This window comes from Marivita sp. (assembly GCF_017643905.1).
GTDB lineage: Bacteria > Pseudomonadota > Alphaproteobacteria > Rhodobacterales > Rhodobacteraceae > Marivita.
Map to the genome: position 1 here is coordinate 1 of NZ_JAEPMO010000001.1, position 54718 is coordinate 54718.

Here is a 54718-nt window from a genome sequence, read left to right on the forward strand (position 1 = left end):
AGGTGAGCGCGATCTGGAGCGAGCTGAGATAGGCTTTCCAGTAAAGATCGTCGGTGGTCAGGAACCAGAAGTTCTCAAAATCCAATTCGGAAAAGAACGTTCTCAGACCGTCCCATCCCGCAGACAGATCAAGCTGCGGGAAATAGGGAGGACGGGCCAGTGCGACGTCCGAGAGCGAAATTTTGAGGACGATCGCAAACGGGATCAGAAACAGTGCGACCAGCCAGAGATAGGGCACCGCGATAAGGATGAAGCGGCGCATCCCTTAGCGCTCCAACAGGACACCGGCGGTGTCTGTAAAACTGATCCAGACCTGGTCTTCCCAGGTGATCTGCCGCCGCGACAAGCGGCGCGTGTTCGCGGTTTGCGCCTTTATGATAAGGCCCGTCGGCAATTCGACGTGATAGGTCGAGATGTTGCCCAGATACGCGATATCGAGCACCTTGCCCTGCAGCTTGTTGGCGGCGTCCTGCGGTTCTTCGGTGCTGATGGCGACCTTTTCGGGGCGGATGGCGAAATGGATTTCCTGCCCGGCGTCGAATTTGGTGGTGGTTGTGCCAATGATGTCGGGCTGACCTTCTGCCCACTGCGTGGCGACCTTTTCGCCATTGGGCTTGGCGCGGCCCGAGATGATGTTCACGTCGCCGATAAAGTCGGCCACGTAGACCGAATTCGGAGCTTCGTAGATCTGGGCTGGGGTGGCGACCTGAATGATCTGGCCTTCGTCCATGACAGCGACGCGGCTTGCCACGGTCATGGCTTCTTCCTGATCGTGGGTCACGATCACGAAGGTGGTGCCGGTCTTTTCCTGAATGTCCATCAGCTCGAACTGGGTGTCCTGGCGCAGCTTCTTGTCGAGCGCGCCGAGCGGTTCATCGAGGAGGAGCAGTTTCGGGGCTTTGGCCAGGGAGCGGGCGAGTGCCACGCGCTGCCGCTGGCCGCCGGAAATCTGGTGGGGTTTGCGCTTGGCGAATTTGCTCAGGCGCGTGAGGCGCAGCATCTCTTCGACGCGCGCTGCAATGGTGTCCTTGTCCTTGCCTTCGCGCTTGAGGCCGAAGGCGATGTTTTCCCAGACGCTGAGATGGGGAAACAGGGCATAGGACTGGAACATCATGTTCACCGCCCGTTTGTTCGGCGGGATCTTGGCCATGTCCTGACCTGCAATGAAAATCTGGCCTTCCGTCGGTGCCTCAAACCCGGCCAGCATACGCATCATCGTGGTTTTGCCGCATCCGGACGGCCCAAGCAGGGCAAAGAATTCCCGGGTGTAGATGTCCTGTGTCAGGTTGTCGATGGCGGTGAAATCACCGAACCGTTTCGTGACATTCTTGAATTGGATGAGCGGTTTCTCGTTGGGGTCTTCCCAAGGAGCGAAAACGGTTTGCGACACTTCAGGCACCTCCGAACCAAGACTGGATCCGGCGGGGAAGCCCCCCGCCGGACAAAAGAGCACGTGCGATCAGGTGCCCGACTTGACCTTGGTCCACATGCGCGTCAGCGACCGCTGTTCGGCAGGGGGGAACGGTGTTGTGGTGTAGAGCTTTTCGAGTGTTGCGTCGTCCGGATAGATGGCCGTGTCGCCGATAACGTCTTCGTTGAGAAACTCTTTCGACGAGGCGTTACCATTGGCATAGTACACATAGTTTGACGCCTGCGCCATGTTTTGCGCGTCCATCATGAAGTTCAGGAACACATGGGCGGCCTCGGGATTTGGGGCATCGACCGGAATGGCCATCTGGTCGAACCACATCAATGCACCCTCAACCGGCGGATTGTAGGCGATATTTATTCCGTTGTTCGCTTCGGATGCACGATCACGTGCAATCAGCACATCGCCAGACCAGCCAAACGCAACGCAGATGTCCCCGTTCGCGAGAGCGTTCAAGTATTCCGAACTGTGGAATTTCTGGATGTAGGGACGCACGCCCATCAGAACTTCTTCGGCTTTTGCAAGCGCTTCGTCATCCTTGCGGTCGGGGTCGAGGCCGGCATAGGCCAGCGCAGCGGGAACGACTTCGACCGGAGCGTCGAGGAAGTGTACGCCGCAGGATGCCAGCTTTTCCATGTTTTCCGGGTTAAACACGAGGTCGAGCGACGCAATCGGCGCATCTGCGCCAAGAATTTCGGTCACTTTGTCGACATTTACACCAATCCCGGTCGTGCCCCACATGTAGTTGACCGAGTATTCGTTTCCGGGATCGTACTTGTCAGTACGTGCCGCAATAACGTCCCACATGTTGCTGATGTTGGGCAGTTTAGACTTGTCGAGTTTCTGGAACGAGCCTGCCGCGATCTGACGCTGAAGGAACGTCCCCGTCGGTACGACGACATCGTAGCCGGAGCCGCCTGCCAGCATTTTGGTTTCAAGAAGTTCGTTGCTGTCGAACACGTCGTAGATCAGGTCGATGCCGGTTTCTTCCTCGAACTTTGTGAGCAGTTCTTCGTCGATGTAGTCAGACCAGTTGTAGACGCGCACTTCCTCTGCGTGGGCGAGTGAGGCCATAAGTGCTGCACCTGCGGTCATCGTCAGCAGATGGATTTTCATGAGGTTCTCCCGTTGATCCCAAGGCACTTGTGGCCCTGTGGATTTGAATTTGATCAAATCTTGCCCGATCTGGCAATAGTTGAGATGTTTTCATGCTCGTCGGGAACGTGCAAGATGACTTGTCAGAGGCAGGCATTCAGGCATTGTGCTCAAAGACTCAGCAGTTCGTGAGGTGGGAATGGCGGGACAGACATCGTTGAAGCCAATCGCAGAATCGATCCGTCTGCCGGCGCATGAACTGGTCTATCGTCAATTGCGCGATCAGGTCCTGTTCGGAGAGTTTGAGCCGGGCCAGCCTGTGACGATCCAGGGATTGACCGAGGCGCTGGGCGTTGGAATGACGCCGGTTCGCGAAGCGCTGCGCCGGCTGACCGCCGAAGGCGCGCTCGAATTTCTGGGTAATCGCAGAATCGCTGTACCTGTGCTTAATGCGCAGGCGATAGATGAATTGAGCATTGCCAGAAAGGCGTTGGAGCCGGAACTGGCCCGGCGTGCGGCGCAACTGGCCACTTCAGCGGATGTGGTACGGCTCGCGGAAATCGACCAGCGGCTTGATGCTGCAATTCGCAGGGGAGATGTGCATCGCTACCTTGTCGAGAACCACAGCTTTCACGCGGAACTGAACGTACTCGCGCAGGCGCCGATCCTGACTGAAATGGTGGATCGGCTGTGGTTGCGGTTCGGTCCGTCGCTGCGGGTCGTCTGTGGCCAATTCGGAACGCGGAACCTCCCGGACCGTCACAAGGATGTGTTGGCTGCCCTAGGGTCAAACAACGGAGATGCTGCGGCAGAGGCGATGATGGGCGATGTAGCGCAGGGTATGGAACAAATCCGGCAGGGTCTTGCCTGATTCGATTGACTCCAAATAATTTGATCATATTTTGTCGGCAGCCCTCCGGAAAAGGATCTGTCCCCATGGCCACCATCACCAACCACATGCCCACATCCGAACTTCAGGCCCTCGATGCGGCGCATCACATGCATCCGTTTACGCATGGTGTGGGGCTTGGCGCAAAAGGGGCGCGTGTCATCACGCGGGCCGATGGCGTGTGGCTGACTGACAGCGACGGTCATCGCATTCTGGACGGGATGGCGGGTCTTTGGTGTGTCAATATCGGCTACGGCCGCAAGGAACTGGCACAGGTTGCCGCGCGGCAGATGGAAGAGCTGCCCTTCTACAACACGTTCTTTCAGACCACCCATGTGCCGGCCATTGCTTTGTCTCAAAAGCTTGCCGAACTGGCGCCTGAGGGGTTCAATCAGGTCTTCTTTGCCGGGTCCGGGTCCGAGGCGAATGACACCAACCTGCGTATGGTGCGCACCTACTGGGCTGAAAAAGGCCAGCCGGACCGGAACATCGTGATCTCGCGGTGGAACGCCTATCACGGCTCGTCTGTTGGCTCCGGGTCACTGGGGGGCATGAAGGGCATGCACATGCAGGGCGGTCTGCCGATCCCCAACATCCACCATATCGACCAGCCGAACTGGTGGGCCGAAGGGGGTGACATGACGCCCGAGGAATTTGGGCTCGAGCGCGCCCGTCAGCTTGAAGCGGCGATTGAGGAACTTGGCCCGGACCGGGTTGCGGCCTTTATCGCTGAACCGGTGCAGGGTGCGGGTGGCGTGATCGTTCCGCCCGAAACCTACTGGCCCGAGATTCAGCGCATCGTCGACAAATACGGCATTCTTCTGATCGCGGACGAGGTGATCTGCGGCTTCGGGCGCACGGGCAATTAGTTCGGATCGCAGACCATGAACATCCGCCCGCATATCATGACCATCGCGAAAGGGCTTAGCTCGGGGTATCAGCCGATTGGTGGTTCGCTGATTTGTGACGAGGTCGCCGAAGTCATCAACAACGTCGAATTCAACCACGGTTACACCTATTCCGGCCACCCGGTCGCCTGTGCCGTGGCGTTGGAGAACCTCCGGATTCTGGGCGAGGAAGGCATTGTGACCCGCGTGCGCGAACAGACTGCGCCGTACCTGAAGGAAAAGTTCGAATCCCTGACCGAGCATCCACTTGTGGGTGAGGCTAAGATCGTTGGTATGATGGGGTCAATTGCCCTGACGCCGGACAAGTCCTCGCGTGCTGCCTTCGAAGCGGAGGCCGGAACCGTGGGCTTTGTCTGCCGGGAACGCTGCTTTGCGAATAACCTGATCATGCGCCATGTCGGCGACCGGATGATCATCTCTCCGCCGCTGGTGATTTCGCATGACGAGATCGACATGCTTATCCAACGGGCGTGGCAGTCACTGGACGAATGTCATGTGCGGTTGAAGGATGAGGGCCTGATGAAGGCGCGGGTTGCGAGTTAGGGGCGCGAAACCATCGATGGTTTCGCTGAAATGCGTTGACGCATTTCAGCCCTTGGCAAGCGTGTGCTCATATCTCCGCCGCGCCACCGCCTCATGCGCCTCTGCCTTGCGGTTGTCCGCGAGGCAGGATTCCACATAGGTCAGGTGATCCACCACAGCCTTGCGCGCTGCTTCGGGGTCCCGCGCCTGAAGGGCGTCGTTGATGGTGCGGTGCTGGTCCAGAAGGGTTACGCGCGTTGTCTTTTGCCGGAACACGATCTGCCGGTTGTAGAACACGCCCTCGCGCAGGAGCTGGTACATCGACCGCATCATATGGAGCATGATGACGTTATGGCTGGCTTCTATGATGCTGAGGTGAAATTCCGCATCCAATGCCGCCTCGTCCGCTGGATTGCGCTTTTGATGCGCAGCCTCCATGCGTTCGAACACTGTATTGATGACCTTGAGGTCTGTGTCTGACGCCAGACGCGCCGCGCGTTCGGCTGCCAGCCCCTCCATGTCACGGCGGAAGGACAGGTAGTCGAACACCGCCTCGTCGTGGTTGGCAAAGAGCTGGATCAGCGCGTCGGAAAAGGCAGAGCCCAACACGTCGGCCACGTAGACCCCGGCGCCTGCGCGGCTGGTGAGCAGACCACGCTCCGACAGGTCGGCGATGGATTCCCGCAATGACGGGCGCGAGACATTCAGCCGTTCCGCCAGTTCCCGTTCGGATGGCAGGCGCTCACCCGGCCGCAGGATGCCCTGCAGGATCAGCTTTTCGATCTGGCGGGTGACCGAAGTTGAGAGTTTTTCCGGGGTGACAGGCTGAAAGGGCATGATGCTCGTGGCTGGTTGAATTGGTCAAATCATATGACCGATTTGCACAGCGGACAAGCTACCACCGCGTGAGCGCGTCTTCGTCTTCGTCTTTCGCGGCCACCCAATTGGTTTCCCCGGTCGTCGCGTGCTCTTTCTTCCAGAACGGTGCGCGGGACTTGAGGTAGTCCATCAGGTATTCCGCAGCTTCGAAGGCGTCCTTGCGGTGTGGGGCGGCGGTGGCGACCATCATGATCTTTTCGCCCGGCTCCATCCGGCCATAGCGGTGGATCACCAGAACATCCCCCAAGGACCAGCGCGAAACAGCTTCGGCAGCGATACCCTCCAGCGCTTTCTGGGTCATGCCGGGATAATGTTCGATCTCCATCGCGTCGAGCCCACCATTGCCAAAATCCCGCACCACGCCGGTGAAGGTGACGACGGCGCCCATATCATGGCGGCCAGAGGCAAAGGCTTCGGCCTCTGCGCCAAAGTCGAACGGGGGTTCCTGGACAACGATCCGCATCAGCCACCCGTCATCGGCGGAAAGAAGGCCACTTCCCGTGCGCCCTTGATCGACGCGTCGAAGTCAGTGAGTTCCTGATCGACGGCGACCCGCAGTGCACTCAGGTCGGAAAAGGCGAGGTCATAGCGGTCTTCGCGGGCGCGCAGTTCGGCAACAAGATCGGCCACGGTTTCTGCGTCGGTCGTTACCGTTTCCTTGGGCAGTCCGATCCGTTCACGGACCCATGCGAAGTACAACACATCCATCTGCTCAGTCCCTCAAAAACGGCGCGGCCTTGCGGAAATAATCCCAGCCCGTGATCAATGTCAGGAAGGCCGCAAGCCAGAGCAGTACGATGCCGACATTGCCCGCCCAGACCATTCCGGCATGTTTCCACCAGAGACCATGCAGGTCTTCTATTTCGCCCATCATGACGCCCTGGAATATCTCGGCACTCATGCCCATGGCAGACATACCAAGGTAGTGTTCGAAAACGCCCTGCGCAAAAAGCACTGCGATGGCGACCATCTGGAGTGTGGTTTTCCACTTGGCCAGCGGCGTGACCTTGAGCGTACCAGCCGTGTCGCCCAGAAATTCGCGCAGGCCCGAGACGAACACTTCGCGGAACAGAATGAAGGTTGCAGGCAGGACCAGCCATGGCGACATCGACGAATAGCCGACGATGACCATCAGCGCGATCACGACCATCGCTTTGTCCGCAATCGGATCGAGCATCGCACCCAGCTTGCTTTCCTGTTTCCAGGCGCGGGCGAGATAGCCGTCGAACCAGTCGGTGACGGCTGCGGTCACGAAAAGCACCAAGGCGAACCAATCCGCCGCCGGACGTGAGAAATAAAGGAACATAAGGGCCACACCCGGCGCAGCCAGCAGGCGCAGGACAGTCAGGATATTTGGCACCGTCATGGTCATGACCCTTACCTATCGCGCCAAAGAGTGACTGAAAAGGCGACGTTTTGATGTTTTCCAAACTTCGCTCATCCGTCCCTACTATGTGCCGTGTCAGGCGTCGGTCTTTGACGGTGGCGCGGCGCGGCGCAACATATCGACATAGCGCGCCCGTGCCTCGGGCAATGGCTTGCCCACCTGGCCTGCTGCCAGTTTGTGTTCGAGGAAATAGCCTGTGAGTCGCAAAGCGTCGGCAATGTCGGTCGTCTCTGTTGCGCCGCCCTCGCGCAATGCGTCGGGAAGGGGCAGAAGCCTGTCTGCCCAGTCGCCCGCGCCCTTGGCAGACACGGCGCGGCCGGATTTGGGCGACACGTAGATCAAGCCGTCTGTCGCTCCGGTGACAGCGCAAGAGCTCAGGTCGAGGCCATAGCCCAGATCGTCAAGAAGCGCGGTTTCCCAGCGCAGATAGGCCAAGGGCCAAAGGTCGGTTTGGTCCAGAAGGTCCAAGAGGTTCTGCGTTTGGGCATAAAGCACGGGGTGCGGTTCGCGCTCGGGCAGGACGAACGCCAAAAGCGCAAGCGCGGCGTTCAGCCCAGCCAGCGTCGTCCGCTTCTGCATGGCAATCGCCGCGCGGGAGCGTTGCAGTTCGACGGTAAAGCTGCCCAGATGGTCCTCAAGCCGTGCGCGCCATGCCAGATCAAGCTGCGCACCGGGTTGCAGGATCGGCGCGACCTTGCGCGATGCGCCACCGCGCACAACACCCGCGTGCCGCCCGCGTTCGGGGGTGAACACGTCGATGATCATGGAGCTTTCGCCGTGTCGGCGACTGCTCAAAAGGATGCCTGTATCGCGCCAGTCCATGACGGGATCCTAGCCCGACAGCCCGTCTTCATCCAGAAGGTGCCGTCCGGCACGGTCTTCGACCTCAATCACCCAGAGATCGCTGTCAAAGCTGCGTTGTTTGGCGATACTGGCATCGACATCGGCCTCGGGGCCATCAGCCAAGACCTGCCAAAGGCGTGCCCCAGTCATCAGGTCGTATTGGCGCATGAAGACCTTGGCCTGACCATCCAGAGTGTTGAGCTTGATCAGAATGGCCCCGGCGGTGTCGTCGCCATGGGCAGTCACAAAGGCCGGGATGTCGAACAATGACAGGCGGCGCATATAGGCATGCACCCAGAAACCGCTCGCAAGCCGGGCTTCAGGCATTGCCGTCCTTGAAATCGAGGCCCATCTCGGAATAGCGCTCGGCCTCGTCGAGCCATTTCTCGCGGACCTTGACCTGCATGAACAGATGGATGCGTCGGCCAAGGAACTCTTCAAGCTCTTCGCGCGCGGCCTTGCTGATGGACTTGATGGTCTCGCCCTTGTTGCCCAGAACGATGCCCTTGTGGCCATCACGGACCACGTAAATCACCTGGTCAATCCGCGCCGAGCCGTCGTCACGTTCTTCCCAATGCTCGGTCTCGACGGTGAGCTGGTACGGCAATTCCTGATGCAGGCGCAGCGTCAGCTTTTCGCGGGTCATCTCAGCGGCGATCATGCGCAGCGGCAGATCGGCGATCTGGTCTTCGGGATATAGCCACGGGCTTTCCGGCAGTTCAGCCGCCAGCCATTTGCGCAGGGCTTTGACCCCATGACCCTTTTCTGCCGAAATCAGGAAGGTTTCGGTAAAAGGGAACTTTTCGTTCATCTGTTGGGTCAGCGCCAGAAGGCGAGGTGCTTCGACGCGGTCGATCTTGTTGATGGCCAGCGCGACAGGGCGTTTGCCCACGACTTCGCCAAGGTTCTCAAAAATCGCGTCGACTCCTTCGGTGATGCCGCGATGCGCTTCGATCAGCAGAACAACGATATCGGCATCGGACGCGCCGCTCCAGGCTGCGGCAACCATCGCGCGATCGAGGCGGCGGCGCGGTTTGAACAGACCGGGCGTGTCCACCAGCACGATCTGCGCATCCCCTTCGATGGCGACACCGCGAATGCGTGCGCGGGTGGTCTGCACCTTGTGGGTCACGATCGACACTTTCGCGCCGACCATCTGATTGGTCAGCGTGGATTTGCCCGCATTGGGCTCTCCGATCAAAGCGACGAAACCGGCGCGCGTGGTCATAGGTGCATCCATCCTTAGAAGTCCGGCGTCATACGCCAGTTCGCGGGGCAGAGCCAGCCCTGTCTTTGCGCCCGCTGCGCACCAAGGTGTAGACACCGCTGCCGACAATCAAGGTGGCGCCGATCAGCGTCAGCGCGTCAGGCCGTTCGCCGAAGATAAGATAAGCAAAGACCAGAGCGATCAAGAGGCGGGAATAGCGGAAAGGGGCCACGACAGAGACTTCTCCGGTCCGCATGGCCTTGGTCAGGGCGCTGTAGCCGATGAGACCCGCCAGCCCGGTGCCCATGAGCATTGTCAGGGCAGGCAGACTTGGGGCAGCGAGGGGCGCGCTTTCGAACAGCGTGATGACGACCCCGGCGATAAAGACCATCAAGAATCCGAGGATACCAAGCTGCGTTGCTGACACTTCCGGCGGGCTGGCGCGGGTCATCAGGTCCCGACCGGCAAAACCAATCATGCCCAGAACGGCGAAAATGACGGTTGCGTCAAACCCTGATGGGGTGGGGCGCAGGATCAGCAGGACCCCGAAAAAGCCGACAGCCATTGCGATCCAGCGGCGTAGTCCGACCTTTTCTTTGAGAACAATCACCGCGCCAAGGGTGACCACCAGCGGGGCGGCTTGCAGGATGGCGGATGTTGTAGAGAGCGGTACGAAGGCAAGGCTGAGGGCAAAGAACAGACGACCCAGAATTTCGAACGCCGATCGGATCAGGAGCGGGCCTTCGATATAGGCGTGGCTGTACAGCTGTTCGCGGCGCCAGAGTGCGTAGAGCAGAAAGAAGCCCGTTCCGAAAAGTCCGAAGAGCATCGTTCCGACACCCGGAGAGACATCACCCGTGCCAGTGGCTGCCTTGAAGAACGCGTCCTCGATGGCAAAGCCCAGCATGGCGAGAACCATGAACAGGCTGCCACGCAGGTTGTCGGTCAAGACGTGCTCTTTTCAACGGCGGCAAGCAGCGTCTTGGCGGCTGCTTGCTCTGCCTGCCGTTTGGACCCGGCTTTGGCCTTAGCGGACTGGCCGTCCTCAAGGCGGACTTCGATCACGAAGACAGGTGCGTGGTCGGGGCCATCGCGGGACAGCTCCACATAGCTGGGTGGCGGCATGGCGCGCGCTTGGGCCCATTCCTGCAGCGCGGTTTTGGCGTCGCGTGCGTCTTCCTTGACCGCGCCGATGCGATCGCCCCAGAGGCGCAGAACCATCGCCTTTGCAGCGTCGAATCCGGCATCCAGATACACTGCGGCGATCACTGCCTCCATCGCATCGCCCAAGAGCGCCTGCTTGCGCCGCCCACCGGACAGCATTTCCGAGCGGCCAAGTTTCAGGGCGGACCCCAGATCAATCTCGCGTGCAACGTCGGCACACGCTTCCTTGCGCACAAGGGCGTTGAACCTTGGGGCCAGTTGCCCCTCTGCCGCCGATTCGTCCTCGGCGAGCAGGGCTTCGGCCATGACCAACCCAAGCACCCGGTCGCCAAGGAATTCGAGACGATGGTTGTCTTCGCGGTTCACGCCCGCGCGCGACGAATGGGTCACGGCCCGCACCAGAAGTTCCGGCCGTTCGAACCGATGCCCCAAACGCGTCGAAAGCGCCTGAAGGTCAGCCGACAGTTTCACTACTCGATCTTCTCGAAAAAGCGGTCGCCGCGCCATGTCCAGAAGAACAGCATCGACGATCCGGCGGACGAGAACATCACGCGGGTGGCTTTGCCGATTATGTTCTCATATGGCACAAACCCGACCCCGCCTGCGACGCTGGGTACGCGGCTGTCCGAGGAATTGTCGCGGTTGTCACCCATCATGAAGTAGTGGCCTTCGGGCACTGTGTAGACCGGCGTATTGTCGGACCCTTGTGTGCCGATATTTAAGATCGAGTGTGTGCGTCCGATGGGCAGCGTTTCGGCAAAGCGTTCCTTGATACAGGTACCGCCAGTGCCAACCGGACCGTTGGCGCAGCGCGGGCGCAGACCCTGCGGACCCTGCGGTGAAGCAGGTTCCTCGAAATCTGGCTGTTGTGCGAGTTCGACAGCGGTGCCGTTGATGTGCAGTACGCCACGGATCATCTGGATCTCGTCACCGGGCAGGCCAATCACGCGCTTGATGAAATCGCGCCCTGTCACGGGATGGCGAAACACCGCGACATCACCGCGTTCGGGTTCAGAGCCGAAAAGGCGGCTGTTGTCGCCATCGGCCCATCCACACAGGTCTTTGGCGTCAATGTCGATGCCCAAATTCGGCATATAGAGCGATGGGCACGAGGCGTAGGAATAGCCGTAGGACATCTTGTTGACGAAAAGGAAATCTCCGATCAGCAGGGTGTCCTTCATTGAACCTGAAGGAATCCAGAACGGCTGGAAGAACAGCGTCCGGAACACTCCTGCAATCAGAAGAGCATAAACGATGGTCTTGATCGTCTCGACGATCCCGCCGCTTTTCTTGGTTTCAGACGCCATGTTCCTGCCTTCTGCTCGGTTGTCCCGCGCTACATGAGCGGGGGCGGCGCGGGTGTCAAGCCAAGCGCCCGTTACTTGGGTCTCGCCTCGATCAACACGGTGGCCTGTGCCCAAGGGTGATCGTCGGTCAGCGTGACGTGGATGATCGCCTCATGGCCTTCGGGTGTCAGGTCGTCCAGCCGCTTTTTCGCCCAGCCGGTGACCTCCATGATCGGTTGCCCGGTGTGCAGGTTGCGCACCGACATATCCTTCCACGCGATGCCCATGCGAAGCCCTGTACCAAGCGCTTTGGAACACGCCTCCTTGGCGGCCCAGCGTTTGGCATAGGTGCCCGCCACATCGCGGCGGCGTTCTGCCTTGCGTTGCTCGGTCTCCGTGAAAACGCGGTTGCGGAAACGGTCGCCGAACCGTTCCAGCGTGCCAGCGATGCGGTCGATATTGGCCAGATCGGTTCCGATGCCGATGATCATGTGCCTGCTCCGGTTGCTGCAAACATGGGAAAGCTAACGCCCAACGCCCATGCGAGGATGATCCCCAGTGCTATCCCGGCCAGCAATGGCCCTGCGCGTTTGCCAAAGGCGCGGCCCATCGCGCCGTGGACGAAGAAAAACAGAAGGATCACGGGCGCTATGATCAGCAAGAAGAACAGTCCTTCAAGATCGAGCGCCACAGCAATGCCCAGTGACACCAAGAGCGCCACACGTGCCGCGATGCGTCGCCAGAGCGGCGCTTTCCAGACCAATTGCGCATCTGCAACCATGAACGGAATCGCGCCGATGACCAAGGCGGCGATGATGGGCAGGCGTTCTGCGATTGGAAAAAAGTTCGCGCCATATCGGTCCAGTGCAAAACCGAAAACGCCAATCCCCCACGCAAGGAGCGCGACAAGGGCAAGCGTGAATGGAACCACTCCGGTCCAGCCAAGGGCAAATGGCCCCCAAAGCCAGCGCTGCATCGCAAGGCTAAGCAGTCCGAACACACCCAGATGAATAGCGAGGTAATCGGCCACGAGCACGGGCAAGACGCCGAAATCCAACGGCAGCGCGATGAAGGGTGTCAGTATGGCGGGCACGAGCAACGTGCCAAGATAGCGAAGAACGCCGGGTTGATGGCTGGGGGGCAGGGCGGCTTCCGGAACAACCATCCGCGCCAAAAGCGAGGCCAGAACGGTGATCGACGCCATCAAAGCCAGAAAGGCCCAGCCGGTTGGTGGTGCGGATGCGACCGTGTCGCGCTCATAAGCGCGGTTCAGCCAGTCCAACGCCGCCAGACGTCCGGTGCGGGATTGCAGGATGGCGACATGCTCTGTCCACGGCGCGATGATCGCGGCGCGGATCACATCGCCCTGCTTCACTGTTTCGCCTTCCTGTGCGTCCGGGTCGACCGTCTGCAACGCATCAACGCCGAATTCCCGCAAATGCGGTTCCCATTGGCCCGAGATCAGCAGCATGTCTTTCGGCTGGTCTGCCGTGACCGCCTGAGAAAACGCGGACAGCAGGACAAGTGGGCCTGTCTCTGCCTCCAGCGCCACGCGGATCAGAACATCGGTCGCCATGGAATGCCCCAGCAGGGCAACAGGCGCGCCGTCTGACACATCGTCGATCACAGCGCGGGTCTGATCCATCAGAAGTCGGGTTGTGCCTTCGATCTTGGTCACGTCGCCCGACATCGGCACGAGGTGCGCGCCGTGGCCTTCGAAGTCAAACATGTGCACCCTATAGCCCGCCTGCGCGAGGATGAGACCATAGCCCTGCATCATCTCGCGTGACCCGGCAAACCCGTGGGCAATGACCACGTTTGGTCCATCCGCGCCTGCGCGCGCCAGCGTGGCTACGGGGGTCGGGCCGACAAAGCGATCCGTAACCGTTACGCCCGACCGTGCGACTTCAAGCACGAGGATGGAAATGCCCGCGATCAGGATCGCCAGATAGGTCAGGAGCGGGCGGGCCATAGCTTCCCGTCAGGCCCGCGCGGCATCCATGAGGCGACGCATCTCGGCAATTGCAGGGCCGAGCCCGCGAAACACCGATTCCCCGATCAGAAAATGCCCGATATTGAGTTCGACCACTTCCGGGAAGGCAGCAACCGGCGCGACGGTTTCGTAATTCAGCCCATGCCCCGCATGAACCTCAAGGCCCAGCGAATGTGCATAGGCGGACATTTCGCGCATCATTTCCAATTCGCGGTCGCGGGTTGCGAAATCGCCCTCGGCATGGGCGTCGCAATAGGCCCCGGTGTGCAGTTCGATGACTTGTGCCCCGATGCGATGGGCCGCCGCGATTTGACGTTCATCAGCCCCGATGAAGATTGACACGCGGCAGCCAGCCTCGCGCAAGGGGGCGATGTATCCGGCCAGCTTGTTTTCCTCGCGCGCGACTTCCAGACCACCTTCGGTGGTCCGTTCCTCGCGTTTTTCGGGGACGATACAAACCGCATGGGGTTTGTGGCGCAGGGCGATCTTCTGCATCTCGTCGGTTGCGGCCATTTCGAAATTCAACGGCACGCGCAGAGTCTCCATGAGACGGTCAATGTCGCTGTCGATGATATGGCGGCGGTCTTCGCGCAGATGAGCCGTGATGCCGTCGGCCCCGGCTTCTTCGGCCAATTGTGCGGCCCGCACCGGATCGGGGAGGTCGCCTCCGCGCGCATTGCGCAGGGTGGCCACATGGTCGATATTCACACCGAGCCGCAAGCGGCCTGCATAGTCAGTCATTCTCGCCTCCATTATTGAGGCAGAACCTAGTCCGCCGCTTGCCCATCGTCAGCCTGTTTCTTCTTTTTCTTCAATGACGCCAGCTTGGCCTTCAATGCGCCTTTGCGGCGGTTCTGATAGGCGCGGATCAATGGCACTGAGAGGTAGTAGCACACCAGCCCGCATAGAATACCCGGAAGGATGCCGCCGATGAGCCAAGGAAAGAACACCTCGTCATAGAAGATGCCCAAGCCTTCCCAATTGGCAGTGGCGTCGGTGAACATAGCCATGAAGTTGCGCCAGAGGTCTTCCCCGGCTTTCGCAAACTTGTAGCCAATGCTGCCATGCGCGTGGCGAATTTCACCAAGCCCCAAGAGCCAGTATCCGGTTTGCAGGGAAGCCACGCTGATCGGTACATATGTCAGGGGATTGCCAAAGAAGGTCGACAGAAGCGCGGCGAGGATATTGCCACGCATCACCCACGCAATGATACCAGCGGTCAGGAAATGCAGACCGTAGAAGGGTGTGAAGGTCGTCAGAACACCGGCAAAGATGCCGCGCGCGATTCGTTCGGGCGGGTCTGGAAGGCGATTCAGCCGGTGCTGGACGTAACGCGCGGCGCGAGTCCACCCTCCGCGCGGCCAAAGCGCCTCACGGAGGGTGGTCAAGATCGACCGCCTGTCCCGCCGTTTGAATACCAACTCGCGTCCCTTCGATCTTCTTATTCGGCCGCAGCCGCTTGTGTCGACAATGCAGGATCCCGCCGCCGAACCACGGACGCTACATCACTTTCCGCTTCGAGCGCCGACATGACTGCATGCAGATGGTTTGCATCACTCAAGTCGATATCTATGAGCAGTTTGTAAAAGTCCGGTTTTCGATCCACAAAAATCAGGTCAGAGATATTGGCCTTTTTTTCGCCGATCAATGTGCAAATCCGTCCCAGTACCCCGGCATCGTTGCCAATCGTCAGTTCAAGGGAAACCGCATAGACAGGGGGGTGGTTCCCTGCGGCCCAATGCAGGTCAAGCCAGCGAGAGGGGTGATCTTCATAGGCAACCAAGGCACCGCAGTCGATGGAATGGACCGTGACGCCCTTGCCGCGCTGCACGATGCCCACAATTCTTTCGCCCGGAAGCGGCTGGCAGCAGGGTGCACGATCAAAGGCCTGCCCCTTGTCGAGACCGATCACCGCGCTTTGCATTTCGATGAAATCGGTGGGTGCCGGCGCAAGATCCGGATAAACCGCCGCAACCACTTCACGCGCCGACATTTCCGCGCTTCCCAGGCGTGCAAGCAGGTCCTGTGCGTCGGGGATTCGGAGGTTGCGGGCGGCCATTTCCAGAACCTTGTCACTGGATTTCTTGCCCACATTCTCGAAGGCAGAGCGCGCCAGTTCGCGGCCAAGCTGTGCATAGCGTTCGCGCCCGGCTTCGCGCAGTTCCCGGCGAATGGCTGATTTGGCCTTGCCGGTTGTCGCGATGTCCAGCCACGTCGCCTGCGGGGTCTGGCCCTCTGCGGTGACGATATCGACGGATTGGCCGTTCTTCAGCCGTGTCCACAGAGGCACGCGGATGCCATCCACTTTTGCCCCGACGCAGCCCGATCCAATTCGCGTATGGATCGCATAGGCAAAATCCAGAGGCGTTGCGCCGCGCGGCAACTTTACGACGTCCCCCTTCGGGGTGAAGCAGAACACTTTGTCGGGATACATCTCGAGCTTGACCGCCTCGAGAAAGTCTTCGTGGTCGTCATCCCCGTCAAACTGTTCGGTCAGCGAGGCGACCCATTTTGCGGGGTCCACGGCAAAGGGGTTTTCGCTGCGCACACCATCACGATAGGACCAATGCGCGGCCACCCCGGTTTCTGCCACGTCGTGCATCTGACGGGTGCGGATCTGCACCTCGACACGCTTGCCATCGCGGCCGGAGACCGTGGTGTGGATCGACCGGTAGCCGTTCGATTTGGGTTCGCTGATGTAATCCTTGAAGCGGCCGGGAATGGCGCGCCATCGTTGGTGAATGACGCCCAGCGTGGCATAGCAATCAGCCTTGGTTCGGGTGATGATCCGGAAGCCATAAATGTCGGACAGGCGGGAGAACCCGATCTCTTTCTCCTGCATCTTGCGCCAGATCGAATAGGGTTTCTTGGCGCGACCGAACACTTCGGCGTCGATCCCGGCCTTTTCCAACTCGTGCCGCATGTCGCCAGTGATCCGGTGGATGACATCCCCGGTTTCCTTCTGGAGCGTGATGAAGCGGCGAATAATACTGGCACGGCCTTCGGGATTCAGCACGCGGAAGGCCAAATCCTCAAGCTCTTCGCGCATCCATTGCATCCCCATACGGCCCGCCAGAGGCGCGTAGATGTCCATGGTTTCGCGCGATTTTTGGATTTGCTTTTCCGGCTTCATCGCCTTGATCGTCCGCATGTTATGCAGACGGTCGGCCAGCTTGACGAGGATCACACGCAGATCCTTGGACATGGCCATGAACAGCTTGCGGAAATTCTCGGCCTGTTTGGTTTCGGAGCTGGAAAGCTGGAGATTGGTCAGCTTGGTCACCCCATCAACCAGCATCGCCACCTCGTTACCAAAGCGAACAGCTACTTCGGAATAGGTGGATTTGGTGTCTTCGATGGTGTCGTGCAAAAGCGCGGTGATGATCGTCGCATCGTCAAGCTGCTGTTCGGTCAGAATCGCGGCCACAGCGACAGGATGCGAGAAATAGGGTTCGCCCGAGTGACGAAACTGACCCTCATGCATCTCGCGGCCATAGTCATAGGCGGCGCGGATGAGCGCCTCATTGGTCTTGGGGTTGTAGTTGCGCACCAGCGCAACAAGGTCGTCTGCCGCGATCATCGGCGCCTCATTCACATGCGGCCCGCATCGCGGCGGGCCTTAGCCCTGACCCTGCGCCTCCATCAGCGCGCGGAGCAGCTTTTCTTCGGAAAGATCGTCGTCGACGGGCTTGTCGGGTTCCGCACCCATAAGCAGCGCCATTGCGTCTTCTTCCGGCTCGTCCACTTCGATCTGCGTCTGATTCGATTCGATCAGGCGCTCGCGAAGTTCGTCCGCCGACTGAGTTTCGTCCGCAATTTCGCGAAGCGCAACAACGGGGTTCTTGTCATTGTCGCGATCGACCGTGATTGCAGCACCTGCAGACACTTCGCGGGCGCGATGCGCGGCAAGCATCACAAGCTCAAAACGATTTGGGACTTTGTCGACGCAATCTTCAACCGTCACGCGGGCCATGGGAACTCCAATTCATCGGGCAGCCTTTGAGAGATTGCTAGATATCTCTCTGGCTGGATGAATACAAGTCGATATCAGGATTCAAGCACAACAATCTCGGCCAGAGCCTCTGGCGCGAGCGCGTTGCACATCTCGGTCACGGTCAAATGCAAGACCGGATGACGCCAGTCTGCCGCAATATCCCTGAGTGGCACAAGAACAAATGCGCGGTCCTGCAATCGGGGGTGCGGGAGGATCAAATCCGAAGGCGCCGCCTGCCGCTGCGTATCCTGCGGCAAGGTCCGCCAGTGTTCGTATGTCGCCAAATCCGGCAGGACCGAGTCGCCGCAGGCAACAAGATCAAGGTCCAATGTGCGCATTCCCCAACGCTCCAGGCGTTCCCGGCCGTGTTTTGCCTCGATCTCATGAAGGTGGGCCAGCATATCTTTGGAAGTCAGGTCAGACTTTAGATGAACTGCGGCATTGACGTAATCCGGACCTGCTCCAGGCGGGAAACAAGGGGTGCTATAGAAGGCACTGATTGCCGCAATCGTCATATTTTGTTGGCTGAAATCGTTGATCGCAGCGTTCAGAGTATCCTTCGGCGAAGAGCCGCCAGACGGCAGATTCGCGCCCATGGCGATATAAAAGTTGTTCATAAATTTGTCATATGTGCGAGAGTGCTCAGAAATCTCACCTTGCGATACTATGTCAAATCATTAAATCACCCTGCACGGCTTGGCCATTGGGCTTCGGAACCACCACTCCCGTTTGCCGGTTTAGTCGTGTCGATATTTTGAAAGGCTCAATTCATGTTCTACAAAGACGAGCGTTTGGCGTTGTTCATTGATGGATCAAATCTCTACGCGGCTGCAAAGTCGCTCGGGTTCGACATCGACTACAAGCTGTTGCGCCAGGAATTTGTACGCCGTGGAAAACTTCTGCGTGCATTCTACTACACAGCGCTTCTTGAAAATGACGAGTATTCGCCGATCCGACCCCTTGTCGATTGGTTGCATTACAACGGTTTCAACATGCGCACGAAACCGGCCAAGGAATACACAGACAGCCAAGGCCGGCGTAAGGTCAAAGGCAACATGGACATCGAACTTACCGTCGATGCCATGGAACTGGCCGATCACGTCGATCACGTTGTCCTTTTCTCGGGCGATGGTGACTTCCGTCCGCTGATCGAAAGCCTGCAGCGCAAAGGTGTGCGCGTGTCGGTTGTTTCGACCATCCGCAGCCAACCACCGATGATCGCGGACGAACTGCGCCGTCAGGCGGACAACTTCATCGAACTCGACGAACTGCGTGATGTGATCGGGCGGCCACCGCGCGATCCTATGCCAGAGCGTCAACCGGTTGCGGCCGAGCAAGACTAAGCGTTGATCCTGTCCCGAACGCCCCATGTGGAGTGACCTGCTCTCACTCGGCAGTCTATTCATTGTGGCGTTCGGGGCGGCGACGATCCTCCCGTTCCAATCCGAGATTGTGTTCGTCGCGCTGCAATTGCGGGGCGACATTCCGATTGAATGGATCATCCTATTTGCCAGCGTCGGAAATATCCTCGGCTCCGGGCTCAATTACGCCTTAGGCCGGGTTCTGCAACGCTATCGCGGTCGGCGATGGTTCCCGGTTTCCGAAGCACAGCTTGACCGGGCACGGGACTGGTATCTCAAATGGGGTGTCTGGACCCTTTTGTTCAGTTGGGCCCCACTTGGTGACGCCTTGACCATCGTGGCTGGGGTCATGCGGACGAATGTCTGGTTGTTTTTTCTCTTGGTCAGCATCGCCAAGACGGTGCGCTATATCGTTGTGGCCATGGTTACGGCTGCGGCATTCTGATTTCTGCTTGGGTCTGCGCAAGGGGCAGGTCGCGCGCAGCGCGTGTTATGCCAACGAACATCAGCAGCGTTGTCATGCAGAAATAGGCTGCCACACCCACGAACTGCGTTTCGATGCCGACACCCCGGTCGATCAGCAGTCCAGACACGCCCGGACCAAGAGCTGATCCCAGCACCATGACCGCCGTTGCCATCGACTTGATCGCGCCGATATGTGCGGTGCCGTAGAACTCCGCCCAGAACGCGTTGGGCAACGTCGAATTCGCGCCGGATGTGATGCCAAGAAAGACAAACCCCAAGGCAAGGGTCGCGGGACTTTCGCTGGCGGCAAACAACAGGAAGGCACCCACCATCGGCACCTGATAAAATGGCGTCAGCCGCGCGGTTCCCAGCTTGTCCAATGCCCAGCCGGACACCACCATCGAGGTGATGCCGATCGCGGTATAGAGCGGGAAGAAGCTGACGAAGACCAGATGTTCCAGTCCCTTGACCTCGGCAAGATGGACCTGATGGAAAAAGAAGGCGGTGTTGAACGCAGACGGGCCAAGAACAGCGGGCACCATGCACCAGAACAGAGGATGTTTCAGCACTTCCATGCGCCGCCAATGGCGCCCGGACATGCCCAGTGAAACATCGGTTTCTGCATGAGAGGCAGGCGTGCGTTCCTGCGCCAGAAGCCGGGCCAGAATGGGAACCGCGCAAATGCAGACCAGCGCCCCAATGATCCAAAGGGTCTGCCACGCCATCACCGTCATGGCAGCAACCACAGTCAACGGCACAAGGGACTCTCCCACAGCAAACCCCAACGTCGCAATCGAGAGGGCGCGTCCGCGCGTGGCAACAAACCAGCGGGCCATGGCAACAACGGCAATGTGGGAACACATGCCCTGTCCGAAGAACCGCAGTGCGAAGATGATCACGGGCAACGCCCAGACCCAAGGGTTGAAGGCCATGGCAAGACAGGACAGAGCCAGCCCGACCAGAACCAGCGGCCCCAAAAGCCGCACGCGGAAAACATCGGTCAGGCTTCCGGCCCAGATCATCAGCGCGGCAGAGGCCATGGTGCCCACCATGTAGATACCGCCCCACGCGCCGTGGGTCAGATCAAAGGCCAGCCGGATCTCTCCGGCAAAGAGCGAAATGAAATAGGTTTGCCCAAAAGACGACAGGAAGGTGAGCATCGCACCTGCGGTCAGAAAGGGCGCATTCGCGCGAAGATACTCAGTCAGGCGCATGTCACCGCCATGACTCCAAGATCGTGCCGTTGCAAGCGGCAAAAAAGTCGCCTGCTATTTAGGGCCCAAAGCTTTGGGTTTTACGGCAGGACGCGGGCGTTGATCTCGTTGTGGATGCCCTGAATCTCAGCGGGCCATGTGCTCTTGATGTAGCCCAGCACGCTGGCGATCTCGTCATCTGTCAGGACATCGCCAAATCCTATCATGTTCGACTTGTAGCTGCCGCCGACGATGGCTTCTGTGCCTTCACGAACGATCCGCATCAACAGCGCGTTGTTATGGTGCCAGGTGTGGCCGGTTGCGTCATGCGGCGGTGCGGGAAGATACCCGTCCGCATCGCGATCCTGCCAGTTGGGTTGCTGCCCTTCGAGGTTGGCGCCATGGCAGCTTGCGCAATACTCGGCATAAAGCGCTTTGCCCTCGGCCACCCGAACGGCGTCGTCATATGGCAGGGTCGGACGCGCCTCGTCCGCCGTCCATGCTGGCGCGATCCAGACGGCTCCTGCCAGAACGAACGCGGTTATCAGGCTTGCAATGGCGGTCTTTTTCATGCGGACTCCCGGTGTTGATGCATGGCAATCGCAGGCTTCCTGCGCAGGAAGGTCAATTCACACATCGGTGAAAGGCGCATTCCACTGGAAACGTGGCCGTTGAGGCTTTAGGTCTTGGGCAAGACGGAGACCGACATGACCAAACCGCCCCTGACCCTTTACCTTGCTGCCCCGCGCGGGTTCTGCGCCGGTGTGGACCGCGCCATAAAGATCGTTGAGATGGCGCTCGAGAAGTGGGGTGCGCCGGTCTATGTACGCCACGAGATCGTGCACAACAAATACGTTGTGGACGGGTTGCGCGCCAAGGGTGCGGTGTTTGTCGAGGAACTGGAAGAGTGTCCCAACGACCGTCCGGTGATCTTTTCGGCGCATGGCGTGCCGAAAGCGGTACCCGCCGAAGCCGCTAAGCGCGAGATGATCTATGTCGATGCGACCTGCCCGTTGGTGAGCAAGGTGCATATCGAAGCCGCGCGCCACCACGACAACGGGCTGCAAATGATCATGATCGGCCACGAAGGCCATCCGGAAACCATCGGCACGATGGGGCAATTGCCCGAAGGCGAGGTCCTGCTGGTCGAAACGGTTGAAGATGTTGCCACGGTTGAGGTGCGCGATCCCGAACGTCTGGCATTTGTCACACAGACGACGCTCAGCGTGGATGACACGATCGACATCGTGGCAGCCCTGCAGGCCCGGTTTCCCAAGATCGTTGGCCCGCACAAGGAAGACATCTGCTACGCCACGACCAACCGTCAGGAAGCGGTCAAGGCGATGGCTCCGAAATGCGACGCCATGCTGGTGGTCGGTGCGCCCAATTCGTCCAACTCAAAGCGCTTGGTCGAAGTTGGCAGCAAGGCGGGCTGCGCCTATTCGCAGCTGGTCCAACGTGCGCCCGACATCGACTGGCGGTCACTCGACGGGATTTCGAGCGTCGGTATTACCGCTGGTGCCAGCGCGCCGGAAGAGTTGATCACCGAGGTGATCGACGCATTCCGGGATCGGTACGATGTGACTGTGGAGATGGTTGAAACGGCCGTCGAAAACGTCGAGTTCAAGGTGCCTCGAGTGTTGCGGGTGCCTGCTTGAAGATGCGCGCAAGCATACTCCCTACAGGACACATCCCGGCGTAGGGTGCGTTTTCACACGCACCCTTGATATCGTCATTTTTTACCGCCAGGTTTACCGCTGAATTTTCCGGACGGTTTCCCACCAAATTTTCCCGCCGGCTTCCCACCGAACTTACCCGCAGGTTTTCCACCCGGTTTTGCAGCGCCCGCACGTGGTTTGCGCATGCTTTGTGACGGGTCACCAGCATTTGCGCGAGCGGCGGCACGGGCGATGTTCTTCTTGCTGTCGGGGCGGCCTTCGGGCGGGGGCGGACCTTTGGGCTTGCCTTTTCCCTTGTAGGGCTGGGCCTGAAATTCGCTTTCCGAACGACGCGGCGGACGCTCACCACCGGGTTTGTCGCCATAGGGTTTGCGCTCGCGTGCGGGGCCGTCGGATTTGCCTTGGTAGGGCTTGCGTTCGCGTGCCGGGCCATCAGCCTTGCCATAAGGCTTGCCAGTCGGTTTACCCGCCGGTTTGCGATCCGCCGGTTTCGGCTTGCGCACACGTGGGGTCGGCTCATCGTTCCAGTCGATGGGCGCTGCGGACTTTGGGGCCGGTTTCGGTGCAACCTCTTGAACGGGCTCTGCTACCGGTTCAGCGCGTTCCGCGCGGGGCTCCGGCTTGGGCCGGTCGTCGTAGGACTTGCGCTCTGGCTTGTCGCCATAAGGCTTCCGCTCGGGCTTCGGGCCACGATTTGCGGCTGGCCGCGCCCCACGATCGAAATCGGGCGCTTTGTCGAGCTTGGTCAGGGTCACGCCCTTTTCCAGTTCCATGGAGGGTCCGACCGCGTTCAGGAACCGCGCGACCGAGGATTCCTTGATCTGCACCAGCGAATGATCCTGCTGGATGCGGATTGCGCCGATATCGTCCTTGCTTAAATCGCCCGCACCGCAGACCATTGGCAGGATGCGACGCGGTTCGGCGTCGGCCGCACGCCCACCGGACACGGCGAACCAGACACTCGGGCCGAATTCTTCGCGCTTCTCAGGCTTTGCACCTGGATCGGACAGTTCCTCGGGTGCCGTGTGCTGTTCGCGGAACATGCGCAGATAGGCGACTGCGATCTGTTCGGGCGTTTTTTCTGCCACGAGACGGTTGACCACGGCTTCTTCGGATTCGCCAACCGGGGTTTCCCATGCAGGATCGGCAAACATGCGATCCTCGTCGCGCGCCAGCACTTCATCCGCCGAAGGTGCAGACCCCCAGTCGGACTTCAACTTGGCCATGCCCAGAATGCGCTCGGCTTTCTTGCGCACTTTTGGTGTCACGATCAGTGCAGACACACCTTTGCGCCCGGCGCGACCGGTCCGGCCAGAACGGTGGAGAAGGGTCTCGTGGTTCGACGGCAATTCGGCATGGACCACCAGATCGAGGTTCGGCAGGTCGATCCCGCGCGCAGCCACGTCAGTCGCCACGCAGACCTGCGCCCGCCCGTCGCGCATCGCTTGCAGCGCATGGGTGCGTTCGGTCTGGGAGAGTTCGCCCGACAGCGCCACAACCTGGAACCCCCGGTTCGACAGGCGCGTGGTCAGTCGGTTCACCATCGCACGGGTGTTGGCGAACACGATGGCGTTGGGCGCTTCGTAATAGCGGAGAGTATTGATGACAGCATTGTCGGTGTCGCGGTCGCTCACCAGCATGGCTCGGTAGGCGATATCGGCGTGCTGGCTTGTTTCAGACTTGGTGACCACGCGGATCGCATCGCGCTGATAGCTTTTGGCCAGCTTGGCGATCTGCGGCGGCACGGTGGCCGAGAACAGCAGCGTCTGACGGTCTTCGGGGGCTTCGCCAAGAATAAATTCAAGGTCTTCGCGGAATCCGAGGTCCAGCATCTCGTCGGCTTCGTCAAGGATCACGGCACGGCACTGCGACAGGTCGATAGAACTGCGCATGATGTGGTCGCGCAGGCGCCCCGGCGTGGCGACGACGATATGCGCACCACGCTCCAGCGCGCGGCGTTCGTCGCGCATGTCCATGCCGCCCACGGTCGAGGCCATGACCACGCCCGCCTGTGCATAAAGCCATGCCAGTTCACGCTTCACCTGCATCGCAAGTTCGCGTGTCGGCGCGATCACCAGTGCCAGCGGTGCACCTGCGGGGCCGAATGCTTCGTCTTCGAGAATCGTCGGCGCAATCGCAAGGCCAAAGCCCAGCGTTTTGCCCGATCCTGTCTGGGCAGACACCAAAAGGTCGGCGCCGACATATCCGGGATTGAGAACCGCCTCCTGAACCGGGGTCAGCGTGTCATATCCACGGGCATCAAGGGCATCTTGCAGGGCTTTTTTCACGAGCATCGTCTTTTTTGTAAGGTCGGCCCAACAGCGGGCCAAAGCGCGCGTCTAGATCATTGGGCAGCAAATGTATAGCGTCATCACAGCACACCCAGTGAGGATCCGCTATGCTGTCTCTGCAATTCCTTCTGACGGCCTTTGTCGTTGTCATCGCACCCGGAACGGGCGTCATCTACACGCTGGCCATCGGCTTGGGGCAGGGGCGCTGGCCGTCGATCTGGGCGGCGCTGGGATGCACCATCGGGATCGTGCCGCACCTGCTGGCGGCAACACTTGGATTGGCGGCGGTGCTGCATACTTCGGCGGTTCTGTTCAACGTGGTGAAATTCGCGGGTGTCGCCTACCTGCTTTACCTTGCGTGGCAGGCGTTGAAATCCGGTGGGGCGTTGGCGGTGTCGGCTGAACGTCAAACGGAAAGCGGCTTGAGGATCGCGCGACGCGGGGCCTTGATCAACATCCTGAACCCGAAACTGTCGATATTCTTTCTGGCCCTGTTGCCCCCGTTTCTATCCGGCAACCCGGCAACCGCGACGGTGGAAATGGCGCTGATGGGCGGGGTTTTCATGCTGATGACCTTCGCGGTCTTCGTCCTTTACGGCGTCTTCGCCGCTGCTGCACGCACGTGGCTCTTGGGCAGCGAACGTGTGATGCGCTGGCTGAACCGCTCGTTCGCAGCGCTCTTTGCGGCGTTGGCCGGGCGGTTGGCGCTGGAACGTGCCTGAGCTATGTCGCGTCCCGTAACATGAAGACGGACCTGCCATGACCCCAATTCCACGTTCCGCGCTTATCCTTGGCCTTGCCGGTGTGATCCCGTTTGCATGGGGTGCGCTGACGTTGCTGTCCGAGGCAGCGGCACAATTCGGGATGGACGCGCTTGGGCCGCGGTTTATCGGGCCTTACGTGCAACTCAGCTACGGCATGGTGATCCTCAGCTTCATGTCCGGTGTGCTTTGGGGTTTTGCGACCAAAGCCGAAGGCGGGCAGGCCGCCACGGGATATGCGCTGTCGGTGATCCCGGCGCTCTGGGCATTCTTCATGACGGGCGGTGGGCCGGTGTCTGCCGGGACCAACCTGATCTTCGGGTTTCTCGGCCTTCTGGCGCTGGATTTCGCCTTCTGGAAATGGGGCCTTGCCCCGGCTTGGTGGATGCCGCTGCGCGTTCTCCTCACCGGTTTGGTGGTGATTTTTCTGTCTGTCGGAGTGTTCCTATGACCGATCGCGAGACCATCGCCGTCTACGATGCCCGGGCGGCTGACTATGCCAAGCTAGAGCCTTCTGACACGCCAAGCGACACCTTGGCCACCTTTATCAAGGCGTTGCCGCAGGGGGCGCGGGTGCTTGATCTGGGCTGCGGTCCCGGGACATCGGCCCGCCATATGGTGCGGGCAGGGTGCGTGGTCGATGCGCTTGATGCCTCGGCAGAGATGATCGGGCTTGCATCGGCCATCGACGGCGTCACCGCGCGACAGGCGAGTTTTGACGACATCAGCGGAACGGCGATTTTTGATGGGGTCTGGGCCAATTTCAGCTTGCTGCATGCACCCCGCGCCGACATGCCACGACATCTGTCTGCCATTCATGCAGCGCTGAAACCGGGCGGTTTGTTCCATATCGCGGTCAAGGAAGGCACTGGGGAACACCGTGACAGCATCAACCGGCTTTATACCTACTACACCGAAGCCGAACTGACCGATCTGTTACAAACCGCCGGATTTGCCGTTGGCCCCTATCGACGCGGGCGTGACAAAGGGCTAAGCGGCGAGGACGCTGACTGGATTTCTGTAACTGCCCATGCCTGACCTTTTTGCCTATACCGACGGAGCCTGTTCCGGAAATCCCGGACCGGGCGGTTGGGGTGTGCTGATGCAGGCCAAAGATGGTGATACCGTCGTCAAGGAGCGCACCCTTTCGGGGGGAGAGGCCAACACCACCAACAACCGCATGGAATTGCTGGCGGCGATTCATGCGCTGGAAACACTGGCGCGACCGTCAGCAGTGACCATCGTGACCGACAGCGCCTATGTGAAGAACGGCGTAACCGGCTGGATTCACGGCTGGAAGCGCAACGGCTGGAAGACAGCCAACAAGAAGCCCGTTAAAAATGTCGAGCTGTGGCAACGTCTGGACGAGGCGCAGGCGCGGCATGACGTGACATGGGAATGGGTCAAGGGCCATGCAGGCCATCCCGAAAACGAACGCGCCGATGAGTTGGCGCGCGAAGGCATGAAGCCGTTCAAAAAAGGCGCGGCGTGACCCTGATTTCGTGGATCGACCATGCGGCAGTTCTGGTCTTTGCCTTGACCGGCGCTCTGGTGGCCAGCCGTGCTCAGCTCGACATCATCGGCTTTGCCTTTCTCGCGATCCTGACCGGCGTTGGTGGCGGGACGGTCCGCGATGTGCTTTTGGACCGGAACCCTGTCTTCTGGATGGCGGACCCGACCTACCTGGGAGTTGCTGTCTTCGCCGCCTTCGTTGTGTTCTTCACCGCGCATCTGTTCGAAAGCCGGTACAAGGCGATCCTGTGGCTCGATGCGGCCGCATTGGCTTTTGCAGTGGCGGCGGGGGCCAATATCGCTGCCAACGTGGGGCAAAGCGCGGCGATTGTTGTGGTGATGGGCACAGTTACAGGCTGTCTCGGAGGGTTGATGCGCGATGTGGTGGCGAACGAAGTGCCGCTCGTCCTCAAGCAAGGCGAGCTTTATGTCACCTGCGCCGTGGCCGGGGCCGCGATGGTCGCGCTGGCACCCTTTATTGGGCTCAGCCAGACACCAACTGTGCTGGCTGCGGCTGCAATCACCTTCGGTTTGCGGGCAGGCTCCATCGCTTTGGGCTGGAGACTGCCGGTCTACAAATCGCGTCCGCCGCGCAACTGACCTTATTGCAGGTCGCTGAACGCCTCTTGCAGGCGTTTGGCCGCCTCTTCGACGCGATAGGTTTGCGTGGCAAGGTTGAAACGCAGGAATGTTTCGCCACCGGGGCCAAACTCCGGGCCGGGGCTGGGCGCGATGCGGGCATCCTTGCGGACCCGTCGGCTGATCTCTTCAAACGACATGCCCGTATCCGAGAAATCCACCCATGCGAGATAGGTCGAGGCCAAAGGCAACGACCGAACACCCGGAATCGCGTTGACCGCGTCGTCAAAGATGCGACGGTTTTCGATGAGATGTTCGATCTGCGCATCGACCCATTCCGCGCCTTCGGGCGTGTAGGCCGCCGTGACCATCTCAAGCCCCATGCGGTTTGGCGAATAGTCCAGCGATCGAAGCCGCTGCGCCATCGCTTCGCGCAAGGAGGCGTCGGGAATGATGATGTTCCCGGTTTTCAGTCCGGCGATGTTAAAGGTCTTGGACGAGGCGGTCAGGATCACCGAACGATTCCGCGAATCCTTTGCGGCCACATCGTAGGGCACGAAACTGTGCCCCGGATAGATGAAGTCGTGGTGAATCTCGTCCGCCACGACGATGAGATCGTTCTTCTCGGCGAATTCGGCCACTTGGCGCAGTTCCTCGGCGCTCCAGATGCGTCCAGACGGGTTCTGCGGAGAACAGAAAATCAGCATCTTCTCGGTTCCGTCCAGCCGCGACTGCGCATCGTCGAAGTCGATCTGGTAGGTGTCTCCATCCAACGTTAGAGGGCATTGCACTGGCACACGCCCGGCACTGCGGATCTTGAACTCGAACTCGTGATACACCGGGTTGAAGGTAACAATCCGGTCTCCCGGGTCTGACCACACATCCAGACACAGCGCAATCGCGTTGCCCAGCCCTTGGGTCGTCACGATCCAGTCGGAGTCGATGTCCCAGCCATGCCGGTTCTTCATCCACCACTGGATCGCCGCGTGATATTCGGTGTTGTCGGTCCAGTACCCGAACACACCATGATCCACTGCTGCCTGCATCGCCCGCAGCACGCAGGGCGCAGTTGGATAGTCGCTGTCCGCCGTCCACATCGCGATCCCGTCGGCGCTTGGAACGTCGAACTTGCTTTCCAGTATGTCCCACTTGGAGCTGTGCCGTCCACGGCGGTCATTGGGTTTGTTGAAAAGGTCGCGCATGTCTCACTCCAAGCTGCTCGGATTTTTTGGCGACGCTACCCCAGTGAACGGCAGGCGCAAGAGCCGGTCTATTGCCCTCGGGACATTCATTTACTAGATCACTGCTATGAAATTGCCGATCCTCATCCACCCGGACCCGCGTCTGAAAAAGGTCTGTGACACTGTGCCCGATTTGTCGGACGATTTGCGCACGCTGGCCAAGGACATGCTGGAAACCATGTATGACGCGCCGGGCATTGGTTTGGCCGCGCCGCAGGTGGGCGTGTTGTCGCGCCTGATCGTGCTCGATTGCATCAAAGACGAGGAGTCGACGCCGCGTCCTCTGATCATGTTCAACCCCGAGATTCTTGCGTCTTCTGATGATTTGAACGTCTACGAGGAAGGCTGTCTGTCCATTCCGGATCAATTCGCCGACGTGACCCGCCCCGAAGCGGTCAAGGTGGCTTGGATCGACGAAAAGGGAAACCCGAGGGAAGAAGAGTTCGACGGACTTTGGGCGACGTGTGTTCAACACGAGATCGACCATTTGAACGGCAAGCTGTTCATCGACTACCTGAAGCCGCTCAGACGCCAGATGATCACGCGCAAGATGGTCAAGCTCAAGCGAGAGCAGGCGCGCGCATGACTGTGCGGCCCATTGTCAAATGGCCTGATCCCCGACTGTCCAAGGTCTGCGCGCCGGTTGAAAATCTGACCGGGCTGGCCGATCTTGTCCGGGATATGTTCGAGACGATGTACGACGCACCGGGGCGGGGGCTTGCGGCGCCGCAGATCGGTGTGATGCAACGTGTGTTCGTGATGGACCCGACGTGGAAAGACGGTGACCGCAGCCCTTTCGTGTGCATCAATCCGGAAATCCATGCGGCTAGCGATGACACAGCCCAAGCGACGGAGGCCTGTCTCTCTATTCCCGGTGTTTCAGCTGAAGTAACGCGCCCTACTGATATCACGCTCGGTTACACCGATCTGGCTGGTCTCCGGCATGAAACGCGGCTCACGGGATTTGCGGCGACCTGTGCGCAGCATGAACTGGATCATCTGAATGGCGTCGTGATCTTTGACCGCCTTGCACCCCAGATGCGGGCGCAGGTCGAAGCCAGATATGCGGCGCTTGCATGACCACGCGTCTTTGCCTGCCGTGGCCGCACAAGTGCCTGCGCACACCCGCTGAGCCGGTGGAAGAGATCACCGACGAGATTCGCGCGATCTGGGAGGACATGATCGACACGATGGAGGCCATGCCCGGTGTCGGACTCGCAGCGAACCAGATCGGTATCCTGAAACGGTTGGCCGTTGTTGATGCCTCCGATGACCGGGGGCGGGTGGTAAGGATGGCGAATCCGGAAATCCTGCACGCCTCAGTCCAGCTTCGGTCGCATGAAGAGGCGAGCCCGAACATGCCCGGCGTCTTTGCCAAGATCGAACGCCCGCGTGCCGTAACCGTAAGGTTCATGGGGGCAGACGGTACGGTTCACGAGCAGGATTTCGTTGGCCTCTGGGCCACGTCGGTCCAGCACCAGATCGACCACCTGAACGGCAAGATGTATTTCGACCATCTGAGCAAGACCAAGCGCGACATCCTTTTGCGGCGGGCCAAAAAGCTGAAGGGCTAGGGCATGCGGATCATCTTCATGGGGACGCCCGACTTCTCGGTTCCGGTGCTCGACGCATTGGTCGAGGCCGGGCACGAGATCGCCGCTGTCTATTGCCAGCCGCCACGTCCTGCGGGTCGGGGCAAAAAGGACCGCCCTACACCTGTGCACGCGCGTGCCGAGGAGCTTGGGTTAGAGGTTCGGCATCCGACGACGCTCCGAAACGTTGAAGCACAGCAGGACTTTGCGGCGTTGAACGCAGACATCGCTGTTGTGGTGGCCTACGGTCTGATCCTGCCGCAAGCGGTTCTGGACGCGCCTAAACATGGCTGTTTGAATATCCACGCCTCGCTTCTGCCGCGCTGGCGGGGGGCCGCGCCGATCCATCGCGCGATCATGGCCGGAGATTCCGAGACAGGGATCTGCATCATGCAGATGGAGGCGGGGCTTGATACGGGGCCAGTGCTGTTGCGCGAATCGACCTCGATTGGCGCGACCGAAACCACGGGCGAACTGCATGACCGTCTGAGCAAGATGGGCGCTGACCGGATTGTACAGGCAGTGCAGCAGATCGACGCTCTGACGCCAGAGGTCCAGCCGGAGACTGGCGTGACCTACGCGCAAAAGATCGACAAGGCCGAAGCGCAGATTGACTGGGCCAGTCCCGCCGTTGAGGTCGACCGCCAGATCCGGGGCCTGTCTCCGTTTCCGGGGGCCTGGACGATGATCGGAGCAGAGCGCGTAAAATGTCTTGGCAGCCGGTTGGCCGATGCAAGCGGCCCTGCCGGAACTGCGCTTGACGATGCCTTGACCATTGCGTGTGGAACAGGAGCGGTTACCATCACCCGTGCACAACGCGCAGGCAAAGGCGTGCAGGACAGCGATACGTTCCTGCGGGGTATGGCGGTTCCCAAGGGAACCCGTTTGGGAGAGTAGGGATGTTCATGATCTTGATGGGCACGGTCGTGATCGCAGGGATCGTGGGATATATCTCTGAGAAAACCGGGTTTACCAACAACGGCATCATCCAGAGCATCATAATCTGCGTCGGTGGCGCATTCCTTGCCTATTTCGTGCGGATCATGTTCGGCTTCGGTTCGCCCGGTTTGAATGCGATCATCTCGTCACTCGGCGCGTTGATCATCGTGCCGACCCATTGGCGCAGCTCCGTGCGTGACCGGCGTCGGAGGTAAGCGATGCACATCCTTTTTCTCTTGATCATCGGGGCAGCGGCCGGATTTCTGGCCACACGGGTCATGCGAGTTGAGATGAGCACGCTTGCCACGGTGATGGTAGGCGTGGCAGGGGCGCTGATCGGTGGAATGGTGATCCGGTTCCTGCTGGCCGCCACTGGTGCGGTTGCGGGGTTTGTCGGTGCAATCCTTGGCGCGATGATCGTGATCTGGATCGTGCAGAAACTGCGATCTTGATCTAGCGCATGATCAGAACGGGTACCTTGCACGAGCGGATCATCTCGGTTGTCGTGGACCCGATGATGAAGCTGCGCACCCGGCTGTGACCATAAGCGCCCATCACCAGCAGGTCTTGCGCCCCGGTCGAGGTAATCTGCGCCAGCACTTTTTCCGGCTCTCCACTTTGGACAAGTGTCTTGGCGTCGAACCCGCCTGCCTTGAGGGTGGCGGCAGCATCTGACAGCGATTTCTGGATGGCAGGAGTTTCTTTTCCCGCAAAAACCAATGTGACGGAAAGCCCCGCGAACATCGGGCTGCGCGCAATATAATCGACCGCCTTGAGCGATGACGGGCCACCGTCAAAGGCAACCAGCACGGATGTGATCGGCTTGAACGCGCGGTTGGCAATGAATACAGGCTTGTGGCTCGCCCGGACGATGCGTTCGAGGTTGGAGCCCAGATGCTCCATCGCCAGTCCAGCAGCTTCGCCACGTTTGCCGATGACGATCATGTCGCCGGTTTCTTCCTTGGCGGTCACGGTTTCAACCAGATCTCCCTGACGAAGACGGGTTTCAACGGTGATGTCCGCCCCTTGGGTGATGATCGCCTTGGCGTCTTCAAGAATGGCACGCCCGTGTTCATGGGCCAGCTTGGCGCGGGCGGTGTCAAGTTCGGTCAGTTGCTCCAAAAGCGCGGACCGGGCACCAAGACGGATCGCGCCGGAAAGGTCCTGCTTTTCAACTGCGTCGCGGCGGCCCATGACATGATAGACCTTGACCTTCCAGTCGGTGCGCCCGGCGATCCAAGCTGCGTGATGGCAGACGCTTTCGGCATAAGCGGAGGCGTCCACAAGGGCGATGAGGGTGTTCGTGGTCATGGTCTTTCTCCCTAGTGGCCCAGCAGTTCATCCATCGCGCCGGGCTTGTCATAAATGGCAAGCCTGTCGACGATGGTTTCGGACGCCTTATTCAGGCCAATCAGCTCGACCTCCGCACCTTCGCGGCGGAACTTGAGAACGGCCATGTCAAGCGCGGCAACCGACGAGATGTCCCAGATATGCGCGCGGCTGAGGTCGATGGTCACGCGGGCGGGGGCTTCGCGGAAATCGAAGGCTTTCATGAAATCCTCGGACGAGGCGAAGAACAATTGGCCCTCGATGGTATAGGTACGGTGTTCGCCGTCCGGCGTGATCGTGGAGCGCACGCGGAAAAGTTGCGAGATCTTCCAGGCAAAGAAGATGCCCGAGAGCAGCACACCGACCAACACGCCAATGGCGAGGTTGTGGGTGTAGATCACGAAAAACACGGTCGCCAGCATCACGATGGAGGACGAGCGTGGGTGATCGCGCAGGTTCTTGATCGACGACCACGAGAAGGTGCCGATGGACACCATGATCATGATCGCAACAAGCGCTGCCATCGGGATGATCGCCACGATATCGCCGAGAGCTACGACAAGGATCAGCAGGAAGAGACCGGCCACGAAGCTCGACAATCGCCCACGTCCGCCGGATTTCACGTTGATGATCGACTGCCCGATCATGGCGCAGCCTGCCATGCCTCCGATAAACCCGGTGGCCGAATTGGCGAGGCCCTGACCGATGCATTCCTGATTGCGGTTGGACGTGGTGTCGGTGAGGTCATCGACGATCTGCTGGGTCATCAGGCTTTCCAGCAGTCCAACCACGGCCACCGCAACCGAATAGGGGAAGATGATCTGCAGGGTCTCGAATGTCAGCGGAATGTCCGGAATGAGGAACACCGGCAGCGTGTCGGGCAGTTCGCCCATATCGCCCACGGTGCGCACATCCCACCCCATGAAGACCACCACGGCGGTCAGCACGATGATGGTGACCAGTGGCGACGGGACTGCTTTGGTCACCATGGGAAAGAGGTAGATGATTAACAGACCCGATGCTACAAGTGCATAGGTCAGCATCGGCACGCGGCTTGGATCGAGTTCGGGCAATTGCGCCATGAAGATCAGGATCGCCAGCGCGTTGACAAAGCCGGTCATCACGGATTTCGACACGAAGCGCATCACATAGCCGAGCCTCAGCAGTCCTGCGCCGATCTGCAGGAGACCCGCAAGCACTGTTGCCGCAAGCAGGTATTGCAGCCCGTGGTCCTTGACCAGCGTGACCATGAGAACGGCAGTTGCCGCAGTGGCCGCCGAAATCATGCCTGGCCGGCCCCCTGTGATGGCCGTGATCACCGCAATCGAGAAGGACGCATACAGGCCGACCTTGGGGTCGACCCCGGCAATGATCGAGAACGCGATCGCTTCGGGGATCAACGCAAGAGCTACCACCAACCCAGACAGCAGATCGCCGCGAATGTTGTGGGTCCATTGTCGTTTGTACTGTGCAAGAGAGATCATGGAAGAATTCGCCCATAGGCCGCGGATGGATGCGCGGTCTTTGTCGGTGTCGTCAAGTTGATGGGGTTCCAGCGAAAAACCGACCAGACTGGCCAGCGAAGGGTGTCACCCGACTATCGTCGGGGTCCCCTTACCCCGCCATGGCCAGGATGCCAAGTTGAACGGCGCTCAACTTGTCTTCTATCGGAGTATGTCCGGTCTCATGCGTGCAAAGCGGGCACACGAAGAACGTGAGCCCTTTGGCGGCGGTTTTGGGGTGGCGCGAGGCTTGTCTGTGCGGATATCAATGACATTCTGCGCGAACCTAGGTGTTTTGTGAAACTGTGCAGAGGTCTAGGTGTTGGTCTGACAGAGACAAGAGGAGCACGAAATGGGACATCTGGTTGACGGAGTCTGGAAAGACCAATGGTACGACACCGAAAGCACGGGTGGCGCGTTCAAGCGCACCACCTCTCGCTATCGCAACTGGATCACCGCGGATGGCAGCGCAGGCCCCACGGGCGAAAGCGGTTTCAAGGCCGAGGCGGGGCGTTATCATCTCTACGTCAGCCTTGCCTGCCCATGGGCCCATCGCACGCTCATCTTCCGTGCGATCAAGGGACTGACGGATCATATAGGCGTATCGGTCGTCCATCCTGACATGTTGTCAGATGGCTGGACGTTTGATCCCGATTTTCCCGGTGCGACCGGGGATACGCTTTACGGGTTGCCCTTCGCCCGGGACATCTATCTCAAGGCTGATCCAAAAGCATCGGGGCGCGTGACGGTTCCGATCCTGTGGGACACCCAGCGCGAGATCGTTGTGTCGAATGAGAGTTCGGAGATCATCCGCATGCTGAATTCGGCGTTCGATGGCCTGACGGGTGACACGCAGGATTTCTGGCCAGTGGCTTTGCGCGACGAGATCGAAGCGGTCAATGAGCGCGTCTATGACACCGTCAACAATGGCGTCTACAAATCCGGTTTCGCGACCACGCAAGAGGCCTATGACGCGGCTGTGGTGCCTCTGTTCGACAGTCTTGACTGGCTTGAGGACCGGCTCTCACAGCAGCGATACCTCGTCGGCGACCGGATCACCGAAGCAGATTGGCGGCTGTTCACCACCTTGGTGCGGTTCGATTCGGTCTACCACCTGCATTTCAAATGCAACCGACGCCGGATCATCGATTATCCCAACCTTTGGGCCTACACGCGCGAGCTTTATCAACAGCCGGGCGTTGCCGAGACCGTCAACCTTGATCACATCGTGCGGCACTACCATTACAGCCACGAAACCATCAATCCTTACCGAATCATCCCGATAAATCCGGTTCTCGATTTCGACGAGCCGCATGGGCGTGACCATCTGGCTGCCGCTTAGGCTGTTTTCGCGTAATGCTCGACCATCGCCGCCAAGTCTTCGGGCTGGGTGGCGCTGGGCACAAATGCGCAGGCGTTCGAGCAAAGCTGGAAGATGGAGCCGTCCGAGAAAAAGCTCGTATTGGTGACAAAGATCACGCGGGCGTCCGGATGACGATAGCTCGCGTAATCTGCGACGGCGATGGCGCTGCCGCCTTCCAGCACAACGTCGAGGATGATGATCGAATAGAACTGTTCGTGCAGCCTGTCGATGGCGCTGTCCTGATCCAGCGCGACATCCACAACATGACTCTGACGCTGCAAATGGCGTTGCCAGATGCGGCCAAGTTTGGCGTCGTTTTGAACGATCAGCACATTCATTCGTCGAGGCGTCTTTCAAATTCTTGCGTCGCGTCACGGACAGGGTCCGCCGTCAGTAGATAACAAACGGTTAATGTCAGTGTAAGGAAAGTGATCAGAACGTTAAATTGAGCGAAACTTGGCCGACCGGGATGATCCCCCGTTCTGTTACTAATTTCGAAAACGGCTGGTTTTTCAAGGGCTTTCTGGTGTGTACTACTTGATCAGGGGCGCGTTGGGAAACGATCTCCTGACGCAGTGATGACAATCAAACGGCCCTGATCGTCAGTGACATACAGATCGCAGCGTGAAAATCCGGTGACGAACTCGATGCAGATCGTGCTGTCCTGCATGACTGTGAAATACCCGTACCCGGTGCCGCCGTCGTTCGCATAGGTGTAGGTGTAGCGCCCGTCCTCGAAGAACCTGGACTGACCATCGTCGAAAAAGGTGATGGTCGCGCCTCTCAGCCGCAGCTCCAGGCTGGTCTGATCAAACAACTCGTCGCCTTCACGGGGCACCCATTGCTGGGCAAAAACGACAGCGGGCACAAGTATGAAAGCAACGGTACATCTGATCATGCGGCAAGCTTAAGCGTAATCATGCAAACGCCGGAGACACGTTTACGCGACCAGTCGTTCGGCTTTCTTGAGATCGACAGAGACAAGCTGGCTGACGCCCTGTTCCTGCATCGTCACACCAAACAGACGATCCATGCGTGCCATCGTGACGGCATGGTGCGTGATGATCAGGAACCGAGTGTCCGTCCGGCGGCACATTTCATCGAGAAGGTCGCAGAAGCGTGTCACGTTTGCATCGTCCAACGGCGCGTCCACCTCGTCGAGCACACAGATCGGCGCAGGGTTGGCGAGGAAGACTGCAAAGATCAGCGCCAACGCGGTCAGCGTCTGTTCCCCACCCGACAGAAGCGACAGCGTCGACAGTTTCTTACCCGGCGGTTGGCACATGATTTCAAGCCCGGCATCCAGCGGGTCGTCGCTTTCGACCATGACAAGGTTCGCCTCGCCACCGCCGAAGAGATGGGTGAAGAGCAGAGTGAAATTGCTGTTCACCTGTTCGAACGCAGTCAAAAGGCGTTCGCGCCCTTCGCGGTTGAGGCTGGCAATGCCGGACCGCAATGTCTTGATTGCTTCTTCCAGATCGGTCTTTTCCGCCAGAAGGTGATCATGTTCTTCCTGTACTTCGCGCGCGTCTTCCTCGGCACGCAGGTTGACGGCACCCAAGGCGTCGCGTTGCCGCTTGAGGCGGTTCACATCGGCATCAATGGCCTCTGCACGGGGCAGGTTGTCGGGGTCTGCGCCCAGCTTCTGCAACAGGTTGGTTGGGCTGGTATCCTGCTCTTCGGCGATCCGTTCGGCCGCCGCGTTGACCGCGTCGCGGGCGGCTTCGGCACGGGCTTCTGATCGGGCACGCGCTTCGCGGGCCTCAGACGCTTTCCGTTCGGCTTCGCGTTCGGCCTGATCGGCGTTGCGCAGCGTTGCTTCTCCGCTGGACAGCGTATCATCCGCCGCCGCTTTGCGGGCTTCGGCTTGCGTGATTTCATGGCCCAGCGTTTCGCGCTGGGCGGCCAGTTCACCCGGAAGACCGGACGCCTTTTCCAGTTCCGTCTGTGCAGCCGACCGCCGGTCCGCCAGTTCCGCGCTGCGCTTTTCGGCGGTGTCCAGACGGTGCCGCCAGCCGCTCAGCTCTTTCGTGACCTGTTGCGACCGGGCCTTGCGGGCATCGCCTTCGCGGCGCAGCTCGTCCTGAGCTGACCGGCGCGACATCATGGTCATGCGGGCCGCTTCCACCGTCATCTTGAGGTCTTCAACCTCGGCGCGGGCGGAGTCGAGGTCTTCCAGATCCGCCACGGCACGCTGTGCCTCGACCAGTTGCGCGCGCGCACGAGTGGCCTCTTCCTCGTGGCGCGTCACGGCCATGGAGAGGCTTTCCAGCTTGCCTTCAGCCATATCGCGGTCGGCCTCGGCACGGCTCAGTTTCCGCGCCGCTTCGGTCACAGCTGCATCGGCATCCCGCCGCGCTTGCCGCGCAGCTTTTTCGGCCATCGCCAGATCTGCTAAGCGCTGGGTCAAGCTTTCATGCGCGGCGCGCGCGCCATCGACACGGGCCGAGGCAAGGGCGGTTTCCTGTTTCAGCGCCTCAAGCCGGTTCAACTGCTCCAGACGCAATGCGGCGGCTGACGGGGCATCTTCGGCCCATGCCCGATACCCGTCCCAGCGCCAGAGATCGCCTTCAAGGCTGACCAGACGCTGGCCGGGTTTCAGCAATGGTTGCAGCCGCGCGGCATCTTCGGGGTCCGCAAGGCCGATCTGGGCCATGCGCCGTTCCAGCACCTCTGGCACTGACACGTGGTTGGTGAGTGGTGTGATCCCCTCGGGCAAAGGCTGGTCGGTGTCGTAGCGCGGCAGTGCTGTCCAACCCGTGGGGCCGTCGCCTTCGACCTCGGGCGCGCGCAGATCGTCTGCCAGCGCCGCACCCAACGCTTTTTCGAACCCTTGTTCCACATGAAGCCGGTCGAGGATCTGACCACCCTCGGCAGTGTCCCGATCAAGCAGTCGTGCCAGAGCGGTGGTTTCCGCACTCAGCGCGTTCATCTCGCCTTCGGCTTCGGACCGTTCGGCGCGGGCATCAGCTTCGCGCGACTGGGTTTCGGCGCGGGCCGCTTCGGCCTCTGTCAGAACCTGATCCGCTCGGTCGGCCAGATCGCGCGCGGCGACCTGTTCCTTGTCCGCCGCCAACGCCGCGGTTTTTGCGTCGGCCAGGGATTGTTTGGCCGCCGCCATTGCGTCACGCGCGCGGGCCGCATCCGCTTCGTTCCGGTCGAGCGTTTTCTGGCTGTCGGACAGAAGCCGGTGCGCCGATTGGTGCCGCGCGGCAAGGCGGGCGACATCTTCGGTCTTCTGGCTCAGATCAGACTCTCGGGCTTGCAGGACTGCGCCCGCCTCCTGTGCCGCTGCGATGGCTGCCGCGAGTTTATCGTCATGCCCATCGGCTGCCTTGGCCAGTTCGCGCGCTTCCCATTCCAGTTGCTGGATGGTCTCGCCCGCGTCGCGGTTGAGCCCGCTTTCGCGCTCCATGTCCTTGGTCATCTGGTCGATGCGGCGGGTCAGGGTTTCAATGGTTTCCGCGGCGCGGCGTTCCTGCTCGGTCAGCGTGTCCCGCTGGAGAGTCAGCCGCTGCACAATCGCCGCTGCTATAGCCGCCTCCTCGCGCAGGGGGGGCAGGGCGGCATCTGCAGCTTCGCGCGCCTTGGTGGCTTCGCGCGCGGCGGACTCCGCCTTTGCCGCCTCGGTGGTGCGTTCGCGCAGCTGCGCGTCTGCCTCGGCGCGGGCGGTGTCTGCGTCTTTCCAACGGCGGTACAGCAGCAGACCTTCGGCATGGCGCAGTTCTTCGCCGATGGCGCGATACCGCGCCGCCTGACGGGCCTGTCGCGCCAGTTGTGCAAGCTGCGCTGCAAGTTGTTCGATCACGTCATCGACACGCAGCAGGTTCGCTTCGGTGTTCTTGAGCTTCAGTTCCGCCTCGTGCCGACGCTGGTAGAGGCCGGAAATCCCTGCTGCTTCCTCAAGAATGCGGCGGCGGTTCTTCGGCTTGGCGTTGATCAGCTCGCTGATCTGGCCCTGCCGCACCAGCGCGGGGGAATGCGCCCCGGTTGAGGCATCGGCGAACAGCATCTGAACGTCGCGCGCGCGGACGTCCTTGCCGTTGACCTTGTAGGCGCTGCCCACGTCGCGGGTGATACGACGGACGATGTCGATCTGGTCTTGATCGTTGAAGCCAGCAGGCGCCAGGCGGTCGCTGTTTTCGATCTGGATCGACACTTCGGCAAAGTTGCGCGCCGGACGCGTGGCGGCACCTGCGAAGATCACGTCTTCCATACCGCCGCCGCGCATCGCGGTGGGGCGGTTTTCCCCCATCACCCAGCGCAGCGCTTCGAGAAGGTTGGATTTTCCACAGCCGTTCGGACCCACAACGCCGGTCAGACCATCCGCGATGATCAGATCGGTGGGGTCAACGAAGCTTTTGAAGCCCGTCAAACGGAGTTTGGAAAAGCGCACCTGTAAAGCCTGCCTGATTCCCGATGTGAGGGACAGTGTGTCGCGGGGTTTGGCGCGGAGTCAACGATTTGGTTCCGCATGTGGTAACTTGGTGCGGCTTATCCACAAGATATTGCGGTCTTGTTAAGGTATTTTCCGGAGGTCCGGTGCTGCTTTTCAAACGAGCAATGCAGGCAGATCTTTACATTCTGATTTTTGAATGTATATGTATTCCGAAATCCGAATATAAGGAGACTCGCCATGGACCATTCCGTATCCAGACCCGCTGACACCTATTCGCCAATCTACTTTCTGGCCTCGCTTGGCGCGGGCGGGATCGCGGTCACGTTCTTCATGTTCCTGATGTTCTGGGTGCCGCATCCGGGGCAGCCGGTGCCTGTCTTCGAAGACATCGCTGCTGCATTTGCCAAGGGCGGTGCGCCCATGCAGGTCGCCATTGCGGCCGCATTGATCGGGATTGCCGTCTTTGCCTTTCTCAACATCAAATCACTGATCTGGAATCTGCAATCCCTGTCGGCGTTCAAGAAAACCGATGCCTACACAAAGCTGCGCGAAACCAACGCCGAGGCCACGCTTCTCGCGATGCCGCTTGCGCTTGCGATGAGCGTGAACGCGATGTTCATCGTGGGTCTCGTCTTCGTGCCGCAGCTTTGGAGCGTGGTGGAATACCTCTTCCCAATGGCGCTGATCGCCTTTGCCGCGATCGGCGTGCTGGCCCTCCGCATGATCGGCGCGTTCTTGGGACGCGTCCTGTCCAAAGGCGGCGTGTTCGATGTGACCGCGCATAACTCGTTTGCGCAGCTTCTGCCTGCCTTCAGCATTGCCATGGTCGGCGTCGGTTTCGCCGCCCCTGCCGCGATGAGCACGTCCGCCACCACGGTCGCCGTTGCCCTGATGCTGTCGACCTTCTTTGGTGTGGCTGCGATCCTCTACACCGTGATTGCCGCGACCACAGCCTTTGCGTCGATGCTTCAGCACGGGACGGCGCGGGAATCCGGCCCGACCCTGATGATCATCGTGCCGATTGTCACCGTTCTGGGCATCCTCTTCCTGCGTCAGAGCCACGGTTTGCACGTCGCTTTTGACACCCATGCACAACCGGGCGAGACCATGATCTTCCTCGCACGGCTGCTGTCCATCCAGATCGTGTTCCTGCTTCTGGGTGCGGTTGTCATGATGCGTCAGGGATATTTCAGTGACTTCGTCATGGGCAGCAAGACCTCGCCGGGCTCTTACGCTCTGGTCTGCCCGGCGGTTGCGCTTTCGGTCATGCTCCACTTCTTCGTGAACAAGGGTCTTGTCGCGGCTGGTGCAATCGAGAAGTTTGGTGTGGCCTATTGGAGTGTGACGGGCATTGCCATCGTGGCGCAGATCGTCGCGATCGCTTTGGTTCTGCGCCTCAACCGTCAGCACTTTGCGCGCAGGGTCATCGCTGCCAATGCAGTTCCTGCTGAATAAACCCGGCACACAGAAAAACCGCGAAAGCCCGGATCAGGTGGTCCGGGCTTTCCACGTTGTGACAAGCCCGCGCATGGCATCGGCGAGCAAGAGCACATCCGCTCCAAGTGCCACGAAATTTGCGCCTGCGTCGATGTCCTGCTGAATAAGCGCCGGGTCGCCATCTATGATACCCGCCGCTTTGCCTGCGGCACGGATGCGGCGCAGGCCGTCCTGTACGGCCGCACGGACATCTGGGTGGGTGATATTGGGCAAGAGACCCATATCGGCACAAAGGTCTGCCGGGCCGATGAACACGCCATCCACGCCGTCGACCGCGCAGATCTCTTCGAGTGCGTCCATCGCCGCGACGCTTTCAGCCTGAACGATGATGCAAATCTGCTTTTCAGCCGTGTCCAAATAATCCGGGACACCGTTGAACGCCGACGCCCGTCCCAGCATATGCCCAACACCGCGGATGCCGCGCGGCGGATAGCGTGTTGCGGCGACGATTGCGCGGGCTTCTTCTGCGGAATTGACCATCGGGCACAGCAGCGACTGCGCGCCAAGGTCGAGCACTTGCTTGATCAGTGCCGCGTCGTTGTGCGGGATGCGGACTACCGGGGACACATTGTGCCCGGAAAGGGCCATCAGTTGCTCATGGATTGTCACCAGATCATTGGGCGTGTGTTCGCCGTCGATCAGAAGCCAGTCGAACCCGGCAGAGGCCGCGATTTCGGCCGCGTAGCCTGTGCCCATGGCCAGCCAAAGGCCAAGTGTTGGGGTGTCCGATGTCAAAGCGGCTTTGAATTTGTTGTATGGGGCAGGCATGGGTGTGTCCTTTTTCGGCGATCTGACAGCTGCGCCATGGGTAAGGCAAGTCAGTCGCGCTGGCGTGCCAGTTTGAGCGCGGACCAGATCGCGGTCCCGCCAAAGAACGCACCCGCGATTCCCACAACCTCGACCAGAGCGGCGGAATTCGAAATGCCGCGCACCATCACCGTCACCGCCAGCAGCGTCAGGCCACAAAGGCTGAAGATCAGACGAAACCAAAGCTCGTTTCTTGTGGGTCCGGTCACACGCCGCTCCTGATGCTTTGGTCAATGGTAGGCGGCGCGGCTCGGGCGGCCAGTGCCCTAGAACGTGACAGACACGCCGGGCAGATTCAGCGATTTGATCAGGTCGCGCAATTCCTGCCGTGCCGCGATGTTTGAGATGTTGAGCTGCTTCACCCCAACATCCTTGAGATCAAGCAGGGTCATGCCTCGAGGAAAGAGTTCGCGGAAGATGACCCGTTCATTGAACCCCGGTGCCACGCGAAATCCGATGCGCTTGGACAGTCGCTCCAGCGCCTTTTCCATCTTCGCCTTATTGACCATCTGTTGTGCCCCAAGACGGTTGCGCAGGACGACCCAGTCGATCGGGGGCAGACCGGCTTGCGCGCGAAGCTGACGGGCGTTCCAGACCATTTCGGAATAGACCGAGGGGCCTTCGATCTTTTCGCCGGTTGCGTCGGTATGGGCCAGCAAATCGAAATCCACGAAACTGTCATTCAGCGGCGTGATCAGCGTGTCAGCCAGCGAGTGTGCGACCTGGCTGAGCCGCGTGTGCGACCCGGGGCAGTCGATCAGGATGAAATCGCTGCCTGGCTCCAGTTCGGCCACGGCGGCGGAGAGGCGATGATCGTAGATGTTTTCGCCCGGTTGCAGCGTGTCGGGGTCAATCTCAGGCAGCTCGATATAACGTGGTGTGGGCAGATCCAGGTCTTCGCCTTCAAGCGTTTTCAAACGATTGGCGATGTAGCGGCCCATGGTCTTCTGGCGAAGGTCAAGGTCCAGGGCACCGATCTTGTGACCCATCCGTGCCAACGCCGTTGCAACATGCATCGACACGGTGGATTTCCCAGCACCGCCCTTTTCGTTTCCGACAACAATGATATGCGCCATGTTTCTGCTCTTGCATGCTTTTGATCAGCTATGCGCATAGACGCTTCCGGTTGCAACGCCAGATACGTGAATCGACGCAATCCGTTGCGGAACGGTGCATGCGCGACTCACATTCACAGGATGCCAGTGGCGCCCCAGACCAATCCCAACGCCATCGTCAAAATTGTCAGAATCGCTGAATAACCTGCCAGCTTCCATGGTGAGAACGGACGCTCCCCGAAGGTACGCCCGTCAATTCCGGACACCACGACCTTCTTCGCAGTGCCCTGATAGCTGTAATGCAAAATCCAGACCGGTAGCAGAATGCGCCGGTAGTGAATGCCAGTCGTGTCCGTCCTGTACCGATCGACCCGCGTTCCGGATTTCCCGACATGCTTCTTGATTCTGTTGCGGATCAGGAGGTCCTTGTCCTGCGCGTTCATGCTCAACCCCTTGGCGACCGTCCAATGGTGCCGCTCTGCTGCAAAGCCAGCGAGGTAGCCGGCCTTGTAGGGGCGCAGGTAACCGGGTTGGAAATCGTGCAAAATTCCGTCCCGGATCAGCGGAGTGACATGTTGCGATGCTGGAACCAAAAGATCGTCAAAGTGAATGGTCATGTTCCCAGAAACGCGCTTCGTCCGTTTGTTCTTTCCGGAACCGGTCTTGTAGCTGGCCCAGTATTCAATCGCTTCCTTTGAGTCGAATGTCCAAAACGGAACGTAAAGCCCGGCAACTCGGCCTTTGGCGATCACCTCATCAAGATCGCTTGGCGCCGCGATGCGACGTCGCGTCCAGTCGGTCACAGACTTTTCGGCAAAAGAGCCATCGACCCGGAATGGGATAAGGGCCATTGTCTGGTAGGCTTTGTCCTCTGAGGTCAGGACAACAGGACCGTCACAATAGGGGCACCGCTCCGACAAGGCCGGGCCTGTAAACACGACCTCTCCGCCGCATGTCTCGCATTGATGGATGTGGTCCCCAAGCAAGCTTGGTGGCTCCAATTGCGGCTTGTCTGGATCAAAGGGAAATTCCCGTGCGGCCTCTTGATCTGCTTCGCTGGCCAAAGGCCACAGGGTGCCACAGCTTTGACACAGTAGGTCTTGTTGCGCGGGATCAAAGGCGCATTGACCCCCACAGTTCTGACAGAGGATGTCAGATTGGCTGGGTGTCGGGTCCATCACGAATCTGAATCGGCCACAGCCGAAATGATTTCCAAAATGACCCAAAATCGCAGTTCGGCCCGCTCCATCGCGCCTTCGAGATCGCCACTGATGTACCAGTCTCCGATAATGGTCGAAAGGAACCACGTCACAAGAACCCAGATGATAATCAGCGACCAGCCCGAGATCGCCCTGATCCATCCCGCCGACCCATGCCGGAGTTCGTGTTTCGCTTCGTAAATCGTGATGATTTTGACCACGTTGAACATGCCGATGGCTGTGGAGAGCCCGAACAAGATGAGCGCTGCAATCATCGGCTCAAGCTGCAATCGGCAATTCCTTCAAACGAGGTCAAACAGTTCGGCAAACCTAGATCACCCGTTCGGAATACAAAAGCATCGAGATGCGTATGGGTCCTGAAGGACCACATCGCGCGCCTGTTTGCTGTGCAAGGCGCAAAAAGCAAAAAAGCCGCCCCAAATTGGAGCGGCTTTTGAGATTTCCAGAAAGGCGAAGCTTAGAAGCCCAGACCTTCGTATTTCTTCTTGAACTTGGAGACGCGGCCGCCGGAATCCATCAAGCGCGAGCTGCCGCCGGTCCACGCCGGGTGAACAGTCGGGTCGATGTCGAGCGCGAGCGTGTCGCCTTCCTTGCCCCAGCACGAGCGCATTTCGAGCATGGTGCCATCCGTCATTTTGACGTTGATGACGTGGTATTCGGGATGGATGTCTTTTTTCATCTCGATGATCCTTACGCGTCTGCGCCCGAAACGGGCTTGTAATTTGCATCTTCTGCGATACGGGCCGACTTGCCGCGACGCGAACGGAGGTAGTAGAGCTTGGCGCGACGGACGCGGCCGCGGCGAACAACCTCGATGCTGTCGATGTTGGTGGAATAGAGCGGGAACACACGTTCCACACCTTCACCGAAAGAAATCTTGCGAACTGTGAACGAACCGGCAATGCCAGACCCCTGACGACGGCTGATGCAGACGCCTTCATAGTTCTGTACGCGGGTGCGGGTGCCTTCGGTCACTTTGTAGCCGACACGGATGGTGTCGCCTGCTTTGAAGTCGGGAATGGTTTTCCCGAGGGCGGCAATCTGTTCCGCCTCCAACTGAGCGATAAGATCCATCGCTTCTCTCCTAATACTGCTTGCGGTTGGTCCGCAAAGATGTGCGCGTCCTCAGAGCTCTCGGTCTTCGTCCGGGTCCGCCTGTTCCGAATGATCGGAGCGCCCGCCAGAGATCAGGTCGTCTTTGTCTTGTTCTGTCCGGGAAGGGTGCGGTTGCGCCATGTCCGAAGACCACACGGAATCACCGCACCGGGCTGACACCCGGAACACGCGCCGTAAACCAGAAGCGCCGCAGTTAATCAAGGGCCGTTTGGTGTCTCAATGCTCTTACGGGGCTTGGTTTGGTTGCGCCAGTAACAGGTCAGGCGATCACTTCGCCAATCAGCATCTGAGGTCGTGTGTTTGTGAAGTTGGCGATGTCAGCGACCACGGGCCCAGCTGCGCCAAGTGCTGAATCAAGTGCGGACTTGTCGGCAAAGGTCATCGTGGCGATTGCATAGCTTTCGGGCGGCGCGTCCGGTCCGCTGGCAAGCCCTTTGGTCACGAGCACAGACTCGATATGCGCACCCATGTATTCGCCGACCATCGGCATATGCGTGCCAAGATAATAGTCGTAATCGAAGTGGGTCTCGTCCGTGATCGGGTAAATTACCTGTAAGGAAAGTGCCATTTTAAACTCCTGTGGGATTCGCAGTGGCACAGGCTTAACACAGATCGCGCGATCGTGACGCGATCAATCGTTCCGGTCCTGTCTGGCGCACCAATCGGCCCAAAGGTCGGGACGTCGCGCCCGAGTCAATTCTTCGGATTGCGCTTTGCGCCATTTGGCGATTTCGCCATGGTGGCCTGACATCAGGACGGGTGGAATTTCCCGTTCGCGCCACACCGCGGGCCGGGTGTATTGCGGATGCTCCAACAGCCCGTCTGAGAAGCTTTCTTCTTCTGTCGATGCCTCGTTGCCGAGCACTCCCGGCAAGAGCCTTACGGTGGCATCAATCATGGCCTGCGCCGCAATCTCGCCGCCGGTCAGGACAAAGTCGCCAAGGCTGACTTCGATCACCCGGTAGTGGTCGATCACGCGTTGATCCAAACCTTCGAACCGGCCACAGATCAGCGTCACGCCCGGCCCCGTGGCAAGCTGTTGCGCCATGGCCTGGGTCAGGGGTTTTCCGCGCGGGCTGAGGTAAATCAGGGGCGCACTTGGGGCGATCCGAGCACGGGCGTGGTCAATGGCGGCGGCCATCACGTCGGGTCGCAGCACCATGCCCGCGCCTCCACCGGCAGGGGTGTCATCGACATTGCGGTGTTTGCCTTCGCCAAATTCGCGCAATGGCACAGTTTCAAGCTGCCACAGCCCATCCTGAAGCGCGCGCCCGGTCAGAGATTGCCCCAGCAGACCGGGAAACGCGTCCGGCAGAAGGGTGATCACCTGCGCCTTCCATGCCCGGGCCAGTTCCGGCGCGTCTTCCATCAGTTCGCGCGGTACCAGCGAAGGCCGGATTGTCTTGCGACCATGGGAGCGTTGCGGCGGTGTTTTGGGATCGTCCATCTGGGCAGCCTTTTGGTGACGCCGATGGCTTTAGTGGCTTGTCGCCCAAAAGACCACAGGTCAGGCGGTCACGGGTGTTGCCAGCATATCCCGCATCGCAAGCATGGCTTCCGGCGCGGAAAAGAAGTGCGACAATGCGCCTGCCTCGGCAGGGCTGGCACGCATCATCCGATCAATGAGCCACAGCTCTCGGATCTGGTCATCGTCCAGTTGGGACAGGTCCGAGGCGTCCCACCGCGCAATGATCTGCGACAGCACCATGCCGATCTGTTCTTCATCTGAAACGAAGCCGGGGTGACCTGGCGCGGCGGTCATCCGTGCCCCAAGTGTTGCCCGGATCGACACCGGATCAGGGGGCATTCCCTTGAGCGCGTCCAGCGCGGATGAGTGCAGGAGCGAGTGATACTTTTTTTTTGAAGGCTCTTGTTTCAGCGAGGATGGAGCAATCTGAGGAAAAACTGCGATGGTTGCGGCAGCGATGCTGATCGCGCCGAAAATGCCCAAGACCATGAAGGCCAAGGAGACCGCGAATTCGTGCAATGTGATCGTCACCACACCCGGTGAGAGCGCGGCCATCACCAACAGCAAACGTCGTTTTACGCGATCCACAGCGGTCTGTCCCCAAGGCAACCATGTAGGCGTAAACCTGCCAGGTGGCGATTTTTCGCCGGAATTCAGGCAACGACGTGTCTATTTTTCGGCAAAAAGATGGCTGCCTCAGGAAGCAGGGCGCTGCGCCATCTTGCGGACAATCCGTTTGGCATCCTGCACGTCGCGTTCCGGAAGTTCGCTTCGGTTGAGGGCCAGAAACACCGCATCAATGCCAAGGTCGGGCTGCACGTTTTCAGGCGGCAACACGACCACGGCGTCGCGGTCCAGCTCCGTAAGCTCGAGCAGCGTGACCAGTGGATCAAGCGGCCCAAGTGGCAGGGTGGCCGCGTCTTCGAGAAGAAACGAGGTTACGCGGGCAGGAGCAACATCGTGGGCGATCTCCTCGAGAATGTCGTCGAGGCTGCGGGCGGCGTCGAATTGGTTGCTGTAGGTTTCGAAATCGTCGGTCAGGCGGGTGCTGCGGAGGTTCTGCCACCATGTGCTGCGCAGCCACGGCTCTCGCATCCTTGTGGAGAAATAGAAGGTCAGGTCAGTGTCATTGCCGAAACGTCGGAACGCGGCATCGCTCAGGCACTTCATCACCAATCCCGCACTGTCATAGCATTCGAGGCCATGGCGACCGGGCATATGCCCTGACAAATCTTCCGAGGACATCAGGATCGGGCGCGGGTCCTTTCGGTCGACTGTTTCGAAAAAGGCGACAGCCGCCCGGGTAACCGCAGCCAATGTTTTCTTCTTCGGGTCGATCGAAAAAGCGCGTGCGCTTTCGGTAAGACCGTCAAAAGCCTCTTTGAGAAAAACCCGCACATGGGGCTCCAGCACGCTAGCGTTCTCGCGCAGCATGGACTGAACGCTGGTCGTACCGGTTTTGTGAAAGCCCGCGTGAATGACGATCCGTGTCGTCACGAAAACAGGCCCTCTGGCGGATCGGCCACAATGCGCCCCTGCGCAAGGTCCACCGTCGGCACGACGGCTTTGGTAAAGGGCAGCAGCACCGTCTGTTTCTGCCCCGGTGCGCTGAGTTCAAGCAGGTCGTCCGCGCCGTTGTTGATGACGGCCAAAACCTTACCCAAAGACGCGCCACCGGTGTCCGTGACCTCAAGCCCGATCAGGTCTGCATGGTAGAATTCGTCATCGGGAAGCGACGGCAGCCGGTCGCGCGGCACAAAAAGCTGCGTTCCGCGCAGCGCGTCAGCCTCTTCCTTGGTTGCGATGCCGGACATGCGCGCGGCGAGACCGTTCTTGATCTGACGCGTGATCTTGACGGTAAAGCTGCGTTTTCCGTCTTCGGTCTCAAGAGGGGTGTAACGCGCGATATCCTCGGGGATCGCGGTAAAGCTCTTGAGGCGCACTTCACCCCTGACCCCGAAGGAGCCGGCAATTGCGCCAACGCAGACTTTTTCACTCACGGATATGCTCCCGGTCGCTTTGCACGACTGGATAGACCAGACCATTATGTGGACGCAATCGCCTGCGTGCGAGATCAGCCGCCGATGCTGAACACGCGGGTCACGCCAAAGCGGACCCCCCACTGTTCGTCTGAACCTTGCTTGACGATCGGGCTGTCGGCAGCGTCATCGGTGAACTTTTCATATGTGACGGCCCCTTCCAACCCCCAGACATCGTTGATCTGGTAGCGTGCGCCGAATTCGATACCGGCAGAGACCATACCACCTTCGGGATCGTAGGCGGGCAGGGCCGCACTGGATTCAGCGGGGGTGATGCCGAAATAGGTGTCACTATAGGCGTCGTCGCCAAAGAACAGGCGCGGCCCCATTGACAGGCGCAGACGATCCGTCGGGCGCAGGATCGCGTCTGCGCCAATTTCACCGACCCAACCTTCATGACCGCCAAAGCCGCGACGGACTTCGCCGAAGGCAGCGAAATTCTGGGTGCCGTAGCGCATGGACACGCCCAGTTCGACCGCCGCGTCGATGTCATCAAGACCGGCCAGTTCGTCAAAATCGTCGGTCTTGCGTTCCTCGATGAACCGGAAGGACCCACCAAAGGTCAGGCCCATGCTGTCAGCCCAAGGATCGGGGTTGCCGAACGTGCGCCCGCTGCGCAGCGCGAGATAGTTGAAGCTGAAGCCAAGATCAGCGCCGATGGCATTGTCGTCAGAGCCGAAATATTCAGGTGTGCTTGCGACACCACCGCGCAGGGTGAACATCAGCTGCTGTTTGGCTGGCGCCGAAGCTGGGGTCATCACATCGGTCTGTGTCGCAGACTGCGAGGGGCCAGCTGCGTAGGCCGGTGCCGCAAGGCTAAGGACGAGGGTAGAGACGACAGCAAGACGTGTGAGCATGACATTTGGCTCCTGTTGGGCAGCACGCGGTTGGTCCAAGACATGGAGCGGCACGGTGGCGGGGTCAAGCAAAGCGCGACACGCAAAAGAAAATGGCGCGTCAATGACACTCGCCTGTTGCGAGAGTGGCGCGGTCTTGGTCACAGAATGTTCAGGAGGGTCCTGCTCTGAGGCAGGTGGGGTGCAGATGACCGGGTGGGCCGGCCATCTGCGAAGGCAGTCCGCGATTATTCCGCGGTTGCCTCTTCGGCGGCCGGGGCAGCTGCGGCTTCAGCAGCTTCAGCTGCTTTGGCGGCCTTTGCCTGTGCGCGTTCGGTTGCTGCTTTGCCCGGAACGGCTTTCTTCGGGTTGTTGCGGACTTTCTTTTCGACGACGCCAGCGGCTTCGAGGAAGCGCGCCACGCGATCGGTCGTCTGTGCGCCCTGGCTCATCCAGTACTGGATGCGCTCGACGTCCATCTTCACGCGCTCTTCGCTGTCTTTCGGCAGCAGCGGGTTATAGACGCCCAGCTTTTCGATGAAACGGCCATCGCGCGGCATGCGGCTGTCGGCGGCAACGATGCGGTAGAAGGGGCGCTTTTTGGAACCGCCACGGGCGAGACGAATTTTGATAGACATGTGGTATTCTCCTAAGGTTTTCGAGGTGACGGGAAGACCCGTCAGGATTGCTTCTGTTTGTGGTGTTGGATGACTTCCTGGATGATGAAATTCAGGAATTTCTTGGCGAACTCAGGATCAAGATCTGCCTGGGTCGCAAGCTCTTCGAGCCGCGCGATCTGGGTCGCTTCGCGCGCGGGGTCTGAGGGCGGGAGGTCGTGCTGGGCTTTGAGAACCCCAACAGCCTGCGTGTGTTTGAACCGCTCGGCCAATGTGAACACGAGGATCGCGTCCAGCCGGTCTATGCTTTCGCGGTGACCCCTGAGCAGCTCTGCGGCGCGGGTTACGGGATCGGTGGTCATATCAGTCAATGGCCCAGCCTTTCGGTTTGAACAGAGGGTCTTGGTAATGGGCGATTTCCATGTCGATGCCATGGGCTAGCTGCGTGCCGCGCAGGGCGTCGGGCGCAGGGTGCCGGTAGCAGACATCGTTGCCGTCGACGGTGGGCGCGTCATGGTCTTTCTTGGCGCCAAGGCGCTCGGCCAGCCGAATGCTGTCGAGGTTCTTGGGATCCAGATAGCTGACCGCCGTTTCCCAGCCTTTCTCGTCATAGAAATATCGGCGCACCCGATGCGTCGCCTCAAGCGCAAAGCCCTTGCCTGCGCGATCCGGCCAGATGATCCATGCAATTTCCCGTTCCGGCCATTTCGCGGGTGACCAGCCACCGGCCATACCAACCGTTTCCTCGGTATCCTTGAGGTGCACCATCCACATGCCAAAGCCGCGGATTTCCCAGTGCCCGATCTCGGCGGCATAGAGCATCCACGCCTCGTAGCTGTTCAGCGGCCCGCCCATGAAGCGGGACCGGTACGAGGCGAAGGTGGCCTTGAAGTCCGGATAGTCATCGGCCTTGGGGCTGCGCAGAACAAGCCGCTTGGTTTCGAGAACGGGGATGTCGCGGTGGCCCATCAGAGCACCTCCGCCAGTGTGTAGCGGTAGACCAGCGTGACCTCACCATCCTCAATGATCTCACCATCGAGGTCGGCCCCCAGCCGTTCGGCAAGGGCGATGGAGCGGGCGTTGGCCGGGTCGATATAGCTGACCAGCGTCTTCCATTTCAGAACATCCGTCGCGAAGTCGAGAACGCAGCGCCCCGCCTCGTAAGCGATGCTCCGGCCTTCGGCTTTGGCATCGAGCAGGAAGCCAAGCTCCGGCTCAAGGTCTCCCGGTTCGAACCCGATCAGGACAAAGCCCAGCACTTCACCGGTCTGTGCATCTTCGAGCGTCCAACCACCATGCCCGTGCAGCATCCAGCCAGAGGAAAGCTGCACAAACTCGCGCCATGCGTCAGCCCGCGTCATGGGGCCGCCGATGCCACGGCCACGCTCGGAGCAGGCGATGTCTGCCAGACAGTCGAAGTCGCTGACGCGCGGGGCCCGCAGCACAAGACGGTCGGTCCTCATGGTCGGGACAAGCGTGGAAATTTGTCCGGCAATTGCAGCAGCTGCCCCGGTAGAGGCTGTTTCACAGGCCATACGCATCATGCCGCTGCCTCCGGTATAGGGTGGCGGTAGACAGTCGCCACCTTGTTGCGGAGCGTGATGTCGGGCTCGCGTACCGCGCCCATGCGCAGCGCCAAAGCCTGCGAACGTGCGTTGTCCGGTGCGATGAAGCTGGGCAGATGATACAACCCCAGATGCGTCGCGGCAGCCTGACGCGCGGCCATGGCAGCCTCATGGGCGATGCCCTTGCCTTCGTGTTCGGCAGTCACGGCATAGCCCAGTTCGGGTTCCGGCCAGTCCAGTGGATGGAAGATACCGGCAAAGCCGATGAAGGTGTCATCGCCCTTGAGCGTGATGTGCCATTGCCCGTGACCGCGCAGGTGCCACTGACCAAGTCCGATCATCAGCATGCGACCCACATCAAGCGGTTCCGCCGGTCCACCGTTGTAGCGGCTCCGGGGGTCTTGGAAGTAGGCGCAGAGTGGCTCGAAATCCTGCATGCCGGGGGCACGCAGGATCAGGCGTTCTGTCTCGATCACGGGAATCTCGAAACTCATGCCAGCGCCTCCGGTCCCGGATGGCGATAGAGCATGTCTTCACCCATGTTTGGATTGTCGTAGGTGCGCTCATAGACGGCGCCCATCCGTTCGGCGAGGCGGATCGACCGGGTGTTGCCGGGAACGATGTTCGAGGTCAGCGTTGTGAAGCCAAGGTCGTCATAGGCCCACTGGCGCACCCGCGTAGCCGCTTCATAGGCGACGCCCTTGCCTTCGAACCCGTCGAACACAACCCAACCCACTTCGGGTTCAGGCCAGCCTTCGGGATTCCAGATGCCGCTGATCCCGGCCGGTTTGCCGGTCGCCCTGTCTTCGATGGTGAAATAGCCGTAGCCGTGCCAGTGCCAGTGGCCCACGTTCAGCGTGAACCAGCGCCACGAATCCGAGCGGTTGTCATATCCACCAAAGCCTTGTGCGCGGGTGTCGTCCATCAGGAACGCAATCATCGCTTCAGCGTCGGCCTTTTGTGGGCCGCGCAGGATCAGGCGTTCGGTTTCAAGGACGGGTGCGTTCGTGAGGCTCATGCATAGGCCTCCGGGCTGCCGTCGATGTCCGGGCTGTGCCGGTAGACAACGGTTTCCTCGGGAGTTTCGCCGTCGGGCAGCGGGGCGTTCGCATCCAGAATAGCCCCAAGCCGTTCTGCAAGTGCGCGCGAGCGCACGTTTTCGGGGGTTATATAGCTGACAAGGGTGTCAAACCCCTGTTCCCAAGCCCATCCAAGTGCGGCAGTTGCCGCTTCGGTCGCGTAGCCTTTGCCTTCGGCCTTCTCAAACAGGGTCCAGCCAATCTCGCGTTCGGGAAAATGCGGCGGTTGGGTGATGGCGACCTGACCGACAAACTCGCCCTCGGCCGTATCGACGGCCCAAGCCCCGTGACCCATCCAGTCCCACGCAACCACCTCGGACGACAGCCCATAGAACAGGTGTGTCCTGTTCTTGGGAGCGCCCACATAGGCGGCGCGCGGCGTCTGATAGAAGGCCCAGAAGGCTTCCATGTCGTCCATGCGATGTGGACGCAGACGCAACCGCGGCGTGGTTATGACGGGGGCTTTACGCATCAAGAGTTACTTCTTCTTGCCGAACCCGCTCAGGCCCGGCGGCAGGCCCATGCCGCCACCCAGACCGGGCATGCCGCCCTTGCCGCCAAGCGCCTTGGCGGCCTGTTCCAGGGCTTTCGGGTCCATCTGGCCCATCATCTCTTCCGGGCTGGGGCCGCCTTTGCCGAACATGCCCTTCATGGCCTGTTTCAGCATGCCGCCTTTGCCCATCTTACCCATCTTCTTCATCATGTCGGACATTTGACGGTGCATCTTGAGCAGCTTGTTCAAGTCGGACACGTCCATCCCCGACCCTGCGGCAATGCGCTTCTTGCGGCTGGCCTGAAGGATCTGCGGGTTCGCGCGTTCCTTCTTGGTCATGGAGTTGATCAGCGCGATCTGCTGACGCAGCATGCGGTCGTCGATACCTGCGCCGTCCATCTGCTTTTGCATCTTCTGCGCGCCGGGCATCATGGCCAGCATGCCTTCCATGCCGCCCATCTTCATCATCTGTTCCAGCTGCATCTTGAGGTCGTTCATGTTGAACTGACCCTTCTGGAAGCGCTTCATCATGCGCTCGGCTTGTTCGACCTCAAGCGTCTGCTGTGCCTTCTCGACAAGGGCTACGATGTCGCCCATGCCAAGGATGCGGCCTGCAATCCGGTCCGGCTCGAAGGTTTCGAGCGCGTCCATCTTTTCGCCAAGGCCGACAAAGCGGATCGGCTTGCCGGTCACAGCACGCATTGACAGGGCTGCACCGCCGCGTCCATCGCCGTCCATCCGTGTCAGAACAACGCCGGTGATTCCGATGCGGTCGTCAAAATTCTGTGCCGTGTGCACCGCGTCCTGACCGGTCAGGCCGTCGACCACCAGCAGCGTTTCGCGCGGATTGGCGACATCGCGCACCGCCTCGACCTGCGCCATCAGCTCTTCGTCAATGGACAGACGGCCTGCGGTATCGAGCATGTAGACATCGTAACCGCCCAGCGACGCCTGTGTCTTGGCGCGCTTAGCGATTGCAACCGGGTCTTCACCCTTGACAATGGGAAGCGTGTCGACACCGATCTGAACACCGAGGATCTGCAGCTGCTCCATCGCCGCCGGGCGGTTCACGTCGAGCGATGCCATGAGAACGCGCTTGCCGTCCCGCTCTTTCAGGCGTTTGG

66 protein-coding genes and 2 pseudogenes (1 of these 68 cut by a window edge) are annotated in these 54718 nt (G+C 60.0%); 18 read left to right on the plus strand and 50 right to left on the minus strand.

All coding sequences use genetic code 11. The features are described from left to right. The 3 genes and pseudogenes from JJ869_RS00005 to JJ869_RS00015 form a co-directional block, all read right to left on the minus strand. Positions 1-262, minus strand: a pseudogene (locus tag JJ869_RS00005) (ABC transporter permease); the annotation flags it as partial. A 3-nt stretch (positions 263-265) separates the two neighbouring features. Continuing rightward, positions 266-1390 (minus strand): ABC transporter ATP-binding protein, encoded by a 1125-nt coding sequence (locus JJ869_RS00010; RefSeq protein ID WP_292263648.1) that lies wholly within the window; start codon positions 1388-1390, stop codon positions 266-268. A gap of 69 nt (positions 1391-1459) precedes the next feature. Continuing rightward, positions 1460-2545, minus strand: a complete 1086-nt coding sequence (locus JJ869_RS00015; RefSeq protein WP_292263651.1) for a polyamine ABC transporter substrate-binding protein — start codon at positions 2543-2545, stop codon at positions 1460-1462. A 178-nt stretch (positions 2546-2723) separates the two neighbouring features. Between JJ869_RS00015 and JJ869_RS00020 the strand changes: the two genes are divergently transcribed. Next, positions 2724-3395, plus strand: a complete 672-nt coding sequence (locus JJ869_RS00020; RefSeq protein ID WP_292263654.1) for a GntR family transcriptional regulator — start codon at positions 2724-2726, stop codon at positions 3393-3395. A 65-nt stretch (positions 3396-3460) separates the two neighbouring features. Beyond that, positions 3461-4864 (plus strand): annotated as a pseudogene (locus JJ869_RS00025) (aspartate aminotransferase family protein). Positions 4865-4909: 45 nt separating this feature from the next. Here JJ869_RS00025 and JJ869_RS00030 read toward each other — a convergent pair. From JJ869_RS00030 to folK, 17 genes are all read right to left on the minus strand, one after another. Further along, positions 4910-5680, minus strand: a complete 771-nt coding sequence (locus JJ869_RS00030; RefSeq protein ID WP_292263657.1) for an FCD domain-containing protein — start codon at positions 5678-5680, stop codon at positions 4910-4912. A gap of 58 nt (positions 5681-5738) precedes the next feature. Beyond that, positions 5739-6185 carry a molybdenum cofactor biosynthesis protein MoaE gene (locus JJ869_RS00035; RefSeq protein WP_292263660.1) on the minus strand — a complete coding sequence of 149 codons (447 nt, stop codon included), beginning with the start codon at positions 6183-6185 and terminating at the stop codon, positions 5739-5741. After that, a complete protein-coding gene (gene moaD, locus JJ869_RS00040) occupies positions 6185-6430 on the minus strand; it encodes a molybdopterin converting factor subunit 1 (protein WP_292263663.1) in 246 nt (81 codons plus the stop codon). Before moaD ends, JJ869_RS00035 begins: the two co-directional genes overlap by 1 nt. Before the next feature lie 4 nt (positions 6431-6434). Further along, entirely contained in the window at positions 6435-7094 is a 660-nt protein-coding gene (pgsA, locus tag JJ869_RS00045) for a CDP-diacylglycerol--glycerol-3-phosphate 3-phosphatidyltransferase (RefSeq protein WP_292263666.1), read from the minus strand. Positions 7095-7184: 90 nt separating this feature from the next. Next, positions 7185-7931: a DNA repair protein RecO gene (recO, locus tag JJ869_RS00050; protein WP_292263669.1), complete on the minus strand. Its 747-nt coding sequence runs from the start codon at positions 7929-7931 to the stop codon at positions 7185-7187. 9 nt (positions 7932-7940) lie between these two features. After that, a complete protein-coding gene (locus JJ869_RS00055) occupies positions 7941-8279 on the minus strand; it encodes a DUF1491 family protein (protein ID WP_292263672.1) in 339 nt (112 codons plus the stop codon). Beyond that, positions 8272-9180, minus strand: coding sequence for a GTPase Era (gene era, locus JJ869_RS00060; protein ID WP_292263675.1), 909 nt, complete (start codon positions 9178-9180; stop codon positions 8272-8274). The genes JJ869_RS00055 and era overlap by 8 nt, the downstream gene beginning before the upstream one ends. 28 nt (positions 9181-9208) lie before the next feature. After that, positions 9209-10108 carry a DMT family transporter gene (locus tag JJ869_RS00065; protein ID WP_292263678.1) on the minus strand — a complete coding sequence of 300 codons (900 nt, stop codon included), beginning with the start codon at positions 10106-10108 and terminating at the stop codon, positions 9209-9211. After that, positions 10105-10794 (minus strand): ribonuclease III, encoded by a 690-nt coding sequence (gene rnc, locus JJ869_RS00070; RefSeq protein ID WP_292263681.1) that lies wholly within the window; start codon positions 10792-10794, stop codon positions 10105-10107. Before rnc ends, JJ869_RS00065 begins: the two co-directional genes overlap by 4 nt. Further along, positions 10794-11630, minus strand: coding sequence for a signal peptidase I (gene lepB, locus JJ869_RS00075; RefSeq protein ID WP_292263684.1), 837 nt, complete (start codon positions 11628-11630; stop codon positions 10794-10796). Before lepB ends, rnc begins: the two co-directional genes overlap by 1 nt. A gap of 71 nt (positions 11631-11701) precedes the next feature. Next, complete coding sequence (acpS, locus tag JJ869_RS00080; protein ID WP_292263686.1) at positions 11702-12100, minus strand: holo-ACP synthase; 399 nt, start codon at positions 12098-12100, stop codon at positions 11702-11704. After that, positions 12097-13581 carry an alpha/beta hydrolase gene (locus JJ869_RS00085; RefSeq protein WP_292263689.1) on the minus strand — a complete coding sequence of 495 codons (1485 nt, stop codon included), beginning with the start codon at positions 13579-13581 and terminating at the stop codon, positions 12097-12099. Before JJ869_RS00085 ends, acpS begins: the two co-directional genes overlap by 4 nt. A gap of 9 nt (positions 13582-13590) precedes the next feature. Continuing rightward, entirely contained in the window at positions 13591-14343 is a 753-nt protein-coding gene (locus tag JJ869_RS00090; protein WP_292263691.1) for a pyridoxine 5'-phosphate synthase, read from the minus strand. Between the two features lie 26 nt (positions 14344-14369). After that, a complete protein-coding gene (locus JJ869_RS00095; protein ID WP_292263694.1) occupies positions 14370-15023 on the minus strand; it encodes a DUF2062 domain-containing protein in 654 nt (217 codons plus the stop codon). Between the two features lie 20 nt (positions 15024-15043). Next, positions 15044-17182, minus strand: a complete 2139-nt coding sequence (locus JJ869_RS00100) for a bifunctional (p)ppGpp synthetase/guanosine-3',5'-bis(diphosphate) 3'-pyrophosphohydrolase (RefSeq protein WP_292263697.1) — start codon at positions 17180-17182, stop codon at positions 15044-15046. 39 nt (positions 17183-17221) lie between these two features. After that, positions 17222-17575, minus strand: coding sequence for a DNA-directed RNA polymerase subunit omega (gene rpoZ, locus JJ869_RS00105; protein ID WP_292263700.1), 354 nt, complete (start codon positions 17573-17575; stop codon positions 17222-17224). A gap of 74 nt (positions 17576-17649) precedes the next feature. Beyond that, positions 17650-18192, minus strand: a complete 543-nt coding sequence (gene folK / locus JJ869_RS00110; protein ID WP_292263703.1) for a 2-amino-4-hydroxy-6-hydroxymethyldihydropteridine diphosphokinase — start codon at positions 18190-18192, stop codon at positions 17650-17652. A gap of 174 nt (positions 18193-18366) precedes the next feature. Between folK and JJ869_RS00115 the strand changes: the two genes are divergently transcribed. Beyond that, positions 18367-18939, plus strand: coding sequence for an NYN domain-containing protein (locus tag JJ869_RS00115; RefSeq protein WP_188480102.1), 573 nt, complete (start codon positions 18367-18369; stop codon positions 18937-18939). Positions 18940-18964: 25 nt separating this feature from the next. After that, a complete protein-coding gene (locus tag JJ869_RS00120) occupies positions 18965-19402 on the plus strand; it encodes a YqaA family protein (RefSeq protein ID WP_292263711.1) in 438 nt (145 codons plus the stop codon). Here the strand turns inward: JJ869_RS00120 and JJ869_RS00125 are convergent. Together JJ869_RS00125 and JJ869_RS00130 are read right to left on the minus strand one after the other, a co-directional pair. Continuing rightward, complete coding sequence (locus tag JJ869_RS00125) at positions 19383-20636, minus strand: MFS transporter (RefSeq protein WP_292263715.1); 1254 nt, start codon at positions 20634-20636, stop codon at positions 19383-19385. The two genes, JJ869_RS00120 and JJ869_RS00125, sit on opposite strands and share 20 nt — an antisense overlap. A gap of 80 nt (positions 20637-20716) precedes the next feature. Beyond that, on the minus strand, positions 20717-21187 hold the full coding sequence (locus JJ869_RS00130) for a c-type cytochrome (RefSeq protein WP_292263717.1): 471 nt from the start codon (positions 21185-21187) through the stop codon (positions 20717-20719). 135 nt (positions 21188-21322) lie between these two features. On the opposite strand from JJ869_RS00130, the gene ispH reads away from it, so the two are divergent. Continuing rightward, complete coding sequence (gene ispH / locus JJ869_RS00135) at positions 21323-22273, plus strand: 4-hydroxy-3-methylbut-2-enyl diphosphate reductase (RefSeq protein ID WP_292263720.1); 951 nt, start codon at positions 21323-21325, stop codon at positions 22271-22273. 74 nt (positions 22274-22347) lie between these two features. Here ispH and JJ869_RS00140 read toward each other — a convergent pair whose 3' ends face one another. Next, on the minus strand, positions 22348-24588 hold the full coding sequence (locus JJ869_RS00140; protein WP_292263723.1) for a DEAD/DEAH box helicase: 2241 nt from the start codon (positions 24586-24588) through the stop codon (positions 22348-22350). A gap of 104 nt (positions 24589-24692) precedes the next feature. Between JJ869_RS00140 and JJ869_RS00145 the strand changes: the two genes are divergently transcribed. The 5 genes from JJ869_RS00145 to JJ869_RS00165 are packed head-to-tail and all read left to right on the plus strand — an operon-like array spanning position 24693 to position 27458. Beyond that, on the plus strand, positions 24693-25307 hold the full coding sequence (locus JJ869_RS00145; RefSeq protein WP_292263726.1) for a LysE family translocator: 615 nt from the start codon (positions 24693-24695) through the stop codon (positions 25305-25307). 37 nt (positions 25308-25344) lie between these two features. Continuing rightward, positions 25345-25797: a DUF3429 domain-containing protein gene (locus JJ869_RS00150; RefSeq protein WP_292263729.1), complete on the plus strand. Its 453-nt coding sequence runs from the start codon at positions 25345-25347 to the stop codon at positions 25795-25797. After that, positions 25794-26384 carry a class I SAM-dependent methyltransferase gene (locus JJ869_RS00155; RefSeq protein WP_292263732.1) on the plus strand — a complete coding sequence of 197 codons (591 nt, stop codon included), beginning with the start codon at positions 25794-25796 and terminating at the stop codon, positions 26382-26384. The genes JJ869_RS00150 and JJ869_RS00155 overlap by 4 nt, the downstream gene beginning before the upstream one ends. After that, positions 26377-26838, plus strand: a complete 462-nt coding sequence (rnhA, locus tag JJ869_RS00160) for a ribonuclease HI (protein WP_292263734.1) — start codon at positions 26377-26379, stop codon at positions 26836-26838. Before JJ869_RS00155 ends, rnhA begins: the two co-directional genes overlap by 8 nt. Continuing rightward, positions 26835-27458, plus strand: coding sequence for a trimeric intracellular cation channel family protein (locus JJ869_RS00165; protein ID WP_292263737.1), 624 nt, complete (start codon positions 26835-26837; stop codon positions 27456-27458). The genes rnhA and JJ869_RS00165 overlap by 4 nt, the downstream gene beginning before the upstream one ends. 2 nt (positions 27459-27460) lie before the next feature. Here JJ869_RS00165 and JJ869_RS00170 read toward each other — a convergent pair whose 3' ends face one another. Beyond that, positions 27461-28639: a PatB family C-S lyase gene (locus JJ869_RS00170; protein WP_292263740.1), complete on the minus strand. Its 1179-nt coding sequence runs from the start codon at positions 28637-28639 to the stop codon at positions 27461-27463. A gap of 106 nt (positions 28640-28745) precedes the next feature. Between JJ869_RS00170 and def (JJ869_RS00175) the strand changes: the two genes are divergently transcribed. The 6 genes from def (JJ869_RS00175) to JJ869_RS00200 are packed head-to-tail and all read left to right on the plus strand — an operon-like array spanning position 28746 to position 31661. Continuing rightward, positions 28746-29264 carry a peptide deformylase gene (gene def, locus JJ869_RS00175; protein ID WP_292263742.1) on the plus strand — a complete coding sequence of 173 codons (519 nt, stop codon included), beginning with the start codon at positions 28746-28748 and terminating at the stop codon, positions 29262-29264. Continuing rightward, a complete protein-coding gene (gene def / locus JJ869_RS00180) occupies positions 29261-29758 on the plus strand; it encodes a peptide deformylase (RefSeq protein WP_292263745.1) in 498 nt (165 codons plus the stop codon). The genes def (JJ869_RS00175) and def (JJ869_RS00180) overlap by 4 nt, the downstream gene beginning before the upstream one ends. Continuing rightward, complete coding sequence (gene def, locus JJ869_RS00185) at positions 29755-30252, plus strand: peptide deformylase (protein WP_292263748.1); 498 nt, start codon at positions 29755-29757, stop codon at positions 30250-30252. Before def (JJ869_RS00180) ends, def (JJ869_RS00185) begins: the two co-directional genes overlap by 4 nt. Before the next feature lie 3 nt (positions 30253-30255). Further along, a complete protein-coding gene (gene fmt / locus JJ869_RS00190; protein ID WP_292263751.1) occupies positions 30256-31167 on the plus strand; it encodes a methionyl-tRNA formyltransferase in 912 nt (303 codons plus the stop codon). A 2-nt stretch (positions 31168-31169) separates the two neighbouring features. After that, positions 31170-31424, plus strand: coding sequence for a hypothetical protein (locus tag JJ869_RS00195; protein ID WP_292263754.1), 255 nt, complete (start codon positions 31170-31172; stop codon positions 31422-31424). A 3-nt stretch (positions 31425-31427) separates the two neighbouring features. Next, on the plus strand, positions 31428-31661 hold the full coding sequence (locus JJ869_RS00200) for a GlsB/YeaQ/YmgE family stress response membrane protein (RefSeq protein ID WP_292263757.1): 234 nt from the start codon (positions 31428-31430) through the stop codon (positions 31659-31661). A gap of 1 nt (position 31662) precedes the next feature. Here the strand turns inward: JJ869_RS00200 and JJ869_RS00205 are convergent, their stop codons facing one another. Together JJ869_RS00205 and JJ869_RS00210 are read right to left on the minus strand one after the other, a co-directional pair. After that, on the minus strand, positions 31663-32520 hold the full coding sequence (locus JJ869_RS00205) for a universal stress protein (RefSeq protein WP_292263760.1): 858 nt from the start codon (positions 32518-32520) through the stop codon (positions 31663-31665). A gap of 11 nt (positions 32521-32531) precedes the next feature. Further along, positions 32532-34022, minus strand: coding sequence for a SulP family inorganic anion transporter (locus JJ869_RS00210; RefSeq protein ID WP_292263763.1), 1491 nt, complete (start codon positions 34020-34022; stop codon positions 32532-32534). Between the two features lie 370 nt (positions 34023-34392). On the opposite strand from JJ869_RS00210, the gene JJ869_RS00215 reads away from it, so the two are divergent. Continuing rightward, complete coding sequence (locus JJ869_RS00215; protein WP_292263768.1) at positions 34393-35382, plus strand: glutathione S-transferase family protein; 990 nt, start codon at positions 34393-34395, stop codon at positions 35380-35382. Here JJ869_RS00215 and JJ869_RS00220 read toward each other — a convergent pair. From JJ869_RS00220 to smc, 3 genes are all read right to left on the minus strand, one after another. Further along, the gene (locus JJ869_RS00220) at positions 35379-35741 is read right to left on the minus strand and encodes a response regulator (RefSeq protein WP_292263770.1); all 363 of its coding nucleotides are present in this window, start codon (positions 35739-35741) and stop codon (positions 35379-35381) included. The two genes, JJ869_RS00215 and JJ869_RS00220, sit on opposite strands and share 4 nt — an antisense overlap. 203 nt (positions 35742-35944) lie before the next feature. After that, positions 35945-36301: a hypothetical protein gene (locus tag JJ869_RS00225; protein ID WP_292263774.1), complete on the minus strand. Its 357-nt coding sequence runs from the start codon at positions 36299-36301 to the stop codon at positions 35945-35947. Between the two features lie 42 nt (positions 36302-36343). Next, the gene (gene smc, locus JJ869_RS00230) at positions 36344-39799 is read right to left on the minus strand and encodes a chromosome segregation protein SMC (RefSeq protein WP_292263777.1); all 3456 of its coding nucleotides are present in this window, start codon (positions 39797-39799) and stop codon (positions 36344-36346) included. A 240-nt stretch (positions 39800-40039) separates the two neighbouring features. On the opposite strand from smc, the gene JJ869_RS00235 reads away from it, so the two are divergent. Beyond that, positions 40040-41257 carry a hypothetical protein gene (locus tag JJ869_RS00235; RefSeq protein WP_292263780.1) on the plus strand — a complete coding sequence of 406 codons (1218 nt, stop codon included), beginning with the start codon at positions 40040-40042 and terminating at the stop codon, positions 41255-41257. A gap of 33 nt (positions 41258-41290) precedes the next feature. On the opposite strand, the gene JJ869_RS00240 is transcribed toward JJ869_RS00235, so the two are convergent. The 21 genes from JJ869_RS00240 to ffh all read right to left on the minus strand — a co-directional run. Further along, complete coding sequence (locus tag JJ869_RS00240; protein ID WP_292263783.1) at positions 41291-42067, minus strand: HpcH/HpaI aldolase/citrate lyase family protein; 777 nt, start codon at positions 42065-42067, stop codon at positions 41291-41293. A gap of 50 nt (positions 42068-42117) precedes the next feature. After that, positions 42118-42315, minus strand: coding sequence for a hypothetical protein (locus JJ869_RS00245; protein ID WP_292263786.1), 198 nt, complete (start codon positions 42313-42315; stop codon positions 42118-42120). A gap of 57 nt (positions 42316-42372) precedes the next feature. Continuing rightward, the gene (locus JJ869_RS00250) at positions 42373-43182 is read right to left on the minus strand and encodes a division plane positioning ATPase MipZ (RefSeq protein WP_292263789.1); all 810 of its coding nucleotides are present in this window, start codon (positions 43180-43182) and stop codon (positions 42373-42375) included. A gap of 113 nt (positions 43183-43295) precedes the next feature. Continuing rightward, positions 43296-44012: a hypothetical protein gene (locus tag JJ869_RS00255; protein ID WP_292263791.1), complete on the minus strand. Its 717-nt coding sequence runs from the start codon at positions 44010-44012 to the stop codon at positions 43296-43298. Positions 44013-44338: 326 nt separating this feature from the next. Continuing rightward, on the minus strand, positions 44339-44650 hold the full coding sequence (locus tag JJ869_RS00260; protein WP_292263794.1) for a hypothetical protein: 312 nt from the start codon (positions 44648-44650) through the stop codon (positions 44339-44341). A 188-nt stretch (positions 44651-44838) separates the two neighbouring features. Further along, complete coding sequence (rpmE, locus tag JJ869_RS00265) at positions 44839-45060, minus strand: 50S ribosomal protein L31 (RefSeq protein WP_292263797.1); 222 nt, start codon at positions 45058-45060, stop codon at positions 44839-44841. Positions 45061-45071: 11 nt separating this feature from the next. Further along, on the minus strand, positions 45072-45455 hold the full coding sequence (rplS, locus tag JJ869_RS00270; protein WP_292263800.1) for a 50S ribosomal protein L19: 384 nt from the start codon (positions 45453-45455) through the stop codon (positions 45072-45074). 301 nt (positions 45456-45756) lie between these two features. Then, positions 45757-46065 (minus strand): EthD family reductase, encoded by a 309-nt coding sequence (locus JJ869_RS00275; protein WP_292263802.1) that lies wholly within the window; start codon positions 46063-46065, stop codon positions 45757-45759. Between the two features lie 63 nt (positions 46066-46128). Beyond that, positions 46129-46944, minus strand: a complete 816-nt coding sequence (trmD, locus tag JJ869_RS00280) for a tRNA (guanosine(37)-N1)-methyltransferase TrmD (RefSeq protein WP_292263805.1) — start codon at positions 46942-46944, stop codon at positions 46129-46131. 60 nt (positions 46945-47004) lie between these two features. Continuing rightward, positions 47005-47553, minus strand: a complete 549-nt coding sequence (locus JJ869_RS00285; RefSeq protein WP_292263808.1) for a hypothetical protein — start codon at positions 47551-47553, stop codon at positions 47005-47007. A gap of 108 nt (positions 47554-47661) precedes the next feature. Further along, positions 47662-48462, minus strand: coding sequence for a hypothetical protein (locus tag JJ869_RS00290; protein ID WP_292263811.1), 801 nt, complete (start codon positions 48460-48462; stop codon positions 47662-47664). Next, positions 48459-48965: a ribosome maturation factor RimM gene (gene rimM, locus JJ869_RS00295; RefSeq protein WP_292263814.1), complete on the minus strand. Its 507-nt coding sequence runs from the start codon at positions 48963-48965 to the stop codon at positions 48459-48461. The genes JJ869_RS00290 and rimM overlap by 4 nt, the downstream gene beginning before the upstream one ends. A gap of 74 nt (positions 48966-49039) precedes the next feature. Next, positions 49040-49861, minus strand: a complete 822-nt coding sequence (locus JJ869_RS00300; protein WP_292263817.1) for a MipA/OmpV family protein — start codon at positions 49859-49861, stop codon at positions 49040-49042. A 227-nt stretch (positions 49862-50088) separates the two neighbouring features. After that, entirely contained in the window at positions 50089-50478 is a 390-nt protein-coding gene (gene rpsP, locus JJ869_RS00305) for a 30S ribosomal protein S16 (RefSeq protein WP_292263820.1), read from the minus strand. A 41-nt stretch (positions 50479-50519) separates the two neighbouring features. Then, positions 50520-50819 (minus strand): chorismate mutase, encoded by a 300-nt coding sequence (locus JJ869_RS00310; RefSeq protein WP_292263884.1) that lies wholly within the window; start codon positions 50817-50819, stop codon positions 50520-50522. Position 50820: 1 nt separating this feature from the next. After that, positions 50821-51426 (minus strand): GNAT family N-acetyltransferase, encoded by a 606-nt coding sequence (locus tag JJ869_RS00315; protein ID WP_292263823.1) that lies wholly within the window; start codon positions 51424-51426, stop codon positions 50821-50823. Continuing rightward, positions 51426-52001, minus strand: a complete 576-nt coding sequence (locus tag JJ869_RS00320) for a GNAT family N-acetyltransferase (RefSeq protein WP_292263826.1) — start codon at positions 51999-52001, stop codon at positions 51426-51428. Before JJ869_RS00320 ends, JJ869_RS00315 begins: the two co-directional genes overlap by 1 nt. Beyond that, positions 51998-52516: a GNAT family N-acetyltransferase gene (locus JJ869_RS00325; RefSeq protein WP_292263829.1), complete on the minus strand. Its 519-nt coding sequence runs from the start codon at positions 52514-52516 to the stop codon at positions 51998-52000. The genes JJ869_RS00320 and JJ869_RS00325 overlap by 4 nt, the downstream gene beginning before the upstream one ends. Then, a complete protein-coding gene (locus tag JJ869_RS00330) occupies positions 52513-53040 on the minus strand; it encodes a GNAT family N-acetyltransferase (protein WP_292263831.1) in 528 nt (175 codons plus the stop codon). The genes JJ869_RS00325 and JJ869_RS00330 overlap by 4 nt, the downstream gene beginning before the upstream one ends. Further along, positions 53037-53573 carry a GNAT family N-acetyltransferase gene (locus JJ869_RS00335; protein WP_292263835.1) on the minus strand — a complete coding sequence of 179 codons (537 nt, stop codon included), beginning with the start codon at positions 53571-53573 and terminating at the stop codon, positions 53037-53039. Before JJ869_RS00335 ends, JJ869_RS00330 begins: the two co-directional genes overlap by 4 nt. Before the next feature lie 6 nt (positions 53574-53579). Then, a protein-coding gene (gene ffh / locus JJ869_RS00340) for a signal recognition particle protein (protein WP_292263838.1) crosses the window boundary here: on the minus strand, positions 53580-54718 show its 3' portion. It continues 364 nt past the right edge of the window; the window shows 1139 of its 1503 coding nt (coding positions 365-1503); its start codon lies beyond the right edge, outside the window — the gene reads right to left on this strand; the stop codon is at positions 53580-53582.

Bases quoted from the DNA above. Each gene is read 5' to 3' on its own strand.
- JJ869_RS00315 (WP_292263823.1), bottom strand. From the start codon at position 51,426: ATGGGCCACCGCGACATCCCCGTTCTCGAAACCAAGCGGCTTGTTCTG.
- rpoZ (WP_292263700.1), bottom strand. From the start codon at position 17,575: ATGGCCCGCGTGACGGTTGAAGATTGCGTCGACAAAGTCCCAAATCGT.
- lepB (WP_292263684.1), bottom strand. From the start codon at position 11,630: ATGGCGTCTGAAACCAAGAAAAGCGGCGGGATCGTCGAGACGATCAAG.
- JJ869_RS00275 (WP_292263802.1), bottom strand. From the start codon at position 46,065: ATGGCACTTTCCTTACAGGTAATTTACCCGATCACGGACGAGACCCAC.
- JJ869_RS00250 (WP_292263789.1), bottom strand. From the start codon at position 43,182: ATGGCGCATATCATTGTTGTCGGAAACGAAAAGGGCGGTGCTGGGAAA.
- ispH (WP_292263720.1), top strand. From the start codon at position 21,323: ATGACCAAACCGCCCCTGACCCTTTACCTTGCTGCCCCGCGCGGGTTC.
- JJ869_RS00335 (WP_292263835.1), bottom strand. From the start codon at position 53,573: ATGCGTAAAGCCCCCGTCATAACCACGCCGCGGTTGCGTCTGCGTCCA.
- JJ869_RS00235 (WP_292263780.1), top strand. From the start codon at position 40,040: ATGGACCATTCCGTATCCAGACCCGCTGACACCTATTCGCCAATCTAC.
- def (WP_292263748.1), top strand. From the start codon at position 29,755: ATGACCACGCGTCTTTGCCTGCCGTGGCCGCACAAGTGCCTGCGCACA.
- fmt (WP_292263751.1), top strand. From the start codon at position 30,256: ATGCGGATCATCTTCATGGGGACGCCCGACTTCTCGGTTCCGGTGCTC.
- JJ869_RS00255 (WP_292263791.1), bottom strand. From the start codon at position 44,012: ATGGCCCTTATCCCATTCCGGGTCGATGGCTCTTTTGCCGAAAAGTCT.
- pgsA (WP_292263666.1), bottom strand. From the start codon at position 7,094: ATGACCATGACGGTGCCAAATATCCTGACTGTCCTGCGCCTGCTGGCT.
- JJ869_RS00020 (WP_292263654.1), top strand. From the start codon at position 2,724: ATGGCGGGACAGACATCGTTGAAGCCAATCGCAGAATCGATCCGTCTG.
- JJ869_RS00015 (WP_292263651.1), bottom strand. From the start codon at position 2,545: ATGAAAATCCATCTGCTGACGATGACCGCAGGTGCAGCACTTATGGCC.
- JJ869_RS00170 (WP_292263740.1), bottom strand. From the start codon at position 28,639: ATGCGCGACCTTTTCAACAAACCCAATGACCGCCGTGGACGGCACAGC.
- JJ869_RS00320 (WP_292263826.1), bottom strand. From the start codon at position 52,001: ATGATGCGTATGGCCTGTGAAACAGCCTCTACCGGGGCAGCTGCTGCA.
- def (WP_292263745.1), top strand. From the start codon at position 29,261: ATGACTGTGCGGCCCATTGTCAAATGGCCTGATCCCCGACTGTCCAAG.
- JJ869_RS00030 (WP_292263657.1), bottom strand. From the start codon at position 5,680: ATGCCCTTTCAGCCTGTCACCCCGGAAAAACTCTCAACTTCGGTCACC.
- JJ869_RS00205 (WP_292263760.1), bottom strand. From the start codon at position 32,520: ATGACCACGAACACCCTCATCGCCCTTGTGGACGCCTCCGCTTATGCC.
- JJ869_RS00225 (WP_292263774.1), bottom strand. From the start codon at position 36,301: ATGATCAGATGTACCGTTGCTTTCATACTTGTGCCCGCTGTCGTTTTT.
- JJ869_RS00330 (WP_292263831.1), bottom strand. From the start codon at position 53,040: ATGAGCCTCACGAACGCACCCGTCCTTGAAACCGAACGCCTGATCCTG.
- rplS (WP_292263800.1), bottom strand. From the start codon at position 45,455: ATGGATCTTATCGCTCAGTTGGAGGCGGAACAGATTGCCGCCCTCGGG.
- JJ869_RS00155 (WP_292263732.1), top strand. From the start codon at position 25,794: ATGACCGATCGCGAGACCATCGCCGTCTACGATGCCCGGGCGGCTGAC.
- JJ869_RS00325 (WP_292263829.1), bottom strand. From the start codon at position 52,516: ATGAGTTTCGAGATTCCCGTGATCGAGACAGAACGCCTGATCCTGCGT.
- JJ869_RS00210 (WP_292263763.1), bottom strand. From the start codon at position 34,022: ATGATCTCTCTTGCACAGTACAAACGACAATGGACCCACAACATTCGC.
- JJ869_RS00215 (WP_292263768.1), top strand. From the start codon at position 34,393: ATGGGACATCTGGTTGACGGAGTCTGGAAAGACCAATGGTACGACACC.
- rpsP (WP_292263820.1), bottom strand. From the start codon at position 50,478: ATGTCTATCAAAATTCGTCTCGCCCGTGGCGGTTCCAAAAAGCGCCCC.
- JJ869_RS00055 (WP_292263672.1), bottom strand. From the start codon at position 8,279: ATGCCTGAAGCCCGGCTTGCGAGCGGTTTCTGGGTGCATGCCTATATG.
- JJ869_RS00300 (WP_292263817.1), bottom strand. From the start codon at position 49,861: ATGCTCACACGTCTTGCTGTCGTCTCTACCCTCGTCCTTAGCCTTGCG.
- acpS (WP_292263686.1), bottom strand. From the start codon at position 12,100: ATGATCATCGGCATCGGAACCGATCTGGCCAATATCGACCGCATCGCT.
- recO (WP_292263669.1), bottom strand. From the start codon at position 7,931: ATGGACTGGCGCGATACAGGCATCCTTTTGAGCAGTCGCCGACACGGC.
- JJ869_RS00220 (WP_292263770.1), bottom strand. From the start codon at position 35,741: ATGAATGTGCTGATCGTTCAAAACGACGCCAAACTTGGCCGCATCTGG.
- JJ869_RS00240 (WP_292263783.1), bottom strand. From the start codon at position 42,067: ATGCCTGCCCCATACAACAAATTCAAAGCCGCTTTGACATCGGACACC.
- era (WP_292263675.1), bottom strand. From the start codon at position 9,180: ATGACCACGCGCGCCGGTTTCGTCGCTTTGATCGGAGAGCCCAATGCG.
- trmD (WP_292263805.1), bottom strand. From the start codon at position 46,944: ATGGACGATCCCAAAACACCGCCGCAACGCTCCCATGGTCGCAAGACA.
- JJ869_RS00145 (WP_292263726.1), top strand. From the start codon at position 24,693: ATGCTGTCTCTGCAATTCCTTCTGACGGCCTTTGTCGTTGTCATCGCA.
- JJ869_RS00085 (WP_292263689.1), bottom strand. From the start codon at position 13,581: ATGGCCCGCCCGCTCCTGACCTATCTGGCGATCCTGATCGCGGGCATT.
- JJ869_RS00140 (WP_292263723.1), bottom strand. From the start codon at position 24,588: ATGCTCGTGAAAAAAGCCCTGCAAGATGCCCTTGATGCCCGTGGATAT.
- JJ869_RS00115 (WP_188480102.1), top strand. From the start codon at position 18,367: ATGTTCTACAAAGACGAGCGTTTGGCGTTGTTCATTGATGGATCAAAT.
- folK (WP_292263703.1), bottom strand. From the start codon at position 18,192: ATGGGCGCGAATCTGCCGTCTGGCGGCTCTTCGCCGAAGGATACTCTG.
- JJ869_RS00090 (WP_292263691.1), bottom strand. From the start codon at position 14,343: ATGACTGACTATGCAGGCCGCTTGCGGCTCGGTGTGAATATCGACCAT.
- JJ869_RS00100 (WP_292263697.1), bottom strand. From the start codon at position 17,182: ATGATCGCGGCAGACGACCTTGTTGCGCTGGTGCGCAACTACAACCCC.
- JJ869_RS00310 (WP_292263884.1), bottom strand. From the start codon at position 50,819: ATGACCACCGATCCCGTAACCCGCGCCGCAGAGCTGCTCAGGGGTCAC.
- JJ869_RS00195 (WP_292263754.1), top strand. From the start codon at position 31,170: ATGTTCATGATCTTGATGGGCACGGTCGTGATCGCAGGGATCGTGGGA.
- moaD (WP_292263663.1), bottom strand. From the start codon at position 6,430: ATGGATGTGTTGTACTTCGCATGGGTCCGTGAACGGATCGGACTGCCC.
- JJ869_RS00035 (WP_292263660.1), bottom strand. From the start codon at position 6,185: ATGCGGATCGTTGTCCAGGAACCCCCGTTCGACTTTGGCGCAGAGGCC.
- JJ869_RS00125 (WP_292263715.1), bottom strand. From the start codon at position 20,636: ATGCGCCTGACTGAGTATCTTCGCGCGAATGCGCCCTTTCTGACCGCA.
- JJ869_RS00200 (WP_292263757.1), top strand. From the start codon at position 31,428: ATGCACATCCTTTTTCTCTTGATCATCGGGGCAGCGGCCGGATTTCTG.
- JJ869_RS00120 (WP_292263711.1), top strand. From the start codon at position 18,965: ATGTGGAGTGACCTGCTCTCACTCGGCAGTCTATTCATTGTGGCGTTC.
- rnhA (WP_292263734.1), top strand. From the start codon at position 26,377: ATGCCTGACCTTTTTGCCTATACCGACGGAGCCTGTTCCGGAAATCCC.
- def (WP_292263742.1), top strand. From the start codon at position 28,746: ATGAAATTGCCGATCCTCATCCACCCGGACCCGCGTCTGAAAAAGGTC.
- JJ869_RS00150 (WP_292263729.1), top strand. From the start codon at position 25,345: ATGACCCCAATTCCACGTTCCGCGCTTATCCTTGGCCTTGCCGGTGTG.
- JJ869_RS00130 (WP_292263717.1), bottom strand. From the start codon at position 21,187: ATGAAAAAGACCGCCATTGCAAGCCTGATAACCGCGTTCGTTCTGGCA.
- rpmE (WP_292263797.1), bottom strand. From the start codon at position 45,060: ATGAAAAAAGACATCCATCCCGAATACCACGTCATCAACGTCAAAATG.